Below are 57,671 nucleotides of genomic sequence, written 5' to 3'. Positions count from 1 at the left end.
CTGGTCTGATCCTGTCTGCACTGACCATGATTTTTATGGGTATCAGCCCGTTTGCAACAAGCTCGATTGCGGTCATGTTTGTGCTGCTGTTTATCAATGGGTGGTTTCAGGGTATGGGCTGGCCTCCCTGCGGCCGTGTTGTTGTACATTGGTTCTCGGTCAAAGAGCGCGGTACCATGATGTCGATCTGGAATGTGGCGCACAACGTTGGCGGGGGCCTTGTAGGCCCAATAGCGATCTGGGCTATCGAAATTTTCACCGACTGGCAGAGTATGTTTTACTTTCCGGGCATGATCGCGCTGGTGTTTGCGCTCATCGCCTTTATCCTGGTGCGCGACACACCGCAATCATGCGGTTTGCCGCCCATCGAGGCTTATAAAAATGATTATCCGCGCAATTATTCAGAATCGCAGGAGCAGGAGTTCACCGCCCGCGAGATCTTTTTCAAGTATGTCTTTAACAACCGCATGCTGTGGTATATCGCCTTTGCAAACGCCTTTGTTTACCTGGTCAGGTATGGCATCCTCGACTGGTCGCCAACCTTTCTTAAAGAGGCAAAAGGTTTTGATCTGAAAGAGTCAGGTTTTGCTTATTTTCTCTATGAATACGCAGGCATTCCCGGAACCCTGCTGTGCGGCTGGATCAGTGACAAGGTGTTTAAGGGGCGCCGGGCGCCGGCTACCATTATTTACATGGTTCTTGTTCTTGTGGCGGTCCTGGTTTACTGGAAAAATCCGCCCGGAAACGTGTGGATAGACAATGCTTCGTTGATCGCCATCGGCTTTCTTATTTATGGTCCGGTTATGCTGATCGGCGTGCAGGCGCTGGACCTGGTTCCAAAAAAGGCGGCTGGCACCGCTGCCGGTCTGACGGGTTTGTTCGGTTACCTCGGGGGCGCCCTGTTTGCCAATATTGCGATTGGCTACGTGGTCGATGCCTTTGGCTGGGACGGCGGTTTTGAAGTAATTGTTGCCGCATGTATACTTGCAATAGTTTTTACAGCTTTCACCTGGAACAGGGAGAAGAAAAATCTAACAACCATTAACTCATGATAAAACTTAAAAAGATACTGCCCCTGGCAATCGCCATCAGCCTATCGCTGCAGGCTGGGGCGCAGGTAACCGCAAAATGGGACAGTACTTACCGTCCGGGTAAGTATGCCGAAAAGCTGGCCGCTTTCAAAGCTGAGCCCCAGGCAAAACGGGATTTCATTTTTTTGGGTAACAGCATTACCGCCGGTACCAACTGGTCCAAACTGCTCGACCTTCCTCAGGCAAAGAACCGTGGTATCTCCGGCGACATCACCTTTGGCGTGCTTGAACGGCTCCAGGAAGTGATAGACCGCAAACCCGCAAAAGTTTTTGTGCTGATCGGCATCAACGACATTGCGCGCAATATTCCCGACAGCGTTATCCTGGCGAATTATAACAAGATCATTGACCGGATCAGAAAGGGCTCACGAAAAACGAAAATCTATTTTTACACACTGCTGCCCGTAAACAGCTCGTTTGCGAAATTCAAAAAATCATTACGGTAAGGATGAGCATATTCTGTGGCTTAACGATCAAATCCGGAAATTTTCGAAAAAAGGTGTTACAGTTATCGATCTGTACCCGCATTTCCTCGATGGCGAGCAGCACCTGAAAGCGGAACTAACGGCTGATGGCCTGCATTTGATCCCGGCAGGTTACCAGGTCTGGAAAGATGTGCTTCGAAAGGGCGGTTACCTTAAATAAACCAAAGAAAAAGCGGCAGGATATAATTTCTGCCGCTTTTTTTATTCTGCTGCGATGAGTCTGATCTCATTGTCGCCCAGCTCAATCAGCCGCTCTTTGTAGAGGCCGCCGATGGCTTTCTTAAAAACGTTTTTGCTGATACGCAGTTGCTGGTAAATTTCTTCAGGAGTACTTTTGTCACCAAGCTTCAGATAACCACCGTTGTTTTTCAGTGCTTCGAGCAAACTTGCGCGTGTATTCAGGATATGGCCAAATCCTGATGGCTGCAGGGTCAGATCGATCTCGTGTGTAGCACGGATTTTTTTTACCCAGCCTTTGTGGCGTTCGCCAGGGTTCAGGTCCGTAAATACCTCGTTATGGTAAAGCAGCCCGGGATAATGGTTGTCGATAATGGCGTTATAACCAAGGTCTGTACGTTCTGTGATCAGCAACTCGACTTCATCGCCTTCCTCAAAATTATACTTGCCCTTCTCGATATGGTTGGTCAGCCTTGAAGAAGCCAGCAGGCGTTCGTCTACTTCGTCGAGATAAACATACACCACATGCCATTCGCCAGCCTTCATAGGGCGTTTTTGCTCTTTTTTGGGAACGTAGATGTCTTTGGCGATTCCCAGGTCGAGGAACGCGCCCGACTCTTCTGCTGATACGACCTTTAGGTATGCAAAATCGCCCACACAGGCAAACGGCCGTTTGGTGGTAGCCAGCAGGCGGCCTTCTTTATCTGCATAGATAAATACTTCGATCAGGTCGTCCGCACGCAGACCTCTTGGTACTTCCTGAAAGCTTAACAAAGCATTTTCATCGCTGTCAAGGTCTTCAAGGATCCAGCCGGGTTCAGCTTTACGATCTGCTTTTAATGTGTTGTATCGGCCGATTTGTATCATAACGTGTGTTCGTGTCGTCAAAGGTACGCATATTTTGTTCCACCTGCACCCGGTCGTGATCCCTGGGCCCGTGCAGGGCGGCATCCCTGGGGGTAATTAACGGTTTTCGAGCTCCAAAAGCGCCATGTATGGGTCTCCTGTTAAACCAAGCAGGCTGCAAAATGCTGCTTCAGTAGACAAGCCGGCTTGCTTAAGCCTGATTACATCTGCTCTAAACCGGGGCGGCTGCTCCTGGAGCAGTCTTGCTTCAATAAGCAGATGGCGGTAGCTCATTTGCTGGCTTACAGGAATCGCCTGACCAAAAATCTCAATGGGCATGCCGGCATCTTCAAAGCGCACCACAATGGCTTCATTCCCGTATTTAGCTGTTTTCCGGATTGCATAGCCCGGTTTGCTGCTAAAGCGTTCCTGCAGGTCCTGTTCATATTTCATCGCGTCAGTGAAACTGCAGGCCAGGTCAATATCGCTGCCGGGCAGATCAACGGCAATGGGGATACTACCCGTCAGTTTCGGGCCATAGTGGACCAGCAGATCCATATACCGGCCGCGTGTTAAGATCTCGTATGCCTTCCGCTGGCTGTCCGTGCCTGTTTTCAGGTATTCAATATCTGCGAAATCTGTCATTCAGTTGCTGAGTTATTACCTACGCTCATTATATACACCGATCTCGGCTATTGCCGGCGAACTGGTAAATGTTTCAAAGCGAATGCGGACCTTCTGGCCCCAAACCCGGTTAAACCGGTGAATCTTTACACGCCCGGTATAGTTTCCATTTTGCAGGGGCTTCCATGAGTTGTTCGAAAAATAGTCGATCTCGTAAGCGGTCACGTTTGCCTTTGCCTCGGTAATGGACACCGTATTGAATCCCGTTTCCCTGCCAAGATCAATTTCTATCCAGGGCTGTTTCACGCTGCGGTGTGATCGCCAGGCCGTGCTGAAGCTGTCATCATTTGCAAAATCCATGATCCACATGTCATCACTCCAGCTGCCGTTAGCGGCTTTTCGTTTGGCCAGGTTCGGGGAAATGAGCGGCCCGTCGTACACTGGCAATTTAGGTGGGTTTGTATTTCCTTTATAGAGCGTACCGATCTTCGCCAGTTCTGTGACGGCATTGTCATCGATACGGCCATCGCGGTTGGGCGCGACATTCAGGATAAAATTACAATAGGCCTGGTTAAAGGGAATGAGCATCTCCTTTACCAGCTGGTCTGCACTTTTAACCGGCTTCGAAGGGAAATCCGGCTTCCAGAACCAGGCCGTATTAATAGGCAGGCAGGAAAGCGCGGGCAAACGGTTCGACTCTTTTGAGATATGCTGCCCGGCACCCTGTTCATACGATTTGATATCAGTGTAAAAAAGTGCTTCGGCAGGATACTTGGCTGCATTCAGGTCCATGACCAGGCAGTTGGGCTGAATCGATTTGATCAGACTGTAGATTTCTTCAAAGGGAACATCGTCATAAGATATTCGCGACCAGGGGGCATCCCAACCGTCAATAATAAGGGCAGAAATTTCACCATAATTGGTGAGCAGCTCAGTGAGCTGCGCCTTGATCATACGAATGTGCTCTGGGGTGATGTGACCCGGGCGAAGCTTATGGTGGGTATCCAGGATGGAATAATAGAGCATAACCTTGAGGCCCGCTTTACGGAATGAGTTTGCGTACATGCTGACAACGTCTTTTTTCAGCGGGCTGTTCATTACGTTATATGGAGTGGTCTTTGTGTCCCAGATGGCAAAACCACTGTGATGTTTGGTGGTCAGACAACCGTAGGTCATGTTCGCCGAACGCGCGGCTTTGGCCCATTGATCTGTATCAAGCTTCCGCGGATTAAACAGCTTGGGCGAAGCATCAGGATCAGCCCAGTCATCATCCATATACGTTGGGATATTATAATGGATAAACATGCCGAAGCCCAGGTCTACGAATTGCTGCTGCAGGCTGGTAAGCGGCACTGAAGTTTGTTGCTGTTTTTGCGCTGATACTGTTAGTGAAGATGCGAGAAAAATGAGGAGAAGGAAACGTGTACAGGTCTGCATTGGTTTAAATTTTGGGTGAAAAATAGCTAATTTTTTCAGACCAGGCGAGGTGAATTGCCGGGGCACTGCGTGGCGATGTGTCGGTCTTTTACAATTTATTGAACACTTAGGCAGCTATCTTGCCCGTCTGTTCGGTGTACTTTTACCGAAGGAACGCGTTCCGGGATGCCCGTGACAGTGAGCGGATTGCAGCAATAAAAACTTCGATCTGCCGTTTTTTTGGTGTTATATTTGTTTTGAAACCAGGAATCATCGCTTGCGGCTGCTACCCCCGAAAGTGTTCCGAAATCATCCGTTTACCTAAATGAAAAACATATGGAACGAAAGCTTATCGTCGAGATCAACATCGAGGATACTCCCATTCTGAATTACGCTTCTTTCAGGCTCAACCAGGAATTTAACGCCCATCACACTTTCGAACTTGTACTTTACAACGACAAAATGGGCGAGCCGGGTATGATCTCGCTCAATGAGAGCCGGCAGTTTGTCGGCAAAACCATCAATGTATCGTTTGGATATTTCCAGGACCAGATGCAGGACTTTAAAGGTCTGGTAACCGGTGTACGTTTGTCGCAGACCCATGGTTTTCATGGCAGCGTGATCATAAGCGGATACAGTTCGAGCATCCTGATTGATCGCGGTGAGGATCTCGGTTCCTACCTGAATAAAAGTCTCGACGATATCGTCAGGATCGCCACCCGAGAAACGCCCGCCAGCGACCTGCAGATCGTTTCAAACGCCAGCAGGAAATCGCCGCTTGATTACGTGATACAGTACCGGGAGAGCGACTTTGACTTTCTGAACCGGTTGTCTGCTGAATACCACGAATGGTTCTTTTATGATGGGCAGCGCCTCTGCTTCGGCCGTCCTGACGATCAGAAAGAGGTGCCGCTTTTTTACGGGCGCGACCTGCATACACTTGATTACGGAATCGAGGTTGCGCCCATTAAACACAAGAAATTTGCTTACAGCCCGGGTCAGGACCAGCTGCTTGAAAGCGAAAGCCCGGGGCAGGCCGACGGGCAGCCCGACCTGGTCCATGCCATCCAGGCCTCAAATGCGATGTATGGCAAAACATTCATCCAGCCAACAAGTATACGTGTCGGAAGTAATGAAGAAATCAGGGAACATGTAGCCAACGAGGAAAAAGCAAACATCAGCAGACTGCTGCAGGTAAACGCTGCAGGCATGAATCCGATGGTCGGTATCGGCAAGGTTGTCGATGTGAGCATGAGTGTGCGTAAAGATGTTTCCTTTCAAACCGAAGACCTGGGCAAGTTCCTGGTCACCTCAATTCATCATCATATTGATGGCACCGGCAAGTACAACAATTCATTCCAGGCTGTGGTCGCATCTGCAGAGCGATTGCTTGTAAAAGATAAAAAACGCCCGCAACCCGATATGCAGCTGGCCAATGTAGTAGATAACAATGACCCGCAGGGGCAGGGCCGGGTAAAAGTTCAGTTTAAATGGGCCACACAGAATAACGAGCCTACCGAATGGCTGCGGGTCATGGCACCTGATGCAGGCAGTTCTGATAAGGTAGGCACAAACCGCGGCATGGTATCTGTTCCTGAAGCCGGCGACCAGGTTGTGGTAGCCTTTGAAGAAGGTAATATTGCGCGGCCGATCGTTATGGGTTCAGTTTTTCATGGCAAAAGCGGCGGAGGCGGCGGTGCCGGGAACAACAACAAAAGCCTTACCTCGAAAAGCGGGAATACGGTCAGGCTCGATGACGGCGCAGGGGTAACCGTTCAGGATAAAGCAGGAAATGTGATCACACTTGACGGATCTGGTAATGCCCTTTTTGAGACCAGCCAGTCTATCGTGATCAAATGCGGCGAAAGCAGTATCTCGATGGATATGTCAGGTAACATCATCATTAAAGGTAAAAACGTGATGACCCTTGGTGAAAACATCGGCAATTCAGCTACCAGCGCACTGGGCATCGGTGTCGGGCCCGAAGGCGGTGCACCAACTTCAGGAATCGCGATTGAAGCCACAACGCTCGATATCGCGACAACCACCCTTGCGGTAAGCGGAAGCTCAGAATGTAGTTTTGCATCAGAGACCATCAATATCGGGGCAACAAGCAATGCAAACGTAACCAGCGGAACCATTAAACTGAACTAAACGCCCTCTTTGTGAATCCCGTACATCTGGAAATGGTTAAAATAGACCGCCGCTGGAAGCAGGTGGTCAGAGAAAATCCGGCCTCGCCGCTGTTTATCTGCCTGGGCGAGAAACACGAGGTGCATCTGTTCGAAACGTACTTTAAATATCAGCTGCGCGAAGATGCCCGGACTGACGATATGTACCTGATCCACTATCAGGATTTTAATGATGCGCAGACTTATGGCGCGAGTCTGCAGGCCGAATGGACAGAGGCTTTTAACGAGTGGCAGAAGGCTGCGCCTGATGTAGCCGACTGGCAAACCGCGACGGACACGACATCGGCAGGAAGCGATGCACATCTACCCGTACAGTCGCTGAGCATGCTTTGCCAGCTTTATCCGGGCGTAGCTGAACATGCTATTTACGTTCAGGTTGCACCTACAGTTGTCAGTGATTTCAACGCCTTTCGTCTTTGGATCAGCGATTGGTGTCAGGCAGTAAAGAAGACCGGGCGAACGAATATCAGGTTGGTGCTCACAGACCATCACCAGCATCAAACGTATAAGAAGCTGTCTAATGCTGCCCGGTTCAGGGTAGAGACCAACCTGAGCTCGATGATGCAAAATGCCGCGGAGTTTACCAATCCCAAAAAAGGCGATCCGGAAGCAGATTACCAGCAACAGATTTTGGTTGCGAGTAACGAGCTTGCTAAAGGTAACCACGATCTGGCTGTCGTAGCGTTAGAAAAAGCTATCCGCATTGCACGCAGGCAAAAGCTAAATCCGGCTGAGGTAACCGCGCGGCTCATGCTGGCACAATGCCTGGCGCCAAACGGAAAAACATCGGCCGCACATGCCGAATATAAAGAGGCTATTTCCGCCGCAGGCGAAGAAAACCTTGTTGCAGCGCAGATACATATGAATTATGCCAGCTTTTTGCTTTCGCAGTCGGAGCAGAATAAGGCTAAGGAATATTTTGCAAAGACGGTTGACATTGCTGAAGAGATCGGCAACGATTTCATCGCCATGGAATGTACCCGGCTGATCGGGCAGCTTTCTGAAGGCATCTTAAGCGGAGATGCCGAAGCGATCAGGCATTATGAACGTTGCCTTGAAATTGCCCGTAACATGGAAGCCGAAAAACGGCGGCAAAGCTCTATGCCTTACGTTGCGGGCATTCTCATCAAAAAGTACGGCCAGCAAAGCGACGCCGGCAGGGCTTTGAACGAGGAAATGCAGACTTTTTTCGGTCCGGAATGGATCGAACTGACTAAGAAACCTAAAACGATGAAGTAATATGAACTGCCGGTTAACGGCCAAAAAAATCACCTATGAGCATACCGACCGTTCCCCTTCAGCTGATCAAGGCTAACAAACCTGCCATGAACAATACGGCGGTTCAGCACGTGAGCAAACACTTTGACATTGTGCTGGGCATTGACTTTCACTGGACAGTTTTTCCGTTTATTCCATCGTTCAGTATCATTCCCTTTCCCTTGCCGCACCCCTTTGTCGGTATTGTTTTCGACCCGGTCGATTACCTGCGCTTCAATATCCCCGTACCTTCCTTTTTGCAGGGCATGCTGGGTACGGAAAGCATCCCCATGGGTGGGTCGATCTTTGTACACGGGCGGCATAAGGCGACCACCACCACATCTGTAATGGGGGTGCTGCTTCCTTTCAGGCACATTACCTCTATTCCGGTTTATTTTATCGTCAACATTCCCGGCTCGCCGCATGAGGGGGAAGTGTACTGGGGTTCAAAAACAGTGCTTGGCCAGGGTGCAGAAATGAGCGGTTCAGAACCACAACAGGTGCTGACCTGCTGGTGCCCGCCTATGGGCTTAAAGCCTTTGCCCACCGTTCCGGGCAAGATCAAAAAGAATCCGCTGGCTTATTTTGCTTTTTACAGCGATCTGCTGAGCATGTATGTGCAGATCAATACCGGCAACCCGGTGCTGGTCGGCGGCGAGTTTATCCCCCACAAATACACACCCGGCGAGTTGCTGATGCGTTTTGCAGCCATCGGGATCATGCGGGGCCTGACCAAAATAGGAGGCAAGGCGCTTAAGGGACTGAACCAGATGCTGCAGAACATGTTCGGCAAAAACAATCCGTTGTCAAAGCTGCTGTGCCACTTTGGGCTCGAACCGGTCAACTTTGTAACCGGGGCCATGTTTTTTGAATGGACCGATTTTGAACTGGAGGGTGGCAGGAAACTGGAATGGAGGAGTACCTGGCGAAGCGATAAGCCGTTTAGCGGTATGCTGGGCAATGGGGTATACAACAATTATGACCTGTACATCTACCCGGATGAAAAGGCAGGTATAGCGGGCTTTAACCATCCGGCTGAAAATATGGTGATGCCTGTGCAGGTGGTCGCGCCCGGATCGGGCAGGCACTATGACCGGGAGCAGCGGCTCTGGCAGGAGCGGCCTGATGAGGAGAGCTGGATCATCACCCTGGGTGCTGACCGGTATGAGTACCGGAGATTCCGGGAAGAAGAGTTTGGATTCATCTACCGGATCAGCCGGATCAGTTATAAGGAAGGCGTCACGCTTACCTTCCGTTATGACACGGGTGGCAAGCGGGCCATGATGCAGGAGATTGAAGATGATTCAGGAAGAAAACTGGTGGTGCAGCCAACGGCAGACGGGCGTTACATACAAACGGTGCACTTCTGTTATGGCGATACCGATGACCTGCTGGTTCGTTACCAGTATGATGAAAAGGGAAACCTGACACATGTTTACGACCGGGCAGGGAAGAGCCTCCGTTTCGGTTACGATCAGGAGAACCGGGTTATCAAACGGCGCAACCGCAATGGCATGGAGTACAGCTGGAGGTATGATGAGCACGGCCGGGTGGTCCATACCGAAGGTGAAGGCGGCTTTATGCGGGGCGAGATCAGATATCACCCGAAGGAGGGCTACAATGAGGTGATCTACCGCAAAGACAAGATTGAGCAGTACTGGTATGATGAAAGTCAGCTGGTGTATAAAAAGGTAGATGCACTGGGCGGGGAGACCTGGTATGAATATAACCGCTACAACGAACAAACGATGGTTTCGAGCCCTGAGGGACGGGTAAGCGGCCGGGATTATGACCAGATGGGCAATATAACGACCTGGCACCTGCCCGATGGTGAGCAGGAACATGCAGCGTATGATGAGGCAGGCCGGATGATCAGTTTTACCGATGCTGCAGGCAATAAGGAAAGCTGGACGTATGATGAACTGGGGAGGCTGGCAGAACATGTTTTCAGAGACGGTTCTTCCGAACAATATAATTACAGCGGTTTGGAACGCCTGCCATCAAAAGCGGTCACAAATGAAGGACTGAGCAAAGAATGGACATACAACAGGCAGCGGCAGTTAATCAGTTTTACTGTAAACGGCAAATCAGCGCGTACCTGGGAATATGATATATACGGCAGGCTATTATCCTTTTCTGTAGCCGGCTTATCCCGGATCCGCTGGACACGCGATGCGTATGGACGTGTGCAAACGGTTTCCGAAGCAGGGCAGCCCGACATCAACTTCAGTTATGATGCCTATGACCTGCCTGTTTCCGCCTCGAACGGCCGGGAAGAATGGCAAATGCGTTATACGCAGCTTGGTACGCTCCTGACACAGACCCGTATCTATGCGGGTGGCGAAAAGTCTGAAAGCCTGCGTTTTGTGTATGATGATTGGAATAAACTGCAGGGCATTATCAATGAAAACGGCGAGACCTACACCTTTACCAGGAATGCAAACGACCAGGTAATTGCTGAAACGGGTTTTGACGGCAGCACAGACACATATCTCCGGAATGCTGACGGGCAGGTTATCCAGACGAGCTACGCAAACGGTGGAACTGCCTTTCACTATTACGATGGGAGCGGCCGGTTAACCTACAAAAGGTATGATGATGGCAGTTATGAGTCTTATGATTATGACAAGGCGGGCCGGTTGATTGCAGCCGAAAATGAGCACAACAGGGTTTTATATACACGAGATAACCTGGGGCGCATTCTGGAAGAACAGCAGGACCAACATAAAATCAGCTACAGCTATGATTCAACAGGAAACCTGACAGGCCTGCACAGTTCGGTTGGGGCCCATATAACGTATACTTATGATACCTTTGGTTATCTGCAAAGCCTTACCGGTTCGGTGTATGGCCAGACACCCTGGACCGCAGAAATCTTCCGTAATGAATTTGGCCAGGAAATATCCAGAATCCTGCCGGGCGGTCTTCACTCCATTTTTGAATACGATCAGCGCGGACGCCCTGTCATTGAACGGCTGGAAAAGAGGGAAGATCCGTCGTTAAATGGTTCGGGTGGAGCTTCCCTTTTGCGTTACAGACAATACAGCTGGGGGCCGGGCGAAAAGCTCTCAGCACTGCTGAACAACATCACCGGAAACCGGATTGATTTTGTACACACCACATCGGGCAGTTTGCATGCGGCAACATACAGCGACACGCGGGAAGTGATGTATAAAACCCCCGACCCTACGGGCAATGTTTACAGAACCGAAGACCGGAATGACCGGATCTACGACACGGGTGGCAAACTTTTGAAAGATGATCAGTGGCATTACCGGTACGATGAACGCGGAAACCTGATTCAAAAAAGTAAACGAAACATCATTGCCCTCCGGTCAGAGACAATGGCTCAGGATCAGGACGCGGTTGCGAAAGACATTTTTAGCGGTCCGCCGCAATGGCAAACTTCCCTTCCGGGGATACCGGCAACATCCGGTCCGGTGCGGATCCAGGCCCTTGCAGAAAGTGAACCGGCAGAGCCCGGCTGGCAGGCGGGCGACTGGCTGTACAGCTGGCAGGCGAATGGCATGCTACGGTCTGTCAAGGATCCGGCCGGAGAGGTGAGCAGGTTTGAATATGATGCCCTGGGGCGGCGGACAGCTAAAATTGCAGGCAACAGCATCACGCGGTTTTTGTGGGATGGGCAGCTTTTGTTGCACGAGTGGACCTATCCGCTAAAGGCAAGGCCTGCCTCATCAATCAACGAAAGTGGGGCGCTCAATGAAGCCGGGACAGAGCCTGTGGATGGTCTGGTTACCTGGATTTACGATCAGACCAGCTTTACCCCGGTAGCAAAACTACAGGCTGGCCGCAGTTACAGCGTGGTCGGCGATTATCTGGGTACACCAACCGAGGCTTATGATGAAAACGGACAGCTGGTCTGGAGCAGCGAGCTTGATATATACGGCCGTGTAAGGTCTGCAACCGGGGACCGGCATTTCATACCTTTCCGTTTTCAGGGACAGTATGAGGATAAAGAAACTACGCTGTATTATAACCGGTTCAGGTATTATGACCCACAGGCCGGAACATATATCAGCCGGGATCCTATCGGCCTGCTCGGCGGACTACGGCTTTACCAGTATGTAAAAGACAGCACCGCATTTACTGATGTGCTTGGTTTGAGCATGGGCAAACCCATTACGTCGTGGAATGAATTTCAGCGGCAGACGAGCGGCTGGTTCGAGAGCAGAAAACGTGCGGCAGAGGGCTGGCGGGTGTACCAGGACACCGCTTTTGATCCGCGGGAGATCGCAATGGGCCGGCTTGCCGATACAAAGGCAGCGCAGTCGCTCGGTATGCAGATTCTCGATTCGAACTACTGGTCGCTGCAGGTAAACGATTCATGGGTAATGGGTGGGATTGATGCCGAGCGAAGTTTTTATCTTGCCTCAGATCCGAGCGATGCGAACCGGATCAGCAGCGATCCGAAATATCCGCGTACAATCTTTGACCGGGAGTTAAACATGCTGGAGCGCGCAGGTTATACACAGGATGGTAATTATATGAGACCAAATGGCTATAAATAAAATACAAGCTTTTCTCACCGAGCTGGAGCGTGAACCCGAAACAGCGATCCGGAAGTTCGAAGACAATGAGGAACTGAGAGATATGCTCAGGGCTGCAGATCTTCGCGAAATAACCGGTGATACCACAGTACACGATAAGTTGCTGAATATCAGTTATGATCTGGCCGTTCAGGCCTTGAATCAACAGGCCGGAAGCGAAGGAATGCTGTTGAACGCGCTCAGGGTCCTTGTCATTGAAGACTTCTTTATCGACTACCGGGATAGTTATATCCGCCTTGCATTGATTTCGCATGTGGCGGCAAAACGCAAGACTTCTGATGAAAGGCTGCTTAGCGCTGTTAAGCCGTTGGCGTCTGAACGCGCCTTAGCACATTTGGAGAGATTTTTTAGCCAGTCGAAGGCAGAACGTTCCTTAAAAGCCTTTGGATTGCAGGAGGTCAGGGAGCATGGGGAACTTAGCGTGCGGGTAATTCCGCCTCCGGTTATCAGGTGAAGTTTTGAGTTCTAAGTGGTAAGTTGTAAGGGGTAAGTCATTGTTGTCCGGGGAAAGTTTTGCGAAAGCCTATAGTTCTTTGGTTTCCAATAAATGTGAGGCTATGGTATCGAACCGCTCACCGCCGCGGGGGCTCCTTCTTTTTGGCGAAAAAGAAGCAACCTGAGGCGCAGCCGAAAGCGTTCGTACCACTGAAAATAATATACAAGACACGAACAAACGCTCCGGCTGTGTATCTCTTCTTGCATAAAAGCATCAAAAGTCCTACGGCGGCGGGAAAAGGACCGGCTGTTCTCAGCTTCAGACTTAAAAACGGCGTTATGAGCGGTTATGCGCCATGGTCTTGGTTCATGATTCGTTGCTCCTTATTCCCAAAGAGTTCCCCTCCTTGGTTCCTCCCGACCTCCCTAAAACAGTGCAAGACTTTTAATACTTTTCTGCGGCGAGAAGATACAAGGCCGGTTCGCATCTATCAATGGCAGTAGTCAGGTAAAACCGTTATTAAAAGCACCGCCTGTATGTAAAACCCGCAGGCATAGAATACAGAGGGGCTTGATTCAAAAGACTCAGTCAAATAATGCTTTGAGGCTGTTCAGAAGGATCTCATTTCATTCCGCCAATTTTTACCGGACAACAATGAGTTCTAAATGGTAAGTTTTAGGTGCAAAATGTGTAGCAGTTACACAATCATCCTGCACAGGGCAATGTCGGTATAATACAGGCGTTATGATTAAATCTGATTGGTTTTGCGCTCTTGCATTGTTATTCAGTTGATTACTATATAACATCGAATTTTCAGGGGGTCATAATTTAAGGCCGGAGCGTTGCTGCGGCTGCACGCGCAGCTGCGCATAACCTGATCTGACATGACCCCAAAATCGATTGCCGAAATCATCGGCTCTGCCAGAGGGAAAGTCGTTTTTGACGACCTGAGTGCGCTGGACAACAGCGCAGATCCGCTCGACAATACCAGTTTCCTGAAAGAAGACCTGCTGCAGATTGAGTACCGCTATCATATTCTTGTCGATGCAGGCTGGTACAGCAGAACGGCAACACCCGGACAGTTTATCGTCTATGTCATCAAGAATACAGACTGGATGCGGCCGCTGCTCAGGTTAACGGCCAATACCTGGGCCGAACTGTTAAATGCACTCGAGGAAGCCATCAGCCTGGCCAACAGCCGGAGTGCGAAGTAAGGGTAGATGGGCGGCAAGCGAACCATCGGGTTAACCCTTGTTTGCGAGCCGCTTATTTAACCGGCTGTACCCGTTGATTTAAAAAAGCACGTCGGCAATTTCAGGATCTTTATCGAATACACTTTTTGCATAGGGACAAAGCGGAAGGATTTTTATCTGCGTCTTGCGTGCAAAAGCTACGGCTTCGTTTAAAAGTAATCTGCCTACACCCTTACCGCCAAAATCGGGGTTTACTTCGGTATGGTCTATAATGATTTTCTGGCTGCCAGCCCATACATAGGTCATCCGGCCGGCCTCAATTGTTCCTTCAGTAGCTTTAAAATAACCCCGGCGCTCGTCGTTGATTTGTTCGATGGTGATCATAGTTTCTTGTTTAATCTTTATGACCGTAAAGGTAGCAGCGCTGAACCTACGATCTATTGACATATGTCAACAAATCGACAGGATGTATTGCAGGCTGCTCCTTATCTAAAGATTCTTAGCGCCAGGCGCCTGCAACTTTCATTTTTTTTAGCAGGCCGTAAAAATCTGTGATCACCCAGCGATCGGTTGCCCGCCCATCTTCTATCCTGTAAATGGCAATCCCTTTGAGTTCGATTGCTTTCCCGGTTGCAGCCATGTCCATATACTTGCCGAGGTGTGTGCCCAGCAATCAGCGAACAACCACACGGTCACCTTCGGCAATCAGGTCGTCGACCTCATAACGGGCATCAGGCAGAGCGCTACGAATGTCTGCGTAAAACCGCCGGAAAGGTTCAGGTCCGGCGGTATCTTCCGACCAGTCGTGCGACCTGAACGCAGGCGAAACCAATTCGTCTACAAGCTCCATATTCCAGTCGACCAGCACATCCTGATACATTTTCCTGATCAGCGCCTTGTTTTGTTCTTCGGTTGTCATGCTCATATTTTTTGCTCTTTTGTGGAAGCAAAACTAGCAAGCAGGGAAGGGGAGAAATTGTAAAAAGCTGATGGGTTTGGGGGGTCAACACATTTTCTATTCGTAGAAGGATTCCATTTTCCTGGATCATCGCATTAACTAGCCGATTAAGGATTCGAATAATGTTGCTACTATATCTTTCCGATTCTTATAATCATATTGCAATTGCCTGCAGGCTATCGAATCGAATTGTCGCAGGCTCACCACGATTTTGTCGTATGTGACCGTTTTTCGATTGCGAGTCCAAGACTCTCACAGGAAGATGCCCGTTTTGTCGCCATAGCAAGAGTGTATTCGTTTCCTCATACCAGTCTGATGACTGCCTCTATTTCGGCTATTAGTCATAGCACCACTAACTCAATTTTAATGATGCCCGAAAACCATCAACGGTATAGTAAATAGCAGCTACTGCTGCCACCCTTGACTGTTCCCCTGCTTTTAGTTTGGTTGTTTAAGCGGTAATATGTATGGCTGTATGCTTAAAAATCGGGTTTTCAAAACTAGTATTGGACGTTCGAACACAGTCGTGATTTTATGACAGTTCTTTATTTTCTTGTCATATTTAGAATATTCTTTTGCTTAGTTTAAATGTATTTTTGTTAAATACAATCAAATTTTTTTATCTAGGGCTTCAAACAGCGAGTCGCGATACCTTCTCAATTTATTTTTGATAAACTTGAGCCATATTTGATGACCGTATTCATAGAAAAATCGATAGGCAAAAGCTACTTCACCTGATCTGCCAGCAATGGAATTGAAGATTGACTGGTAGTTATTACTTGCCGATCTCAAAGAGAGATCAAAAAAACCAAGGCCTAACTCCCGTAGCGTTGATGTTGATACATCAGTCAAAAATTTTAGTGTACTTCAGAAACTTATATGGCTGCATTCGCAAGTTTGTGTCTCATTGGATTTTGTCTTCGATAAATGAAGAGCACTGGGTAGCTTTCGCTACTTTTGCCCCCTGGAAAAAATAGAAAACAAAGCAACCGTTAGATGAAAGAAAACAAAATCAAGTTATCTCAACTAGAAAGCTTCCTGATGAAAGCGGCAGATATTCTGCGGGGCAAAATGGATGCATCGGAATACAAGGAATTCATTTTTGGGATGCTATTCCTGAAAAGGATGTCAGACGTATTTGATCAGAAACGGGAGTATTTAAAGAAAAACGATTATAAGCATTTGGATGCGGAAACCCTGGCCGAAGTTCTGGAAGATAAATTGACTTATGGAGATACATTTTTTGTACCGGCCAGAGCCAGGTGGAACGAAAAGTTTATTGATGAAAATGGTGTCCAACAGCCGGAGATAAAACACTTGCAGAACAATATTGGTCAAATGCTTAATAAGGCATTGGATGCTATTGAGGAAGCCAACCCTGAAACGCTTTCTGGAATTTTTAAAGGTCGCATCAACTTCAACAAGGAAGTAGATGGTAAGCAGATTGTAAAGAATGTGGACCTGAAAAAAATGATTGATCATTTCAATGAGTTTCCGAGGCTGGTCAATGAAAATTTTGAGTTCCCGGATTTGTTGGGTGCGGCTTATGAATACCTGCTCAAACATTTTGCAGATGAAAGTGGTAAAAAAGGTGGTCAGTTCTATACCCCAAACCAGGTAGTGCGTTTGTTGGTGCAATTAATAAAGCCAGAAGCCGGGATGTCTATTTATGACCCTACAGCCGGTTCCGGTGGCATGCTTATTCAATCCCATCAATACATCGAAGAGCAGGGACAAAATGCCAGTGATCTGGAACTCTTCGGGCAAGAGAATGACCCCACCGTGGTTGCCATTTGTAAAATGAATATCATTTTGCATAACATCACCAAGTATAATATTGAGTATGGCGACACACTGGAAGAACCGCTGAATGAAAAAGACGGGCAGCTCATCCAGTTCGATAGGGTGATTGCCAATCCGCCTTTTTCACAGAATTACAACAAAGCGACCATGCAATATACCGGCCGGTTTAGCTATGGTTTTGCTCCCGAAACAGGCAAGAAAGGCGATTTAATGTTTGTTCAGCATATGCTGGCAAGCTGCAAGCGAACAGGCAAAGTGGTAGTGGTAATGCCGCACGGTGTTTTGTTCCGTGGCGGTAAGGAAAAAGAAATCCGGGAGAACATGCTCAAAGCAGATGTACTGGAAGGTATCATCAGCTTGCCGCCACAGTTATTTTACGGCACGGGTATTCCAGCCTGCATTATGGTGTTTAATAAAAGCAAGCCTGATAACCTGAAGAACAAAGTATTCATTGTAAATGCCGATAAGGACTATGCTGAAGGCAAAAAACAAAACACGCTGCGCCCGGAAGACGTAGAGAAGATTGATTTTGTTTTTACGCATAAAATTGAAGAAGTCAGTTACTCAAAGCTGGTAGACGTAGCAACTATTGCTGCAAATGATTATACGCTTAATATCCGCCGGTATGTAGATAATACGCCATTGCCCGAACCCGAAGATGTGAAAGCCCATTTAATTGGTGGCGTACCTATTGCCGAAATTGAAACAGTGCAAAACACATTGGCTCCCAAATTTGATTTTGACGGTTACCAGTTGTTCAATGATAAAAACGAATACTACAAGGATTTTGCAATTACAGATAAAGCCAACATCGAACCTAGGGTTGAAGAAGATAGCAACGTAAACGAAACCCTTATACAATTAGGTATCCACCTGGCAGATTGGTGGCAATTGGCTAAAGAAGATTTTTCTATGCTTGCACCCAATGGCAATGGCTCAAGAGCCAGCTTGCCAACAGTACGAGCTGAGTTATTAAACACGATTAAAGAAAAATTTGTGCCGGTAGGGGTGTTAGATAAATTTCAAGTGGCAGGCGTGTTTGTAAACTGGTGGGATAATATCAAGTACGACCTTAAAACAATCATGCAAAACGGTTGGGATGCGGGCTTAATACCTGATGACTATTTAATTGAAGCATTTTTCAAAGCCGAAAAGGCGGCGATTGAGCAAATAGAAATAGAACAAGCTGATTTTGAAAGCCAACTGGAAGAAGCGGTCGAAGAAGCCCTGAATTTAGTAGAGTTTGAACCAGATGAAGAGGAAGGCGAAGTAAAACAAACCCCTAAATTGGCCAAAGACGAATTGGCCAAAATGATTGAGTTTTACCTGGAGGAAAAAAAGCAACCTAAAAAAGCCAAACCATACCAGGAGCAGGAAACCAAAATAAAAGACCTGGAACAAGCTATTAAAGACTGCAAAACCTTGTGGAAAGAAAAGCAGGCAGAACTGGAATTGAAAATTGAGCTGAAACGCTATGGCAGTGAGGATGTAAAAGCCGAAAGCAATAATCTACTGGATGCTGCCCGAAAGGAAATAGCCAACCTGGATACTGAAATAGAAACGTTGGTAAAGGCTTTTAAGGCTGATTTAAAAGATACCGCCGGTTACGATGCAATCAAAAAATCGGTAACGGCACTGGAAAAGGAATTGAAAAAGGGGAACAAGGATGTAGCAAAGCTGAACCTGGTACTGAATGCCCAAAAGCAGTTCAAGGAAATAAACAAGCCCTACAATGCCCGGATAAAAGACTGCAGCATACTGCAAAGCAAATTGGATAGTATCGACGCATTGCTGGAACAAATAGGTGGCATAATTACCACCGAAGAAAGCCAGAAACTGATTCTTAAAAAGCATTTCGACATTATCAACGATCAGCTACAACGCTACCTTAGTGCCGAGAAAAGAGCCTTGGTAGCCGCTTACGAAAATCTCTTTGATAAATACTATACATCTGCCCAGGCCATAGAGGAAAAGCGGGAAACGACAATGGCGGAACTCAATGATTTTCTAACCCAGTTAAACTATTTAAACTAATGGAAGAAAATCAAGTGCATATACCTGATGGATGGGTTTCTGATGATTTGGGTAACCTGATTAAAGAAAGACGAAAGTCGCCTTTAAAAGTTTCTGATGCGGCAAATTTTGGTGAATACCCATTTTTCACTAGTGGAGAAGCCGTTTTACAACATACGAACAAACTGCTTGACGGGGAAAACATCTTTTTAGCAACTGGCGGTGTTGCTAATATCAAATATTATGAAGGTGACGCGGCTTATTCAACCGATACCTATACTATAACAACCAAGGATGATATTGATACTGAGTATCTCTACTTTGATTTACTCAATATCCTTTATTATATCAACGCCAATTATTTTCAGGGAAGTGGATTAAAACATCTTCAAAAAAAGGACTTAAAGAAGCATCAAATTCTTTATCCAAAATCCAAAACCGAACAAACCCAAATCGCCAGCATCCTTTCCAAAGTAGATGAAGCTATTACTCAAACTGAGCAACTCATCGCCAAATACACCCGCATTAAAACGGGCTTAATGCAGGACTTGCTCACCAAAGGTATAGACGAACACGGCAATATTCGCAGCGAGGAAACCCATGAGTTTAAAGACAGTCCAATGGGTAGGATTCCGAAGGAGTGGGAATATCAGACGTTAGAAAATATGCTTGATAATGTCCCCAATAACATGCGAAGTGGACCGTTCGGTAGCTCCCTTACGAAATCAGAATGGGTTGAAACAGGAATCCCCTATCTGGGAATTGACAATGTATTTAGAGAACAGTTTATAGATTCTTATAAGCGCTTCGTAACTCATAAGAAATTTACACAGTTAGAGAGATATGCGGTGCGTCCAAAAGATGTAATGATTACAATCATGGGAACGGTTGGGAGGAGCTGTGTAGTACCAGATACGATAGGAAATGCGTTGTCTTCTAAGCATGTTTGGACTATGACTTTTAATCAAAAGAAATATATACCAGAATTGGTGTCTTATCAATTAAACTATTCTCCCTGGATTTTGAGAGCTTTTAATGAAGAGTCACAAGGGGGAATAATGTCTTCGATAAACTCTAAAATCCTCAAAAGATTAGTATTTCCTACACCAACGATTACAGAACAGATTCACATTTTAGAAAAAATGCAACAGAGTAATAGTCATTTAGCTGCACTTGAGTACTCAAATGATAAACTCCAATCCCTTAAAACCGGCTTAATGCAGGATTTACTAAGTGGTAAGGTGCGGATAAACCATCTCATTAAAGAAACTATGAAGCATGAAGCACAATCCTAAATACATCCTCAAACATCTATCCATCCGTGTGCCCTGGCACGATAGCGGTTGGAATGGTAGCGTTTGCAGCAATCCCAAAGCCAATGGTGCCTGCCTTATATTGAAAAACTGTGCCCTTAACCGGGATGATGAACAGGAGGAAAGTGTAAAAGGGTTATTGATGAAAGATTTAGAAGAAAATCAGTTTCCTGTATGCGTGGGTGAAAGAGCCACGTTTATGGCCAACTTTAATTTCTACAAAACATTACATCATCCTTATGCGGAAAGCTCGCCAAATACACACGGACATTTAAAACCCACCCGGGTACAGTTTCCTGCTTTCTCGGCAGCTGCTGTTCCTTATCATTGGATGCTGAAAGAAAATGCAAAAGAAAAGACAGCAGCCTTTGATTTAAATGTGGATGATAACCGGGAGCCTGTACTGGACTGGGCATCCAATGGCAATGATACCTGGGTACAGGAAATCACCAACCAAAAAGCCCTGCTCAATTGTTTTTTCGAACACCTGGAGGCGGAAACCTCTTTGGTATTCTTCTATGCCAAACAAACCCCATTTATAGAAGAGAGCGGCAGAGTGTTGGCCGGTGTGGGCAAGATCAATAAAATTATTCCATCAGAGCCCTATGAAGGCAGCAACAAGCGTTTTGGTGCAGCCTATTGGGAGCACATGATATTGCACTCCATTCGCAAGGAGGGTAAGAACGGGTTCCTGTTGCCCTATCACGAGGCTTTAGCCTACCAGCAGGAGCATCCGGATTTTAACGTGGCAGATTTAGCCGTTATAGTACCGCAGGATAAACGGTTTGAATTTTCGTATGCTGCCGAACATGTGAGTAACGATAGCGCCATAAGGGTGCTGCTGGCCTGTTTGCAGGCCCTTGAAAAATCAGAGGCTTTGGGCATTGGAGAAAACAATGCGCACAAAATACAATGGATACACAATGAAATAGCACAGTTGGAGAAACTAAGAGGCGCTTACCCGGGCATGGGTGCAGCACTCTGTGCCTTCGGCATAGACAAAGGGCATTTTGTGGCAGCCGAAATTATTAATCAACTAGAAGATGAAAATAATAATCCCTGGAACCTGTTTGAACAGGCATTGGACAACCCGAAGGGAATATTGTCTGAAGCTGTTGCGGCATTAATCCCTTTCAACAGTGCTAAACTATACCAACGCTTAAAGGCAAAATCCACACCGGTCCGTATCCAGTTTTTGCATTTACTCAGCCGCTTCGATTTAAGTATAGAGCAAGCCACTTCATTATTTGTACAGGAAGAAAGAGAAACGTTTGGTATAGAAAGAAAGGACGAGGAATATCTGGCCAACCCTTATCTTATTTATGAAGATTTAAGATTTACCACCAGCCCCGTAGCTTTAAGCACCATTGATTTGGGTCTATACCTGAAAAATGCACCGGATGATTTACTGCCAACCGGCACTTTATACCAGGACCCCTTTGAGAACAACCGCATCCGGGCATTAACCATCCAGCAATTAGAACGGGCATCCTTAACAGGACATACTTTATTGCCCCGTAAAGAAATCATCAACCAGGTAAGAAATTTATCCATAACGCCAGCATGTCCCATCAATAGCGATTATTTCGAATTGGCAGAAGAAGCTTTTACCGATGCTGTTGTATTAGCAGAAATGAAAGGCGGGGAAAGAGCCTACCAGTTACAACGCTTTGCGCAAACCCGTGAAACCATCTATCAAAAAATTACACAACGCACCAATGCCAAACGATTAGCATTAAAGGCAGACTGGGCAGCCCTTTTAAATGACGCACTCAAAGAACATACCAAAGGCGCACCCGATGAGCAGGAACTGAAAGCAAGAAAAGAAAAAGCAGCAGCCTTAAAAGAAATTGCCGAAAGCAGATTTTCTGTATTAATTGGCCCTGCCGGTACCGGCAAAACAACCTTGCTCACCATTTTGGCCGGTCAGGAAGAAGTAGCAGATAATGGCGTGCTCCTGCTTGCGCCAACGGGTAAAGCAAGGGTTAGGATGGAAGAAGTAGCCAAAGACATCAATGTAACCGCCAAAACCCTGGCACAATTCCTTTCGGGTTTCGGCAGGTACAATGGAGATATACAGCAATATATTTTTTCTTCGCAATACTGCGAGGGACAATACGAAACGGTTATCCTGGACGAAGCTTCCATGCTTACCGAAGAAATGCTGGCAACCACCTTAGACTGCCTAAAAGGGGTAAAGCGGTTTATTTTGGTGGGCGACCACCGGCAACTGCCACCTATTGGGGCCGGTCGCCCTTTCCTAGATATCATTCATTTTTTAAAACCCGAAGGAATAGATACTGCTTTTCCAAGAATGGGCAAAGGTTATGCAGAGCTCACTATTAAAAGAAGGCAGGGCGGCGCCAAACGGGAAGATTTACAATTGGCCGAATGGTTTAGTGGCGAAACCTTAGAACCCGGAGCAGACAGCATTATCAACCATATTATCAGCAAGCCGGATTCCGAATATTTACGGATTGAATACTGGGAAAACGAAGCGGCTTTTGAAAAGAAATTTGAAGAAGTATTGGTGAAAGAGTTAGGGATGGAATCCTTGGAAGATGTTGCGACTTTCAATAAAACTTTAGGTTCATCCGATGGTCGTTATTTCAATTTTAAAGAAGCGGCCAATAAGGCGGAGAGCTGGCAGATACTATCGCCAGTGCGGGAGAAAGTATATGGCGTAAGGGCACTAAACAGGAAAATTCATAAGCATTTCAGGAAAGACAAAGTTGAATACGCACAAAGCCGGTACGGCAAAATCCCTTCGCCGATCGGCCTGGAAGAAATAGTTTATGGTGATAAAGTCATTAATCTGTACAATAGCCGGAGAAATCCCAAAGATGTATGGCCCGACGAAGGCGCATTAAACTATGCGGCAAATGGAGAGATAGGAATGGTAATCGGGCAATTTAAGACTCCTAAAATGACCTTTAAGGGTAAGCCCAAAAACACCGATATTGAGTTTACTTCACAAAAAGGCTATAAATACACATTTAAAGGGTGGGAGTTTTCTGAAGAAGCCAACAATCCTTTGGAGCTAGCCTATGCACTAACGGTACACAAAGCCCAGGGCAGTGAATTCGGCAAGGTATTTATCGTTATTCCCAACCCATGCTTCTTGTTGTCAAGGGAAATGCTGTACACCGCACTTACCCGGCAAAAGGATAAAGTAATTATGCTGATTCAAGGCAATGCTTTTGATATAAAGGGATTGGCATCGCCTACCAAGTCGGATGCACTCAAACGCATTACCAACCTGTTTGCAAAGCCCGAATTGGTGGAGGTTGATGGGGCTTATTTAGAAAAGAACCTCATACACCAGGCCAGCGATGGAAAGATGCTGCGCTCAAAAAGTGAATTGCTGATTTACCAGCGGTTAATAGATAAAAAGCTAAATCCATTGTATGAGAAAAAGCTAACGATTAAAGAAGTGGAAAAGCTACCCGATTTTACCATTGAAAATGATGATACGGGTGAAGTCTATTATTGGGAGCATTGCGGAATGCTATACGACAAAGAGTACAAACAACGGTGGGAAGAAAAATACCAATGGTACAGAGAAAACGACATTCTTCCGTTTGAAGAAGGCGGCGGCGAAAATGGCACACTCATTATTACAGAAGATAAAGCCTTCGAGATAGAGGATGGAACCATAAGAGGAGCGGTATCTGTAAAGGAGATTGATGAAATAATAAAAATAGTATTTGATAAATATGCTGCTTTATGAAAATAAAAGACATACGCCAGTTTAGGACCTTTTTCAAAAAAAATATCAGAGAAACGGAAGATACTAACAGGGATGAGCACTTTGTTGGAACCAATCATTTCGATGAAGTCAATCAGAAAACAGTTTTTGGCTTCTTTGATCTTTATCATGGGCAAAAATCCAAGGGTGTAGTAGATGGTATAAAAGGATTTCTGAAAGGATTTTTAGACATGGCCCAGGATGCGCAGGCGGTGTATGAGTTTTTACAAAATGCAGTTGATGCCAATAGCAGTCATTTTATAATGGTTTGGGGAGAGGATGAAACCGAACTCAACGAAGAGGGTAAGCCCGTTGAATACCTGTTGGTCATTAATAACGGATGGCAATTTGATTTTCCTGCCATACAATCTATTTTAAATGTAGGCGTTTCCACAAAAACAGAAGACGAACATACCATAGGCAAATTTGGCATCGGGTTCAAATTGGCCCACAGGCTGGTGGGTAAAGAAAACGGTCTTGATGAATTACTGGACAAAAACTACGGCCCTGTATTATTCAGTTGGAAAAACGGGGAGTTAAGAAATCTGATCAAGAGCAATGTAGAAAGTGTAGTTCCTGTAGCACAGGAGTATAGTATTGAACGTAAAAAAGAAGAACTAAAGGTTGATATAATAACACATGAACCCTGGCTATTTAAAATACTGATCACGAATTTTCCCACACAGCCCGACGAGCTTATCCGTGATGCATATTACGCAGAAAAAAATGATGCCTTTACCCAGAGCGATGTACGAAAATTAGGCACATGGTTGTCGAAGTTTAAAAATATTATCCCGGTAGATGACTATGATACCGGTTCCTTATTCTTCCTTAAACTCGGCACCGATAAAAGCCATGTACTGGGCGATAAAAATCTTGAAGAAGGCATTCGATTTTCGCTATCCATATTGAACAAAGTTGCTGATTCTAAGGTAAATGGCTTGCAACATGTGCATTTGAATGGCACAGATATTAAAAACGCACCGCTGGAATTCAAATCGTTTATTATACCGAAAGATTCCGAAAAGTACCGGTACATACGATTTGGAAAGAAAGAAGCATTAACCCCGACTGAACAAGCTATTGCAGATAAAGATTCAGATATACAGTTCCTGTTTGGATTTACTGATTATATAAATGCCATAAAGCTAATTGACAATGTTCCCAACTTCTACTTATACTTCCCATTAAGCGAGGAAAAGCACAAACTGAAATTCATACTTCACTCCAATGCATTTTACAAAAAATCAGCAAGAACCTCGCTGCATTCAGATGCATTGAATGTACGGTTATTGGAAGTATTTGCTCAGAAGCTGGTAACCTATTTAACGAGTTGTTTCGCAAATACGAATGAAGCAAGCTATTCCGATTTCCTCGCAATTTATCCCCTGCTCTTGTTGTCAGAAGAAAGTAATGATGCCGACAAGAGATGGATCAACGAGCCATTGATCAGCAATATTCGGGATTTTGTTAACACGAATATCCCAGTTGTAGCAAATACTCCTTCTGGTTTCGAAATAGAGAGCGACCCGCTTAAAGTTAAAATAAAGAGTACAAAACTCGAGTTGAATCCGGCTCACTACAATTTGCCCTACGAATGGTTTTATTGGAGCGATGACGAGATGTTAGGCAATGCGGCTATCAGCATTGGATTAGGCCGGTTTTCAATTCTTGAGCTTCTTTATGAACCTAATGTGGCACAAAAAATTAATAAGGAGCTGGAGCTTGACGCTAATTTGCTGCCCATTATACTTGATGAGATTAATACACATATTCATGCAGTAACGGGCAGTGGTAAAGATGCGGAAACATTTAAAGATAACTTTTACGAGCTGAAGCTATTTTTATTTGATAATGGTGCCTTAAAATGCATTAACGAGTTGAATGACAGGTCGTCCGAAAAAAGATACCTGCTGCTTTTTGAAGAAATAGAAACTATAAAAGATTTATTGGAGAAAGCAGGCTTTATTTGTTCCAAAAATGGGTTGTCAACAGTACCCGGTATCCAATCCTTTATCAGGGCAAGGGGCTCTGTGGACTACAATGACTATAAAGTTTTAAATGACTACCTGAGCAGCGGCTTCGAAAAAGCAAAATTCAACCCCAGAGAAAAACACCGGATATTTAAAACCCTGGAAAATGCCAAAAGCAAAGAAAGCCCTTCGGAACAGCTGATAAGAATGCAGGCACTCAGGTTGTTTTGTAATCAGCAAGGCGATATTGTTGCCCTGGGCGCATTGCTAAAGAGCACACAAAAGAGCTGGCTTGAACCTTTTAAAATCAGTCAAGCAGAAAACAATGAGACTCTACATAAATACCTCGTTGAAACAGAAAACGATGCATATACCAAAGTGGTGATCCCTCTGTGGGATAATATAATGGCTGATAAAAAAGGTTTTATCCATAAAGACCTTAAATCATTCTATGCAGATATTCACTCACTGCAAAAGGCAACCAATCAAAATCAAACCGTATTCAATAAAGTATTTATCCCATTAGAAAGCGGCTTTTCAGCTCATTCGGATACTATCTTTTTTCAATCAGGTTGGAGCTCCCTAAAGCCCGAAGAATACAATATCTTGGCTGTATTGTTCACAAATATATTTGGAAAAGCATTACCCTTATTCGACTCGGTGCCCTATTTAAAAGATGCACCCTTTAATTTAAGCAACACAACTTTTGATACTCTTGCACTTGGAGCACCTAAACGTATATCACAGACGGATATGGCGGTGGTAGGTAAAGCCTTCCATATAGCCAGTCTACCATTCTTTGAAAAATTTGTAATTGAAAAAGAAGCCACGAACTATATTGTAAGAAGCAAGCACGATACTGAGGAAATGGTTTGGTGCAGCCAGGGAGATATTGTTTTACAAGACCACCTCAGCCGATTCCATAAAACACTGATTATTGCACCTGTGATACCTGAACTAAAAGATTTGGTAGCACTAAAAGAAAATGAACTCTTAGATTTTTTAATGGAACACTGGGAGCCGTCAAATGAAGCGTACACCAACGCATTCACCAGAGTAATTGTGACCAAAGAAGATAGCTTCAAAAAAAAGTTCATAGACAAGCTGGGAACTGTGGTATACAATTTTGAAGATAATAGCGGCCTTACCATCCTTAACAATGTAGTGAAAGTAGCATTATCTTTTTCGGATATCCATGCATCCAAGGATTTGTTTCAAACCACATTTAAATTTGTAGTAAATGCTGAGCTGTCGTTCACACTAAACGATATGATAAGTACCGGCAGCGACACTATTTATTTTGGCGATGAAAACCAATACCAACTAAAGCTATCAGATATTTTCACTTCGGATAACGTAGGATATTCCCGATACATAGAAATACTGATTGAAAAATTAACAATCGGTTTTTCTTATGACAAGGCCAAATTAAGCCAGCTATTTGGCTTGAAAACTACGGAGGATAAAGAAGATATCCTTGCCAGGATAAACAGTTCCATACAGAATACAGGATACCAGCCCAACGCTTCGCAACTGGCTTTCTTACTACTTTATAAAAAGTATTGCAACAAAGATTTCGACTTGTCCGGATACAGCATAAAGCACCAAGAGACGGCCCGGAAGCTGAACGGTGTCTTTGCGCTGTCCATGCATCATTTTAGTCTGTTCCATGCAGATTCATACTTGGATGAACGCTATGATGCCCTTGCCCGTCTGCTAAAGCTAACAGATACAACGCCTTCCTTTAAAGCCGGGGAATGTAGCGGCTACCTCCATCCGGTTATTGAAAATAATGTTTTACTATGTCCTGATTTAAAGGAAAATTTGCACGAGGACGAGCAGATTCAATTGCTTAATTTTTTGATCAGATATCATAAAAACAGTAGTGCCTTACTATACCGAAAAACTTGGTCAGCCATATTTGGCTTTCGGCCAGAACTATACAATAGCTCCGGAAAATACATGCTCAAAGAAGTAGAAAATTTTCCGGAACACATTTACACATGGAGCTGGAAGGAAGCAGACACGATTAAAAAAAAGCATAAAGCCGCCCTGCTTTCTGCTTTGGGCTTTAACCTACCCTGGGCTCCCATAAATACCTTGAGGGAAGTACTCATAAACCCAGGGACTATTAAAACCTTCTCGCTTCCCGAATTGAATGATTTACCGGTAGAATTAGTTGCCAATAGCCTTGTTTTCTTACACCAAAATTTACCCGATTTTAAATTTAATCAACAATCTAAGCATTATGACCTCTTAAAAGAAATGGTTAAGATATGCATTCAACATTCGCAGGTAAAAATACCATTACCTGTTTCAACCGGCGATAAAGAAGAATACCATTTTGTAGACACGTCGGTTGGCACAGTTTATTATTATGATGTAAATAAGTATCACGAATTGGATAAATTGGGCTTGGATGTTGATGAACTAATTAGGAGTACAGGATGTAGTATATACAATGGCTCGCATTGGACAGAGTCACAGGAACTGAAGCAACTGCTGCAGGAGATTAAAATAGAGGAAATTTACGACAACGACCAGATTTTACATACAAGAGAAGAATGGGCTGACACATTTTACAACGAATGGAAAAGTACCCATCCGGATATTCTGCTTTATTACTATAATAATTTACCGGTAAAGCTACTGCTGCAAGGCGTTTACATTAAAACGATCAGTAAGGATAAGTATTACTTCAATGAAAATGCCATCCATTGCCCTATAAAATTCAGCTTCTCAGAAATAATAAGCACCCTCAAAACCACCAAATGGATATCGCTAAATGCCCTCAATGACCTGGAATCATTATTTAATATGCACCAGATGAAGGTAGCTGAGTTGCTGAACAACCCGATCATGGATACCGAGCTAAGGAAGCTTGTGGAAGATAAAAGAAAAGAACTGGAGCAACTGGCTTATAGAAAAGAACTCATTGAAAATTTGTCTAAAAGTGAATACAGCCTAAAGTGGTTTATGAGCTTCATTGAATTGCAGATTAACCAGGATAATGAAAGCGATCACAGCATACCTGAACAGGAACTTTCTTTTTTTCATGTGGAATGGGATAAAGATTCCAGGAAGTTGCTGAATTTTAAAGACCCCAATAGAACAGTTACGCCAACCATAGAATACTGTACTGATTTCTCTGCAACCTTTATTTTTAATAACAGCAAACCCGTGGAGTTAAGAATCCAGGATGTTTCTAAAAAGGGGCAGGTGTTGAACGTAATGCCCGCAAGGCCTGAATTACTTCAGAACATTAACCTGAATGATATTAAAAGAGTTGACCTTAGATTTTCCCGGTCGGTTGATTTGCTGAGGAGATTACTGAATGCATTTAAAAGATTGACCAATGAAAAAAGCTGGCAGGAAACATATAACCTGAAAGACAACTTATCACCTAACATTCATTTTATTTTTGGCCCTCCGGGTACAGGCAAGACCACTACCATTGCTGAACGAATAACAGCCATCATGAATACCGATTCGGCGGCTAAAGTACTGGTGTTGACCCCCACCAATAAAGCAGCCGATGTACTTACCCAGCGTATCATGAAATGCACGGGTGAGAATGATTATTGGCTGGTGCGTTATGGAGCTTCCTTTGCCAACGACATTGTTGAAAGAGACCTGCTTCAAAATAAAGATTCATTTATTTACGAAGCTTATACAAGATGTGTATGCATCACTACGATTCACAGGTTGCCCTACGAGCGGGCAATACTGAAAAAGGAGCACAACGAAGATATACTTTCAGAGCTTGGGGATATGCATTGGGATTATGTGATTTTTGATGAATCCTCTATGATTCCGCTTTCGTACATGACGTATGCAATGTACAAATGCGAAAGCCGCTTTGAAAACAAAGCAACGGCATTTTGGGTAGCTGGCGACCCATTTCAGATACCACCTGTTGTTGAAATAGATGATGAAGACCTGCCGGTAGATTTCAATAAGGAAGCCAATATCTATACCATGATAGGCTTGAATACCTTTGAGGAGGCAGCGCAAAAAGCTATTCCGGTTTACGGTGAAAATAATAAAATTGAGAATTTAACCACCCAATACAGAAGCATAGAACAAATCGGGAAATTATTCAGTGCCTTTTCATATAATGGCGACCTGCATCATCACAGGGCAACAGTAGACGGTCCGGGAAAATTTCCCCGGAATTTCCCAACTGGGTTTGCTCATTTGGGCATCAAGCCAGTTACCTTGTTAAAGTTCCCGGTCAATATGGATGATTCGGTGTACACGCCGGGTAAATTGAGGAAAAGCGCCTACCATATCTATTCCGCTATTTTAATTTTGGAACTGGTAAAAAAATTCAATGAAAGTTTGCAAGATAATGAAATGTGGACGATTGGTATTGTTTGCCCCTATCGTTCACAGGCAACTTTAATCAATAAAATGATAGAGTCACTTAACCTGAAACCCAATCTTACAGTCATTACCGATACTGTACACGGGTTTCAGGGGGATGAATGCGATATGGTCTACTTCGTTGTTAACCCGCCCAATTATTCCATTTCCTCCTCTTCTTATGGTGCATTCATTCACAAGCACTACCTTATCAACGTAGCCATAAGCAGAGCTAAAGATTATTTGATTGTATTATATCCGGACGACGATACTAAGGGGATAGGAAACCTTGAAAAGCTCAACTTTCAGCACGATGGCAGTATCGAGAAGATATTAAATGCAAAAATGGGGGTTAATCTTGACGATATAACCATTCATTCAAGCGATATTGAAGAAAAAATACTCAGAAAAAAAGGGTTTATTCAAGAAAATAGCCGCACAAATAAACACCAACTGGTAAACGTATATAATCTGGCAGAAAAACCTTATATAGTTAAAGAAAGTACTAGTGCAATCGACATTCAATTTAAAAGCTAATTGGTATGATACTAAGCAACGACAATAAATATAGAGGCAACTTAGGGGCTACTCTAAAACTGGATGAATACAGTCACGTAGAAAAGCCCTTTTTAGAGCAGTTGGCTGGTTTGGGCTGGGAAGTGATTGAGCTACCTACCCAACAGCAGCCTGAGCACAGTTTCCGGACTTCTTTTGCTGAAGTGGTGCTCAAACCTAAGCTAAGAGAAGCTTCGCTTAAAATTAATCCCTTTCTTACTGCTGCACAAGTGGATGAGCTGGAACGTAAAATAACGACGTTTCAAAAAAACAGCCTGTTGGAAAACAACCAGCAGGTACTGCATTACCTGCTTGAAAACACCACTGTTTCCAAAAATGAGCAGACCGGAGAGCTAAGCCCCACCGTTCGCTTTATCGACTTTGAGCATTTAGAAAACAACAGCTTTGTAGCCATAGCTCAATTTAAGGTAGTTGTTACCGGCACCGACCACCACATCATTCCCGACATCGTGCTGTTTGTAAATGGCCTGCCGTTAGTAGTGGTAGAAGCCAAATCATCCAAAGTAAAAGAACCTATTCCCGAAGCCATAGACCAGCTGATGCGGTATGCAGAACAAAGAGGCGATACCGGCGAGGGCAATAAAGAACTATTTTACTACAACCAGGTACTGGTAACCACTTGCCGCACCGAAGCCAAATTCGGTACTATTACTACCCGGATAGAAAAACACTTTTACCGCTGGACAGACCCCTATCCTCGCACCCTTAACGATTTGACACATGGAAAATCCTCGCCCAACGACCAGCAGCGATTGGTGGCGGGTATGCTTGATCGTAGGAACCTGCTGGATATTATCCGAGTTTTCACTGTGTTTTCCACTAACGACAAAGGACAGAAAATAAAAGTTGTGGGCAGATACCAGCAGTTCAGGGCTGTAAAAATTGCAACCCAACGCTTAATTGACGGGGAAAATCCTTTGGAAAGAGGCGGTATCATCTGGCATACCCAGGGTTCTGGAAAATCTTTGACAATGATGTTTATGGTACGGGAGATGAAACTGAGACCGGAACTCATGTCCTGGAAAATCATCTTCGTTACCGACAGAACACAATTAGAAGAACAATTGGGAGAAACAGGGCAAAGCATTGGCTTTACGATTAAACCCGCCAATTTTATCAACCCGAAAAATCTGCCCAATGGGCAAAGCTTAAAAGAGTTATTAAGCAATGACAATTCTGATTTGGTATTGGCGATGATACACAAGTTCCAGGAAAATGGTGATTTGAGTGGCCTGGAAATATTTCCAGAATTGAACAAGAATAGCAACATCTTAGTTATGACAGATGAAGCTCACAGGTCGCAATATTCGCTGTTGGCTGCCAACTTAGACCGGGCAATGCCCAATGCCACTTCCATTGGTTTTACAGGAACACCCACAGAGAAGACTGAAAAGAAATATAAAGATTACATCGATAAGTACACCATGCGCCAGGCAATAGATGATGGCGTTACTTTGGAGATAGTGTATGAAGGCTTTACCCACAATGCCGAAGTAGAAGACCATAAAGGAATGGATGATAAATTTGCAGATGTATTCAGCGATTATCAGCTAACTGAAAGACTGCAAATATTGGGATTTGGTTCCCGTGATGCGTACCTCGACAGCATGATCACCATTATGGATAAAGCCAAAAGCATGGTGGACCATTATGTGGAACATATTTTTTCGGGTGGCTTCAAAGCTCAGGTAGTTGCTAATTCACGAATCGCTGCTGTCCGCTATAAAACCGCCATTAATGGCGCACTCAAAAACAAGATAGCCGAACTGGAGAAAGATAACCCTATGCTGGTAAAACTGGATGTGCTCAGCAAATTGGAAACGGCAGTAATTATTTCAGGAAACCACAATGACGAATTGGCAATAAGAGCCTATACAAATAGCGAATACCACAAAAAAAGCATCAAACGTTTTAAACTGCCATTTGGTAAAACCGATGAAGAAGACAAAGCACTAAATGGCGATGTTGGTATTGTTATCGTCAACAACATGCTGCTCACAGGTTTTGATGCACCTATCGAGCAGGTAATTTATTTAGACAGGGTAATTGTAGCGCATAACCTTTTACAGACCATCGCCAGGGTAAACCGTGTAGGCCCCGAAGGAAAGGATAAAGGCTTTGTAGTGGACTATGTAGGTGTAGGACATCACCTAAAAAGGGCCCTGGATGTATATGCAGAAAAAGAACTGCAAGAAACTATTGGTTGCCTTTCTGATGATGACACAGAATTGAACAATTTAATAAAAGCCCATAAAGATATCTGGAATTTCCTGAAAGTGTATGGTTTAGAAGACCTTTCCGATTCTGATGCATTTTTTGATGTATTCTATGATGAAGACATCCGCTTTGAATACATAAAACTATACAATACGCTCACAAGCTGTTTCAATACCGTTTTGCCCCGCAAAGAAGCCCTAGAGTTTTTCACCGATTGGAAAGCCTTTACAGAAATCAATGCATTAGCCAACAAGCATTTCAGAGATGGCAGATTTAGCATGAAAGGTATTCCGCCAAAACTAAGGGCCATTGCAGACGAATACTTAATCTCAAAAGGAATTGAACAGCAGGTTGCTCCTATTTCTATCATAGCAGACGACTTTTTTAATAAAGTAGTGGCCACTAAAAACCGGGAGAAAACCAAGGCTGCTGAAGTAGAACATGCTGTACGCCACTTTATTGACTTGAACATAGACGAAGACCCGGAATTGTTTGCCTCTTTTGCAAAAGCACTGGAAGAAATCCTGCAAAACTTCAAAGGCAACTGGAAACGAATCTATGAAGAACTGGAAAAATTGCGGGAGAAAATAAAGAACCGGGAAAAGGAAGAGACCTACGGATTAGATCGCAAAAAGCAAATGCCCTTTTTCCGTATTTTCAAGGCTGAATTGTTTGGTAACAAGGACTTGACAGAAGATGAAATATCCCGGAATGTGAATTTAACACAGCACATTTTCAACTTGGTGGCGACAGAAATAAAGTTGACAGGCTTTTGGGATAGCACACCGGCACAACTAAAGCTAAAAGCAGAATTGCAAAAGATGCTGTTGTCGCCGGAGTTCAAAGATTTGCCGAACATTATTATCAAGCGCAATGAAATTATTTCAAGAATTATGGAATTGTCTAAGACCAATCATTTCAAAATAGTAAACGACTAATGATCATTGAGTATCAGGTAAAATATTCCAATCGCAAAACCCTCAATATTTCTGTTGAAAGGGACAGGAGTATTATTGTTCGTGCTCCGCATCACTTAACAGCCGAAAAGGTTGATGAAATCGTTCAATCTAAACGGCAATGGATAAAGGACAAACTAAGCCATGTTCAAAAATATCCTGTTGTTACAGAGCGCAAGGAGTTCGTGTCAGGAGAAACATTAATGTATCTTGGCAAAAACTATCAATTAATGGTAGTTGATGAAGCAATAGAGGGTGTTGAATTTGACCAACGTTTCAAAATATCAAAAAGCAACCAGCCTAAAGCCAATGACTTGTTTAAAAAATGGTATTTGAAACAGGCGCTTCTAAAAATTGAACCCTTGGCTACCAAATATGCTAGAAATTTAGGGGTGCAATACAATCAGTTCAAAACCTCAGAGATGAAATACAGATGGGGATCTTGTACACCTGCAAATAACATCATTTTCAATTGGCGAATTATCAAAGCGCCTGTATACGTTTTGGAATATTTAGTTGCCCATGAATTAGTTCATTTAATGGAAAACAACCACACCCCACGTTTCTGGAATATTCTTTCGATACAAGTACCAGCCTATGAAAAGGCAAAAAACTGGTTGAAGAAAAACGGACAGCTTTTAGAGGTGGATTTTAGTTGAATTTATCTCTACTATAAATTAGACGTTCATAGAGATTTGCAGATCTAAACGTCCTTTGTTCGAATATGGGGGTCTACAACTCTGGTGTTTATTGGACCTGTTTTGCAGAGGCTTCGCTTTGAAGAAAGAGCGAAATACGCGAGGAGGTACGAAGTCTTTTGCCCGTTATCTTCACCACTAAAATCACAAATTATGTCTAAAGCATTCACTACTTACCGTCACATAAGTGAATGAGTATGAGAGCGTCTGCATGTAAACATGGCTGCACTAAAACTGGATGGAAAAATTTCTTCCCGGTGTGTCAAAGAACTATTTAGCAGGGAGAAATTTCGATGCAAATGTTAGCAGATCGTTAAATTATTCAAACATCTTTTTGCGATAGTAAGTCCTTGTTACTTAAACCCTGAATATTGCCACAAGAAGGAACTTCAGCATGCACAAAAAATGCAATAAGGTAGTGAAATTTGATAGTACCCATAATTGCTAAACCGTAAGTCTGGAAATCCTCACCTTCCGGAAAATGGAGACTACTCCTAGGATGGTAAACCTTTAAAAAAATGGACTAGTAAAATAACCCCGTAACTCTGCACAGTTGAACAAAGTGATTATAAACCGTTTGGTCATTCGGAAGCATGTACGGCTGACAAACAAATATCGCCCTAACAAGAAAACAAATATTAGAGGGGTTATAATCGGAACTGTTCATTTTGGCCTAATGTTTCGAACAATTTTGTAAATCGCTGAATATTTGCCGTATACCATCACACTTCAGCGCTTAGTCCTTATCTACTGCTTTCAAGGGGTAGATAGTTACATGCCCATCACTGGGGGCCGACCGTCCGATAACGTTTCGTTTCTATATAGCCAAAGTTGAACTGACGCTTTCATTGTGCAAACCGGTGCAAACAAATTTTCGGTTGTTGCCGTGTATGGTGCAAACAATTTTAGATACGCCATTATATCAGGTTATAACGAAAAAGCCTTAAATGAAAAAAGCAGACGCGGTTTTTATATAACCTGATACGTCTGCTTTTCTTAAATGTGGACCCGAAGGGAGTCGAACCCTTGTCCGGTTGTGAGATAAAACAAGCCTTCTACATGCTTATTTTCCGTTTGGTTGTCGGGAAGGGGCAGACCGGAAAAGCGCCTTAACCTTCTTCCTTAGGTGTTTGTTCTTACCCCTGCATCACACCCTGCAGCGGCCAGCGAGATTTGTTCGATGCTCCTGGTGCTAACCCAATTTCGCAAAGGCTAGCGGAACAAAAGCTTGCGTAATTCTAAATTAGGCAGCTAAGGCGTAGTTATTTTCGCCAATTATTGTTTGAACGTTCAGATTTAAGTGCTCTCCGTACAACGCACTGCATGCTAACTTATCCTTCGCCACCCCGTCAAATCCAGGAACGGGCCCAATGAAGAATACAAATATACCAAAAATCAAAGTAGCAAAAAAGTCAAATTCTGGTTTCTGGTATGCCCGGATCAACATAACAGCGGCCCATGCCTGCGCAGAGGGGCCTGCTGTCTATCACAAAGTCTTAGTTCGTCGGAATCGCCAGCCCGCGGATCTGGATACCAAAAGAACCCACCTTGGCAGCTGCACCGGTTGCCAAATCAATGGTATACAAGCCAGACATGCCGCCTGTGGACATTGCGGCAAGGGCAACGCCCGCCGGACTGATATCAAACCCCGCCGCATCATCGATGTCAACACCCAGGCTGCCAACTACTGCCTGTGTTCCTTCGTTTGGTGCAGTCTGTTTTAATAACCTGTTTCCGCTCGCATCCAGGTTGAACAGGGCAGTAGTCGTAGCACCTGCACGGTTCTCCGTATAGGCAGAACCCACCACGCTAACACCGGTAACGCCATTCACAGATCCGTCAACAAAGGCCACAGCGCCGGTTTCAGGATGTAGACGCAGGTTCTGTCCGGTAGAGGTAACCAAACGGATCCTGTCTACAGTCGGGTTGAAATCAAAACCTAAAATGTTGCCGGCAATAACCGGACTGAATGCAGCTGCACCAACTGCAGTTGCTGCGCCTGTACTTACATTAATTGTATATAACCTGCTGCTGCTGCCAATGGCGTACAACTGGCCGGTTGCCGGACGGAAATCGATACCAAGCAGCGACTCGCCGCTTGCCAAACCACTAACGCTCACCTGAGCAAGGACCTGGTTTGTGTTCTGACCGTTAAAACGCATGATTTTATTATCCGTGCTGAGGCCGTAAAATGTAACGTCGGGTCCCATCAGCATGTCGTCGCCGTCGCGGTTTTTCTTACAGGCAGAAAACAAAATGATTAAGGCCAGAATGGCTGTAGCCCGGAATAGGTTCGTATTTTTTAACATGGTTGAATATTCTAAAGGTTATCTGAAAAAGTTGAGAAGGGATTTTTTGGTGTTATGCAGCGAAGTCCGGCGGTCGTTCGGGGGCACGTAGCCAGGCCTCGCAAACAGTACCGTTGTGGAGCCGCCCATAAGCAGCACTGTCTGCTGCTGAAATGTTTGGGTGATCTGACTCGATAACGAGATATTCAGTGACCTCGATCTTCTTTTTAGCATCAGATTTCTCGGGGGCATCAGGTTTCTCAGTCTTCCCGCTCTCTTCTTTTTCCATAGCGGGTAAACCCGCGGCAACCGGCTGTATCGTTCCGGCAGCTTTGATAAGCATACAGCAGAGCAGCAGAAATGTAATGCAAAGATTTGCCGTTTTCAAGGGTTTCGCGGGTTTTTAGTAATCCCATATACGAACGGCCTTTCTAAACGGATTTACGAAAATCGAAAATATAACCAGTCTGTTGGATTTTTACCGGGATCCCCTGTAAACCATTAATATATCATCTGGAAAAATAAGAGATATTCACAAAAAAACCGCCCCATGATATCATGAGGCGGCTTATTATGTTTTAAAATAGCTCTTAAGCAGTCTTGCCCGGATACACCTTCAAAGCTGCTTCGAGACAGTCCATCGCTTTGTTCAGGTCGCCGGTGTTCAAAACGTAGGCCATGCGCACTTCGTTGCTGCCTGAACCTGCTGTTGAGTAAAACCCGGTAGCCGGTGCCATCATGACAGTTTGATTTTGGTGTTCGAATTCTTCCAGCATCCATTGGCAAAAGGCGTCGGCGTTATCGATTGGCAGTTTGGCTACCACGTAGAACGCGCCGCCCGGGTTCGGACAAAATACGCCTTCCATCGCGTTCAGCCGGTTTACCAGGGTATCCCGACGGAGGGTGTATTCGGTATTTACAGCCTCGAAATAACTGTCAGGTGTGTCCACAGCGGCTGCACCGGCCAGTTGTTCAACCATCCCCGGACTCAGTCTTGCCTGTGCAAACTTTAAGCCGCTGGAAATAACCGATTTGTTCTTTGTAATCAGGCAGCCAAGCCGCGCACCGCAGGCACTGTAACGTTTGGAAACCGTATCCATCACCACCACATTTTCATCCAGTCCGTCGAGGTGCATAGGCGACACAAATTCGCGCCCATCGTAACAAAATTCCCGGTAGGCTTCGTCAGAAAAAAGGAACAGGTCGTATTTCAGGCAAAGTGATTTCAGGGCTTCAAGTTCTTCGCGGGAATAGAGGTACCCGGTCGGATTGTTCGGGTTACAGATGATGATCGCTTTTGTTTTTGGCGTAATCAGCTTTTCAAACTCAGCTATCGGCGGCAGCGCGAAGCCGTTCTCAATATAAGACAGAATCGGTTTGACCACAACATTACTCATGCAGGCAAAACCATTATAATTGGCGTAAAACGGCTCGGGAATAATGATCTCGTCGCCTTCGTTTACGCAAGTCTGCATCGCGATTGTTATCGCTTCAGAACCGCCTACGGTGACAAGGATATCTTCCGGCGTAATGCCGTAGCCCAGCTTATTATAGTATTCGGTAAGTTTTTGGCGGTAGGCGAGGGTTCCTTCCGAAGGCGTGTATGCCCAGACATTAAAATCAATGTTTTTGATGGCGTTAAGCATGCCCTCGGGCGTTGCGATATCGGGCTGACCTATATTCAGGTGGTAAACCTGACGACCCAGCCTTTTAGCCTGGTCTGCAAAAGGAGTTAGTTTCCTGATGGGTGATGCGGGCATCTGAAGCCCTTTGTCTGAGATTTTTGGCATGCGCAAAAATAAAAAAACCCGGCTATATTGGCCGGGCTTTCTCAGATTCTTTATGATTAGCGGCTTGCGCTTACCGTTTCTCCTTTTATGTAAAGCACTTTTATCGGTGTTTTTGCATTCGAGCTGACAGTTACGGTCTTTGCAAACTGCTGCGGATCGCCGGCGGCGTTATACGTTACCGAAATGGTTCCTGTTTCCCCTTTTTTTACCGGTGTCGTTGCAAATGTCGGCTTGGTACAGCCGCAGGTGGCTTCGGCATTTTTGATGATCAGCGGTTCATCGCCGATATTGGTAAACTTGAAAACATGTGTAACAGGTTTATTGGCAGGAATTTTACCAAAATCAAATGTTTCTTCGACGAACTTAAATTCGGCCGGTTTACTTTGCGCATGCGCGGCAGCGCCGATTCCGATAACGAATGCAAGGGCTAGAATGATCTTTTTCATGGATCTGTGTGTGTTTGAGTGAATTGCTGCAGACTTATCAAGGACGGGCAACTTGTATAATGGCGCCGCCAATCTCTTTGATTCTGTGTCTGATAGCAAAATTAGTACTTTCAGCTACATTTCAAAAAGCATTCCAAATATATATTGTTACATGAGCGAGGAAGAGGCAATTTTATTATTTCTTATCTTTGCCCCCTAACCGTTAGCGTATGATGCCAACCAATAAAGTTGTGACCAACCCGATTGATGCTTCAGAACTAAGCTTTGACGACTTCAAAAAAATCATTATAGCAGACTATAAGATCGCCTTTGAAAGCCGGCAAGCCAGTCTTCTCGGCCGTAAGGAAGTACTCACGGGAAAGGCGAAATTCGGCATCTTTGGCGACGGCAAGGAAGTTCCGCAGATCGCTATGGCAAAGGCCTTTAAAAAGGGCGACTGGCGTGCGGGTTATTACCGCGACCAGACTTTTGCCTTTGCATCCGGAATTTCGACCATCAAAGAATTTTTTGCACAGCTTTATGCCAACCCGGATGTAGAAAAAGACCCTGCATCAGCCGGCAGGCAAATGAATTGTCATTTTGCCACCCGTTCCATCAATCCTGATGGCAGCTGGAATGACCTGACCGGAATAAAAAACTCCTCATCAGATATTTCAACGACCGGCGGCCATATGGCACGCCTTGTCGGACTGGCTTATGCGTCCAAACTCTACCGCCAGAATCCGGAGCTGAATTATCTGAAAAACTTTTCGGTAAACGGCAATGAGGTCGCTTTTGGCACAATTGGTAATGCGTCTACTTCAGAAGGCATCTTTTTTGAGGCTTTCAATGCTGCCGGTGTGTTGCAGATTCCGATGGCTATTTCTGTCTGGGATGATGCCTATGGCATCTCGGTGCCGGCAAAATACCAGACCACAAAAGAGAATATCTCAGAAATACTGAAGGGCTTTCAGCGTGACGAGCATCATGCCGGGTACGAAATTTTCCGCGTCCGCGGATGGGACTATCCCGCGCTTTGTGAAGCTTATGAGAAAGCGATCCAGATCTGCCGCGATGAGCATGTGCCTGTTCTGATCCATGTAACCGAAGTTACGCAGCCGCAGGGGCATTCAACATCCGGTTCGCACGAGCGTTATAAAACCAAAGAGCGCCTGGATTGGGAGCGTGAATACGACTGCCTGGTACAAATGCGTAAGTGGATGCTGGAATCGGCCATCACAACAGAACAGGAACTGCAGGCGCTTGAAACTGAAGCAAAAAAATATGTACGCGACTGCCAGCGGGAAGCCTGGAATGACTTTTTGAGTGGTGTGCGGGCAGAACACAAGGCTATGGTACTTATGATCCATAACCTGGCGAAAGGTCACGCCCAGCTTGTAAAGGTAGGGGCGCAGTTGGCTTCCATGCCCGATGCAACGCGCAAAGACATCGTATCTGCAGCCAGAAAAGCACTGCGGCTTACCGCCGGAAAAGATTCTGATGAACGCCAAACGCTGCTGGACTGGTACGAAGCTCAGGCGCCGCATAATCACGACCTCTATAACTCAAAACTCTTTACGGATGGCAATGAGCGCCCGGCGCTGATTCCCGAAGTGGCTGCAACTTATGACGCTACGCCAAAAGTGATCGATGGAAGGGAAATTCTGAATGCCTGTTTTGATGCGAATTTCGAACGCGACCCCAGGCTCGTCGCCTTTGGCGAGGATCTGGGCAATATCGGCGATGTAAACCAGGGGTTTGCCGGTCTGCAGGCCAAATTCGGCGAACTGCGTGTTACAGATACGGGCATTCGCGAGATGACGATCATGGGGCAAGGCATTGGCCTGGCCATGCGTGGTCTGCGCCCTATTGCAGAAATCCAGTACCTCGACTACCTGCTGTTTGCCCTGAATGTTCTTAGCGATGACCTGGCCAGCCTTTCGTACCGGACAAAAGGCGGTCAGAAGGCGCCCGTCATTATCCGCACGCGCGGGCACCGGCTGGAAGGAATCTGGCATTCCGGATCGCCGATTCAGATGATGCTGGGATCACTTCGCGGCTTGCACCTTTGCGTGCCACGCAACATGGTACAGGCAGCCGGTCTCTACAATACGCTGTTTCGTGCAGATGAACCTGCAATCGTTATTGAATGTCTGAACGGCTACCGCCTGAAGGAACAGCTGCCCGAAAATGTCGGCGAGTTTACCATCCCGCTGGGCAAGGCAGAAATACTGAAAGAAGGTACTGACCTGACCATCGTTTCTTACGGTTCCACTTTACGTATTGTTCAGGAAGCGGCAGAGGAACTTGCGGCTATGGACATTTTAGTCGAAATCGTCGATCCGCAGACATTGCTGCCTTTTGATATTGATCATCTTTGTGCCGCCTCACTCAGAAAAACCAACAAACTGCTTGTGGTAGACGAGGATGTTCCCGGTGGTGCTTCCGCCTATATTTTGCAGAAGGTGCTGGAAGAGCAGGGCGGATATTACCATCTTGACGGCCAGCCGCGTACGCTGACTGCAAAAGCGCACCGTCCGCCATACGGCTCAGACGGCGACTACTTCAGCAAACCTTCGGTTGATGATGTCGTTGAGATTGTGTATGAGATGATGCATGAGGCAAACCCCGGAAGGTTTCCGAAGATATACTGATTAGAGTTTCTTCGATATCTGAGATGTGAGATTTGAGTCTTGAGACCTGTATTAGTACATAGGTATTCGTATTTCGTATTTAGACGTGGCGCAAAACCCCTCAGCCGGTTATGCGTATTGCGGGTTAGGCGCCGTGGTCTTTCATCCTTTTTCCTTTTTCCTTGATCTCGTTGAGGGGTTAGGCGCCGTGGTCTTTCATCTTTTTTCCTTTTTCTTTGATCTCAATTTGACTCATGATTCATGGCTCTTGGTTCCCCTTGAAGTCATCCAAACAAAGCGTAGCGGCGGAAGGATCTAACTCGGGATCATAAGTTAGATTCTTCGCTCCGCTCTGAATGACCCGTAGGGGAATCGCCTGGAGTGGAGCCAATGGATTTCGGTAGATTTGAAATGCGAGATTTGAGAGTACTAGTACATAGGTATTCGTATTTCGTATTAAGACGTGGCGCAAAACCCCTCAGCAGGTTATGCGTATTGCGGGTTAGGCGCCTCGGTCTTTCATCCTTTTTCCTTTTTCTTTAATCCCATTGAGGTCCTGACTCATGATTCATGGCTCTTGGTTCCCCTTGAAGTCATCCAGACAGAGCGTAGCGGCGGAAGGATCTAACTCGGATCACAAGTTAGATTCTTCGCTACGCTCTGAATGACCCGTGGGGGAATCGCCAGGCATGAAGCCAATGGATTTAGGTAGATTTGAAATGCGAGATTTGAGTCCTGAGACGTGTACTAGTACATAGGTATTCGTATTTCGTATTAAGACGTGGCGCAAAAACCCCTCAGCCCATTATGCGTATTGCGGGTTAGGCGCCGTGGTCTTTCATCTTTTTTCTTTGATCTCATTGAGGGTCCTGACTCATGATTCATGGCTCTTGGTTCCCCTTGAAGTCATCCAGACAGAGCGTAGCGGCGGAAGGATCTAACTCGGGATCATAAGTTAGATTCTTCGCTACGCTCTGAATGACCCGTGGGGGAATCGCCAGGCATGAAGCCAATGGATTTAGGTAGATTTGAAATGCGAGATTTGAGTCCTGAGACGTGTACTAGTACATAGGTATTCGTATTTCGTATTAAGACGTGGCGCAAAAACCCCTCAGCCCATTATGCGTATTGCGGGTTAGGCGCCGTGGTCTTTCATCTTTTTTCCTTTTTCTTTGATCTCATTGAGGTCCTGACTCATGATTCATGGCTCTTGGTTCCCCTTGAAGTCATCCAGACAGAGCGGAGCGGCGGAAGGATCTAACTCGGGATCACAAGTTAGATTCTACGCTACGCTCTGAATGACCCGTGGGTGAATCGCCAGGGATGAATCTAATGGATTTCGGTAGATTTGAAATGCGAGATTTGAGTCCTGAGCCGTGTACTAGTACATAGGTATTCGTATTTCGTATTTAGACGTGGTGCAAAACCCCTCAGCCGGTTATGCGTATTGCGGGTTAGGCGCCGTGGTCTTTCATCTTGGTTCCTTTTTCTTTGATCTCCTGTCATGGCTCGTGGTTCCTGATTCCAACTATTACGCACGAAGTTTTTTACTCTTTCTTTTTCCCTGCGTAATTTTTCTCACCTGCAGGCACGTTAATTTTTAGATTGTTTTCGGCAGGAGGCACGGGGCACTGGTAACCTCCGCTGTAGGCACAGTATGGATTGTAAGCCTTATTGAAGTCGATAACGATGGTGTTACCGATGATATCTTTCATGGAAAGGTCTATATATCGTCCGCCGGTGTACGTTTCGCTGCCGTTGGTCTGATCGGTAAAAGGAAGAAACAGATAATCCTTGTAAATAGGGTTATTGAGCAGTGAAACGCTTTTGTACAAGACCAGTTTTTGTCTCTGACCATGTAAACTAAATTCAAGAACGCCGTAGCGGATAAAATCCTTGCTGCTGCCGTCAAACGTAGGCATTTTAAATGTTACCGGGTTTTCCAGCGGTAGGAAAACAGCCTTGACCCGGTAACTGCTGTCGGCCGGGAAAAAGCGTAGCAAGGCTAAGTCTTCCTTTTTCAAAGGAGAATGACTGTCTGTAAGAAAAGCTTGCTTATAGGCTGTCCGGTGATCTTCTGTCTGCTGCATAAAGTTTTGCGCCCGGGTAATGAAGCCGGACAGCAGCAGTAGAATCAAAGTAAGGCAACGTGCGATCATCTATTATTCAGAAAAATAAGATTTACTGATAGCTTTCTGCCTTAGCAAATGATCTGCAAGCACCAGTGCCGCCATCGCCTCAACAATAACGACGGCGCGCGGTACCACGCATGGATCATGGCGGCCTTTACCTTTTATTTCTGAGGCCTCACCTTTTGCGTTGATGGTCTGCTGGTTATGCATGATGGTTGCAACCGGCTTAAAGGCAACCGTGAAATTAATGTCCATTCCGTTTGAGATACCACCGAGAATACCGCCTGCGTGGTTTGTTACCGAACGGTAGCCGCCTCCGGGTTGCGGGATGTCATTGTGTTCAGAGCCCCGCATTTCTGTGGCAGCAAATCCTGATCCGTAAGCAAAGCCGTGTACAGCGTTAATGCTGAGCATCGCCTTGCCGAGATCTGCATGCAGTTTGTCAAAAACCGGTTCACCCAGGCCTACAGGGCAGTTGCGCACCACGCAGGAGACCTGTCCGCCAATCGTATCGCCATCCTTACGTACGGAATCGATCAGGTCGATCATTTCGTTAGCCGTAGCAGGATCCGCACAACGCACAATGTTGTCCTCGCGAATGGCAAACAGCTCATCGAGCTGCCGGTCGGCCAGGTTTGGTGCGTAGATTTTCCCCACTGATGACACATGCGCAAATATGCCAATGCCATGTTGTTTGAGAACCAGTTTAGCTACGGCTCCGGCAGCAACGCGGGCAGCGGTTTCACGGGCCGATGACCTGCCGCCGCCGCGGTGGTCGCGGATGCCGTATTTTGCATCGTAAACATAATCTGCATGCGAAGGCCTGTATACGTCTATGTTATGGCCATAATCCTTCGAACGCTGATCCTCATTCGGGATCAGCAAGGCGATCGGCGTTCCTGTGCTTTTGCCCTCAAATATTCCCGACAGAATCTGAACCGTGTCGCTCTCTTTACGCTGTGTTGTAATTTTTGATTGTCCAGGCTTGCGTTTGTCGAGCTCTGACTGAATAAATTCCAGGTCGAGGTCAATATTTGGCGGACAGCCATCGATAACTACGCCGATTGCTGTTCCGTGCGATTCGCCAAAGGTGCTTGTTCTAAAAAGTTGCCCGAAGGTGTTTCCTGCCATTTTATGTTTCCATGCTCCGGCTGTATGCTTTGCCGGAAAGTGTTCGATTAATTAAATTCCGCCTGTAATGCCTTTACACCAAAACCCGCCTGTTCAAGGTGCAGCCAGAAATCGGGGTAAGACTTCGCAACGACCTCGGCATCTTCAATCTCTACTTCATCAACCAGCAGTGCAAGCGGGGCAAAAGCCATCGCCATGCGGTGATCCTCATATGTTTTTACGAAAATGCGCTTGGGAAAATGAAGGTTGTCGCAGTTTAATGTATATACCTGGTTTTCTTCGGTAAGTGTTACACCCAATTGGGCAAGTTCATTCTGAAGTGCGGCAATGCGGTCAGTTTCTTTGATTTTAAGCGTTTCAAGACCGGTGAACGAAAGGTTCTGACCAAGCGCGGCAGCGCATACAATGATGGTTTGCGCCAGATCCGGACAATCTTTCAGGTTCAGCGTGGCTGAGGGCCAGCTTCTCTCATCGCGTGCCAGCGCAATTCCGCCCGCAACGGTTTGTGTCTGCACGCCAAAATCTTTCATTATGCTTCTGATCCGGCTATCGCCCTGCAAACTGCTTTCGCGCAGCGCCGGAAGTTCGATTGCTGCATTTTCCGCAAGCGCGGCAATACTGTACCAATAAGAAGCGGCGCTCCAGTCGGGCTCAACAGTCAGGGTCGTTTCCCCGAAGTTTTGCTGTTTGATGGAAATTGTGTTGCCGTTCCATTCATGTGTAATACCTGCTTCTGCCAGCATATCAAGCGTCATCTGCACATAGGGGCGTGAGGTCAGCTCACCTTTGATACGGAGCTCAAGACCCTGCGGCAGCACTGCTGCAACCATCAGTAAGGCAGAAATATACTGGCTGCTGATGTCGCCTGCGATTTCAACAGAACCAGCCGTTTGTTCGAATCCGCCGTCAATATCAAGAGGGGGGAAGCCTTCCTGTCCGGCGTAGCCGATCTTCGCACCGATTGCATGGAGCGCGTCGACCAGGATGCCGATAGGCCGTTGCTTCATCCGCTCTGTTCCCGTCAGATGAAAGCTGCCTGGAAGTACAGCCAGGTAGGCGGTTAAAAAACGCATGGCTGTTCCGGCGGGGCCGACATCTACCTGCGCTCGCTCATCTGTACCCTGCACTGCAAGTTCTGAAAGAATCCGGTTTAAAGTAACCGTGTCGGCGGCATTTGAGTGGTTGTCTACCCTGACGAGGCCCCTGCTAAGCGCACTGATAACCAGGGCACGGTTGCACTCACTTTTTGAACCGGTGAGTGCAATCCTTGCCTGTATGTTTTTGGCCCCGCTAAAAGAGACCAGCACATTTTTACTCATGTTTATGCTTTTACTTCGGCGTGAGATTCTGCTGCAATTCCCGCTTCTGCTTTTCCTGCATTCATGATCTCAGTTTGTTTGCGGATTGATTCGCTGTGCACCAGCTCAAGGAATTTTTCAACAAAACCAGTATCAAGTTTAAGCGCTTTTGCAAAGGCTGTACCTTTTTTAATAATCTCATCCCAACGGTTAACCTGAAGAATGGTCACCTGGTTATCGCGCTTAAATTCGCCGATCTTTTGAACAATAGACATACGTTCGCCGAGTTTCTGCAACATCAGGTCGTCGATTTTGTCAATCTGCTTGCGCAGTTCTGCCAACTGATCTACAAATACCTCGTTGTTTGATTCCGGTTCGCGAACAGTCAACCTGTCTACAAGTTCGGCCAGGGCAGCAGGAGTCACCTGTTGTTTTGCATCTGTCCAGGCAACTGAAGGATCAACGTGCGATTCGATCATAAGCCCTTGCATATCAAGGTCAAGTGCCTTTTGCGCAATGTAAGGGATCAGTTCGCGGTTACCGCAGATATGGCTTGGGTCATTGATGATCGGAAGTTCAGGGCAAAGCGTTTTAAGCTGAATAGCCATTTCCCACATCGGTTCGTTACGGAAAGAGCTTTTCTCGAATGAAGAGAAGCCGCGGTGAATAGCGCCAAGTTTTGTAATACCTGCTTTGTTGATGCGTTCAAGCGCGCCGATCCACAACTGCAGATCAGGGTTTACAGGGTTTTTCACAAGTACCGGGATGTCTACACCCTGCAGGGCATCGGCAATTTCCTGAACAGTGAATGGGTTTACGGTAGAACGTGCACCGATCCACAATACGTCGACACCGGCAGCCAGGGCCTCTTCAACGTGTTTTGCATTGGCCACCTCAACCGCGGTTGGCAAGCCTGTTTCCTGTTTCGCACGGTTCAGCCACTCAAGACCCACACTGCCGATACCTTCAAATTCACCCGGACGGGTACGTGGTTTCCAGATACCTGCACGCAATACAGACACCTTGCCGGTTGCGGCAAGCAGGTGAGCGGTGGTTAGCAGCTGCTCTTCAGTTTCGGCACTGCAAGGTCCTGAAATCAGGAGCGGTTCGTTGTTCGTGTTCAACCAGGTGTTCAGCGGTTGGATGTTCAATTGTAATTTCATATGATTTGTAGTAAGGCCCGGGGGCAAGGTTTTTAACTTTTAACTTTTAACTTTTAACTTTCAACTTTTCACTTAGTACTTACTATTTAGTACTTCCATCAAACTCCATCATTTCGCTCATACTCACCCATGATGTTAAAGTTCACAGTGAATTTAAGCGTACGGCGGATGGCATTTTCATACTTTTCAAGATCTGTCCATTCCATGTCTACATAGAAGTAGTATTCATTTCTTTTACCAAGTACCGGCATTGATTGGATTTTGGTCAGGTTCACTTCATTCTCGGCAAAGATGTTCAGCACACGTGCCAGTGCTCCGGCCGTGTTGCCTACCTGGAAACAGATTGAGGCTTTATTGATCTCTTTATTCTGGTCTGACTTGTCTTTCTGAAGGATGAGAAAACGGGTGTAGTTCTTTTTATTTGATTCGATGCGTCTTTCAAGCACATTTAATCCGTAAAGTTCTGCAGCGAGCATGTTGGCAATGGCAACCGTATCGGTCAGTTGCTCATCGCGGATGCGTTTTGCGCAGGCTGCCGTATCAACACTTTCTACTACTTTGAGGTGCGGAAACTCGTCGAAGAAATCGACACACTGACGGATGGCAATGGGGTGGGAGGTAACGGTCTTTACATCCTCAAACTTTACACCCGGCAAAGCAAGCAGGTGCAGCTGGATCGGCAGGTAAACTTCGCCAACTACAGCAAAATTGTATTCCCTGATCAGCGTGTAGTTTGGCAGCAAACTTCCTGCAATTGAGTTTTCGATCGCCATTACCACAAAGTCGGCCTCACCTTTCTCAAGATGCTCGCAGGTGCGCTTAAAGGAGTCGCACTCAATCGTTTGAATGTCTTTGCCGAAAAATTTGAAGGCCGCTTCTTCATGGAAGGAAGCTTTGATACCCTGGATCGCTACACGCGCTTGTTTTTTCATTTTGCTGGTAAAAAATCACAAAAAAAAGTCCCGGCTTTTGGCCGGGACTTTCGTATACATTTTATCTTTTTATGCAGATGTTTAGTACATATTAGTCCCGGCTCTTACTGAAGTAGTAAAAGTAACCAAACCAATATGTATATGTTGTTCTCATTTTTAATTCTGTGCTGGCAAATGTAGCAACAAAATTTAATTTGTCAAGATGAAAATAAAAAAATTATTTTTTGGTTTCCTGCTCCTGTAATTCTCTTTGCAGAACTTTTGCAATCTGTGACCGCCCGTCGTGGCTCCAGCCTGGTGGATTCAGCAGGTACCGGAGCTTATCGCTCCAGCCGGGCGCCGTCTTCATATCTTTTGCCAGCGCCACAAATTCATGAAAGATCACATTGACCGGACCAGTGTCATCAGGCTGTTTGGTCAGGCCATAATGAATTTCTTCGTCGGGCAGTTCTTCCTGGAACGTCCCGAACCAGCGGTCCCAAAGAATAAAAATCATTCCCATGTTCTTGTCCAGGTACCGGATGTTGCTGGCATGATGCACACGGTGGTGTGAGGGCGTTACGAAGATATATTCGATAACGGGGTGGAGTTTTCCGACTGTCTGCGTGTGCACCAGGTTGCCGTAGATCTGTGTGATCATATAGGCAAACAGGATGTCTATGGCCGTAAAGCCAAAAAACGCCAGTGGCAGATAAAAGAAAACCCTGTACACAGGCTCAAACACGGTAGACCGGAAGCCGATAGTCAGGTTAAACTGCTCTGAAGAGTGATGTGTGACGTGCATAGCCCAGAACAGCCGCACATAATGCCCCGTTGTATGCAGCACCCAGTAAAAGAAATCCTGCAGTACGATCAGCACGATCCAGTAAACTACCGGATTGCTGATTTGAAAAACGCGAAAGCCATAAACATGATCGAGCAAAAAAAAGGTTGCCGTCTTCATGCCGAGGTTAATCACAAACGCTACCCCCATCAGGTACAGGTTGGTCAGCGTGTCTTTCCGCGAATAGAGCTTGCGGTCGTGTACATAACTGAAGTACATTTCAACGAGCGTGGTCACGAAGATAAGTCCAAACAAATAAAGAAGGGTCTCTGAGCGGACGGTGTTGTTCATCGTTTTTTAGGGATGTTGGTTATAATAGTTAAAGGCGCCGATGATCTTGTCGATTTCGGTTGCATGGTTATACGTACATTTGCCAGGCTTTTCGAGCGTGGAAAACAGGATCTTTCCGTCTTCGTTTTTCTTGTCGCTTTGCATCAGTGCGATAAGCTCATCGTAAGCGGCTTCAGGTATTTGCCTGTGCGGATACAGGCGGGAAAAAGCAGCGGTTACCTCGTTCAGGTCTGCCTCAGAAAAACTGTCATGCTCAAGGGAAAGCCAGGCTTCGCAGACCATACCGGCGGCTATTGCCTCGCCGTGTGTGAGCGGGTTTTTGCCTTCAGCAAGAAAATAGGTCTCAATCGCATGACCAATGGTATGCCCGTAATTGAGTATTTTCCTGAGGCCTTTTTCTTTGGGATCTTCGGTTACAACCTCATTCTTTATTTCTACTGAACGGTAGATCTGCCGGGCTGTAACCGCCTCGGGCTGCTGGATTTTCAGTTCATCAAAATACGCTTTATCGGCGATCAGGCCATGCTTGAGCATTTCGGCGTAGCCGGACAGGAGCTCGCGCTCAGACAAGGTTTTCAGAAATGCAGTTTCGATAAAAACCGCCTGCGGCAGACTGAAAGTACCGACCATGTTTTTTACGTTGTCGATATCGATTCCGGTTTTGCCGCCTACCGAGGCGTCTACCTGCGAGAGCAGCGTAGTCGGGATATTGACGAAGTCAATTCCGCGCTTATACGTAGATGCAACGAACCCGCCCATATCTGTAATGATGCCGCCGCCAAGGTTGATAAGCAGGCTTTTGCGGTCTGCTTCAAAATCAAGCAGCGTTTTCCAGATTCCGATGCAAAAGTCGATATTCTTGTTTTCCTCACCCGGATCGGTTTCGATCAGATCGAAGCCGTTAAAGTCATCCAGCATTTCGCGAAAAAGCGGAAGACAGTGTTCTGAGGTGTTGATGTCTGTCAGTACAAAGATCTTACTGTACTTGTTTGCGTCCAGCAAGTCAAGCAGGGGTTTCAGGCCTGATTCAAAATGAATCTGGTGCCCTGAACTGTTAATTGGTTTCATATAGTCTGGGGACGATGTCCCTTATCGGTTTTTTTGTAATCAGACCACGCGAATCTGCCGGCCGTTAAATTCGATCACGTCACCGCGGCGCACTTTAAGGCGCTTGCGGTAATCTGTCTGGCCATTGTATTTCACAAGTCCGTCTTCAACAACGAGTTGAGCTTCGCCGCCGCTCCCTACCAGTGCACAGGCTTTAAGCAGCTGGATCATGGGGATAAATTCACCTTCTAATTTGAACTCGTTCATCGCCGGCAAATTTACAATTATTTGTAAAGTCAATGAATTTAGAAGCCCCGGATTTCATATTTTTGCACTCGTTTGATAATTGTACCCCTTTATATGGAGATTTCGCCGGAGAGACTGCCCGATTTTAACAATACCGAAATTGCTTTTCAATCAAAGAACAACACAGAGCTGAAAAAAGCGTACTGGTTATTTCGTATGATCGGAAGCAATTTTCTGACGAAAATTGGTCCGCCGATCACCAACTTTTTTCTTGATATCGGATTACCGATCCAGGGGATGATCAAATCGACCATTTTTGAACAGTTCTGTGGCGGTGAGACGATCGCCGAATGTGAGCATGCCATAGCCAAGTTACATGCAGGCAACGTAGGGACGATCCTCGACTACTCGGTAGAGGGTGAGGACGAGGAACAGGTGTTTGATGAGACCTGTCGCGAAATCATCCGTACCATCGAAACGGCTGCTGACGACAAACGCATTCCGATTACGGTGTTCAAAGTGACCGGAATAGGCAGGTTTGGCCTGCTGGAAAAACTTGATGCAAAAAAGGAACTGACCGCACGCGAAAAGGAAGAATTTGCCAAGGTACGGGCCCGCTGCGAAAAGATCTGCCATACGGCTTTCGAAAAAGGCGTTCCGGTGATGATTGATGCGGAAGAAACGTGGATTCAGGATACGATCGACGAACTGGCTATCGATATGATGCGAAAATTTAACCGTAGCCGGGCTATTGTATACAATACGTACCAGATGTATCGCCATGATAAGCTGGCCGACATGAAAGCCGATCACCTGATTGCCCGGGATGCCGGTTTTATACTCGGCGTAAAGATGGTTCGCGGGGCCTATATGGAAAAGGAACGGAAACGTGCTGAACAAATGGGTTATCCATCGCCCATACAGCCCGATAAAAACGCTTCTGACCGCGATTACGACGATTCACTTCGCTATTGTGTTGACAACCTGGAGCAGATCGCTTTTGTGGCAGGCACCCATAATGAGGACAGCTGCCGGCTGCTGACCTACCTGTTGCAGGAGAAAAATGTACCGCACAACCACCCGCACGTCTTCTTTTCACAGCTGCTTGGTATGAGCGATAACCTGAGTTTTAATCTGGCAAACTCTGCCTATAATGTAGCTAAGTATGTTCCGTATGGTCCGGTAAAATCGGTCATGCCGTACCTGTTCAGAAGAGCGCAGGAAAACACTTCTGTTGCCGGCCAAACTGGCCGTGAACTTACGCTGATTGAGCGGGAGCTGAAGAGGCGGAGGGGATAGTTTTTAAATTCTGGACCATGTAGCAATGTTGTCCATTAAAAATTTGCAGACCAAAACAAGATCCTTCTGAACATGCGCAAAGCAGTATTTACCTGAGTCTTCTAAAGCAAGCCCCTTGAATTGTATGTTTGTGGGTTTTACGTCCAGGCCGTGGTTTTAACGAGAGTTTTGCCTGATTACTGCCAATGAGAGCTGCGGGCCGGGGCAACGCTGTCCCCGGACAAACATGAACGTGAACGTGAATCAGACTAAAGATTAAGGCTTCTCTTTACCAGTGTGAAAAGGCTGTTTGCCGGTTAAAAGATCATAAAACAAGATAAAATCGCTCGCGAGGCTATACAGCGGATATTGAAAGGTAGCCGGTTTGTTTTTCTCAAAGAAGTAATGCCCCACCCAGGCGAAGCCATAACCCAAAACCGGAACGGCTACGAAAAATCGCCAGTCGTGAAAAAGGAAGCCGGCAAAAGCGCTCATTAACAGCAAGGCCGTACCGGTAAAATGCAGGATCCGGGATGTAGAATTTGCATGTTCGGTAAGATAAAATGGATAAAATTCCTGGAGCGACCGGTATTTCTTTTTTGTCATAGCTAATCTGTTGCCTTGCATCTGCAAATATAAGGCGTAATAGGGGTAAAATGCGCGGCGCATAAAAAAAGCGGAAAACGGACACTTACATCCATTTCCCGCCATCTAAATTAACGCTCTCGGATATATAACGGCACCGGGGGAAGCGTATTGTACCCGCAGTGTTTTTTTATTTTTTGCCTGCCCCCCCTGTTCAGGCATAAAAGCCGGCGTTTGGCCTTTTTATTTAACTTTGTGCGCCGCCTGGCATTCTGAATGCAGGACCGGAAACTAACTTTTTAATCAGCAACTGTGGGTAGAGCCATCAGGAGAGCCGGCCTCTCGACTTTTCTTGGAGAATATTTTTTAGATGCCCTGCGCCACACGCTTTCTATTGTTCTGCCGGTCTGGTTTCTGCTCGATACGGGAAAAGCGGTCTATCTGCCTTTCGGCCTTGGTATTTTGCTGATTGGTCTCACCGATCTGCCGGGCACCGTCCGCGACAAACTGCGAACCGCGATCTGGAGTCTCGGTACCCTGGCTGTAGCGGCCCTGACACTGGCATTTTCGCTGCCGCACTGGTGGGCCATGCAGGTGTTCTGGATTGCCGGAAGTTTTGTACTCTGTCTGTTTGGTGCGGGCGGAACACGATTGGGGCTGGTTGGGACAATGTGCCTGATCCTCGCTATTTTCATTTACGGATTATCGCCCAATGATCCGCTGACCTTTACCTTCTGGATTTTTCTAGGTGCCTTGTGGTACCATGCGCTGAGTGTGCTGCAGGTGCTGATTTTTCCGTTCAGGTCCCTGAAACAGGCGCTATTTGAGTGTCTTGATGCAAGCGCAGCCCTGCTTTCTGCTAAATCGCTTTGTTATGATACGCAGACCAGTCTAGCTGAGGCTTATAGTGAAACGGTTGAAGCGCAGCGCCGGCTGGCGATGAAACAGGAACAGGTACGGCACCTGTTGCTGTCAGATCCAAAAATAAAGCATGCACAAAGCGGGAAAGGCGAGTACTGGCTGCATATGGGGCTGGCAGTTATGGAGCTGTTTGAACAGATCAATGCCATCCATTTCGACTACGATCACCTGCGGAATGTGCTTGACGGGGAAACCTTACATCGCTTATCGAGGCTGATACACCGCCTGTCGCGGATTACCGCGAAGCTCGCTTTGGCTTCATTGTTCCGGACTGCCCAGTCAGAGAAAAATATAGCGCGCGAGCTTGATAAGGTCATGCTCCAGTTGCAGGTCATTGCCAATGCGCAGCACAGCAGTTTGCCCGGGTCAGCAGGCGCAGTGCCCGAAATTTTGAATAATGCTGAAGCGATCGTTCTCTTATTGGGACGGCTAAGCCGCCGGGATCAACAACTGCTTATGCCTGACATAAATCCTTATGCGTTTTTGCCGCAGACGGGGTTTAAATGGGCGGGACTTTCGTCGGCCGTTAAAACGTACCGTTCACAATGGCGTTATGCCTTGCGGATAGCGATCGTGTTTGGCCTTCTGTGGCTGCCGGTTTCGGTTTTTCATTTCGGAAATTACGGATACTGGATTTTTCTCACGGTTATCGTGGTATCGCGGCCAAACTTCGGCCAAAGCTGGCAGCGTAACCTGCAGCGGGTTTGGGGTACACTCGCCGGGCTTTCGATTGGCGTACTGACCTGGTATGTCCTCGCTGGGACGGTTTGGACATGGATCATGGCCAGCATTTTTTTGTTCGGATTTTTCTGGCTGCAACGCTCCCGGTATGGGTTCGCGGTGGCAAGCATATCGGCAGCGGTCGTGCTGCTCTTTGCGGGTGAACAGGGGATTTCTTTTGCACTGGTCGCCGAGCGACTTCTTGACACGTTAATCGGCTGCGGTGCAGCATTGGTTGCCGCTTATCTTTTTCCGGTTTGGGAACGCAGACGACTGCGGATTCTTATCGGGCTACTGGTGCAAAAACAGCTCGACTACCTGCAGGCAATTACCCGTTTCACAGGAGAAGCCGGCGACCTGACACGGTTGCGGCTGGCCAGAAAGGCAGCGTCGGCTTCGGTAGCCACTTACGCTGATGCCATTGCGCAGGCACTGGTAGAGCCTGGTCACCGCCGTCTCGATGTCCCGCTGCTGTTTTCCCTGCGTGAACTCGGCTACCGCATTAATGCAGTTCTCGTCGGACTTGCCCTCGAAGCCGAAAAAACTCCCCAAGTTTTTACAACGGAACAGGTTTTATCGGTACGCTCAAACCTTGAACAAATGGTTACAATTATAGATCGCGGTTCGGGAAAAGAGACTAAACCGGAAACTGACAACCTGGTAGCTGGTGCCACAGGCTGGGACTTGCTTCAGCAGCTTACAGACAGGCTCCTGGCCGTAGTCAGCGATGCAGATAAACGTTATGCCCGTCCGCGTACGTAGAGCAGCATCCGCCGGCAGGCGAAATGGTAGCTGTGTGAAGTGAGCTCCCTTAGGTTTCGGGATTGATCCGTAACAGGATGATATCCCGCTTGCAGTTGAACCGTATGGGGAGTGTGTCGCCCATGCCTTTACTCATAAAATACCTGCAGGTGGCCGACCGTTTTTCAAGTACATTCCAGCGGTAAAACAGCCGGCCAGGATACAGGCCACGGGCATTTTGCCACAATACTACTTGTCCGCCATGAAGGTGGCCGCCAAAAACGATCTGGAAGTTTTTAGCGCAGGTTTCGAAATCGGCAGGCCTATGCGTAAAAAGAATCGAAAGAGCCGCATTGGTCGGCGGGGGCGAAGTTGTGTTGCCGCATAACAGGATTTCCCTGCCACCGATAGTAATCGACGTACTGGTATTGTGCAGCCATGTTGCACCTTTGCTTTCAAATATTTTGCGTGTTCTGTTCAGGCCAAAAAGATAGTCATGGTTGCCCGCTATAGCGAAAACGTTTGCCAAAGGGGGAAGCCCGCCAAGCAGCGACGCTAAATGCCTGCGGCCTCCCGGCAAATCAATGTAATCGCCGCCAAACAGGATCAGGTGCGGGTCGAGTTCGCTGATTTTCTCTAAAAGTTTTCTGACCGTCTTTGCGCTGAACCAGCCAAAATGAAGGTCAGAAATAAATAAAATACGTAACGTTGGCATGCCGGCCAATTTCATGCCCGTATCCCGTACTTCGAAATCGTGGTTATAGCCGAGTTCTAGTTTCATGTATATACCAGATGAGAACAGCCATGCAGCCGAGTTGCCAGCGAAAAAAAGGTGAGCGTACATTGAGCAGGCCCGACAACATGAACAGCGCGATTGGTATCACGTTGGTAACCGCATTTAAAAATCCGACACGATGTGTCATGGCGATACTTCCGGCCAGGGGCGCCGGCCTTTTGTCAATAAGTAAGGGAAAAAGAAACAAAAATCCGGCTTCGATGCAATAAAACACGACCACGCTCAGTATGCTGACAACGGGATGAATGAGGTAAAGGGCGGCGGCGGCCGGAAGCGTACCAGCGCAGCAAAGCCCGTATTTTAGCCAGCCGTAAAAGCTGAAAGAGGAAACTTCATCGGGCTGCTGCGTCTGCTGACCCCGCAGTTCCTGCAGCCGGATGCTCATCCACCTGCCGCCCTGCTCAAAAAAACTGGCAGAACTGATACCTTCTGCGGCCTCCGGATACCGGTCAAAGTGCTTACGCGCCTCCTGCAATAAATGTTTATACCTCACCGGATGAAGATAAAGTGAAACCACGACAGCCAGGCAATGCCGTTACCAAACACGAGCATGCGGTGATAGAGGTTCTCCCGGGGCCTGCAGCGTTTGATGTGAAAAACAAATTCGTCGTAACAGATGGCCACAACCGTATAGATAAGAACAACGAGGATGGGGATGAGGTACCAGGTGGGTTTATCGCTCATCATAGCCAGCCACATGAGTACAAACATGGGCAGGCCGCCCAGGCCGAGTGCCGCGGCTTCGGCATCGCGTTCCTTTTTCGGAATTTTCATGTTAAGCGGATTGCGGTGATAGCGCCAGTCGAGCACACCTCCGGCTGTGGCCACAAGACCGGCCAATGCGAGGATCCAGAATTGCCACGAAAGCGCCGGCATCTGTGTATGCTGCAATTTCGGATGATCTTTGAATGCAACCAGCAGCACCGCAAACAGCAGCGGCGGCATAAATAAAAGGATGAGTGATAGATAATGGCGAAGGCCCTGCGATTTCATGGTTTTTTGTGTTTAGGATTTTGGTGCGTATGGACGTTATTTAGCGTTTGCAGCTTTTTTATATTCAGTAAGGCATTTCCGCAGTGGCTCGCCCTGCAGGTGGATACATTCGCAAAACCGTTTGCAAGCCTCCGGATCCCGACGCTCGTCGCACTGACCCTGGCAATCTTTCAGCGTGTTTCTTGGCATGATGTTGAAAGCGTTGAGAATAATTGCTACAATAATCACAACGGCAGCAAATGACCCGGCCGCAAAACCAACAGGGAAACGGTTGCTAACCGGCCTGGTTTGTTTTTCAGTATCCCGCCTGGCAGTCATCACGGGCAGAATATATTTCAGGCGATCGTAGTCCCAGGCCATCAGATAGATACAGGAAAGCACCATTAGCGGCGATGAGAGGAGTGAGCCTTCAAACCTGACCGAGAATGAGAGGATACAGATGTTCAGGATGACCGGAAAATAGATCAGCACGCCCAGCAGCGCGGTGCGCGGGATGAGCAAAAGCAGAGCAGCCAGCACCTGCACTATGCCAA

At 46.3% G+C, this 57,671-nt stretch carries 38 protein-coding genes, 1 other RNA gene and 1 pseudogene (2 of these 40 cut by a window edge); 17 read left to right on the top strand and 23 right to left on the bottom strand.

Annotated features, from left to right (window positions below; translation table 11 throughout):
* The 3 genes in view from glpT to EJV45_RS19670 are tightly spaced (each overlapping or abutting the next) and all read left to right on the top strand, a layout consistent with a single transcriptional unit that may run on beyond the window.
* On the top strand, nt 1-1,052 hold the 3' portion of the coding sequence (gene glpT, locus EJV45_RS16895) for a glycerol-3-phosphate transporter (protein ID WP_129717542.1). It extends 298 nt beyond the left edge of the window; only the last 1,052 of its 1,350 coding nucleotides appear in the window; the start codon falls outside the window, past its left edge; it ends in the stop codon at nt 1,050-1,052.
* Nucleotides 1,049-1,537 carry a GDSL-type esterase/lipase family protein gene (locus tag EJV45_RS16890; RefSeq protein WP_240755319.1) on the top strand — a complete coding sequence of 163 codons (489 nt, stop codon included), beginning with the start codon at nt 1,049-1,051 and terminating at the stop codon, nt 1,535-1,537. The genes glpT and EJV45_RS16890 overlap by 4 nt, the downstream gene beginning before the upstream one ends.
* Entirely contained in the window at nt 1,509-1,736 is a 228-nt protein-coding gene (locus EJV45_RS19670; RefSeq protein WP_240755318.1) for a GDSL-type esterase/lipase family protein, read from the top strand. Before EJV45_RS16890 ends, EJV45_RS19670 begins: the two co-directional genes overlap by 29 nt.
* Nucleotides 1,737-1,777: 41 nt before the next feature.
* On the opposite strand, the gene EJV45_RS16885 is transcribed toward EJV45_RS19670, so the two are convergent.
* The 3 genes from EJV45_RS16885 to EJV45_RS16875 form a co-directional block, all read right to left on the bottom strand.
* Nucleotides 1,778-2,620, bottom strand: coding sequence for a S1 RNA-binding domain-containing protein (locus EJV45_RS16885; protein ID WP_129717540.1), 843 nt, complete (start codon nt 2,618-2,620; stop codon nt 1,778-1,780).
* 96 nt (nt 2,621-2,716) lie between these two features.
* On the bottom strand, nt 2,717-3,244 hold the full coding sequence (locus EJV45_RS16880; RefSeq protein WP_129717538.1) for a DUF4269 domain-containing protein: 528 nt from the start codon (nt 3,242-3,244) through the stop codon (nt 2,717-2,719).
* Between the two features lie 15 nt (nt 3,245-3,259).
* Complete coding sequence (locus tag EJV45_RS16875) at nt 3,260-4,660, bottom strand: alpha-L-fucosidase (protein WP_129717536.1); 1,401 nt, start codon at nt 4,658-4,660, stop codon at nt 3,260-3,262.
* A 315-nt stretch (nt 4,661-4,975) separates the two neighbouring features.
* Between EJV45_RS16875 and EJV45_RS16870 the strand changes: the two genes are divergently transcribed.
* The 5 genes from EJV45_RS16870 to EJV45_RS16850 all read left to right on the top strand — a co-directional run bounded on the left by EJV45_RS16870 (nt 4,976) and on the right by EJV45_RS16850 (nt 14,306).
* A complete protein-coding gene (locus EJV45_RS16870; protein ID WP_129717534.1) occupies nt 4,976-6,793 on the top strand; it encodes a type VI secretion system Vgr family protein in 1,818 nt (605 codons plus the stop codon).
* Between the two features lie 11 nt (nt 6,794-6,804).
* Nucleotides 6,805-8,070, top strand: coding sequence for a tetratricopeptide repeat protein (locus tag EJV45_RS16865; protein WP_129717532.1), 1,266 nt, complete (start codon nt 6,805-6,807; stop codon nt 8,068-8,070).
* Nucleotides 8,071-8,105: 35 nt separating this feature from the next.
* The gene (locus tag EJV45_RS16860) at nt 8,106-12,617 is read left to right on the top strand and encodes an RHS repeat-associated core domain-containing protein (protein WP_129717530.1); all 4,512 of its coding nucleotides are present in this window, start codon (nt 8,106-8,108) and stop codon (nt 12,615-12,617) included.
* Nucleotides 12,604-13,110 carry a hypothetical protein gene (locus EJV45_RS16855; protein ID WP_129717528.1) on the top strand — a complete coding sequence of 169 codons (507 nt, stop codon included), beginning with the start codon at nt 12,604-12,606 and terminating at the stop codon, nt 13,108-13,110. Before EJV45_RS16860 ends, EJV45_RS16855 begins: the two co-directional genes overlap by 14 nt.
* 866 nt (nt 13,111-13,976) lie before the next feature.
* Entirely contained in the window at nt 13,977-14,306 is a 330-nt protein-coding gene (locus tag EJV45_RS16850; RefSeq protein WP_129717527.1) for a hypothetical protein, read from the top strand.
* A gap of 78 nt (nt 14,307-14,384) precedes the next feature.
* Here the strand turns inward: EJV45_RS16850 and EJV45_RS16845 are convergent, their stop codons facing one another.
* Together EJV45_RS16845 and EJV45_RS19665 are read right to left on the bottom strand one after the other, a co-directional pair.
* Nucleotides 14,385-14,669, bottom strand: coding sequence for a GNAT family N-acetyltransferase (locus tag EJV45_RS16845; protein ID WP_240755317.1), 285 nt, complete (start codon nt 14,667-14,669; stop codon nt 14,385-14,387).
* 115 nt (nt 14,670-14,784) lie between these two features.
* Nucleotides 14,785-15,165 (bottom strand): annotated as a pseudogene (locus EJV45_RS19665) (ester cyclase).
* 1,074 nt (nt 15,166-16,239) lie between these two features.
* On the opposite strand from EJV45_RS19665, the gene EJV45_RS16830 reads away from it, so the two are divergent.
* From EJV45_RS16830 to EJV45_RS16805, 6 genes are read left to right on the top strand one after another with little or no spacing between them, the layout of a single operon-like run.
* A complete protein-coding gene (locus EJV45_RS16830) occupies nt 16,240-19,080 on the top strand; it encodes a class I SAM-dependent DNA methyltransferase (RefSeq protein WP_129717521.1) in 2,841 nt (946 codons plus the stop codon).
* Entirely contained in the window at nt 19,080-20,354 is a 1,275-nt protein-coding gene (locus EJV45_RS16825; protein WP_129717519.1) for a restriction endonuclease subunit S, read from the top strand. The genes EJV45_RS16830 and EJV45_RS16825 overlap by 1 nt, the downstream gene beginning before the upstream one ends.
* Nucleotides 20,338-24,102, top strand: a complete 3,765-nt coding sequence (locus tag EJV45_RS16820; RefSeq protein WP_129717517.1) for an ATP-dependent RecD-like DNA helicase — start codon at nt 20,338-20,340, stop codon at nt 24,100-24,102. Before EJV45_RS16825 ends, EJV45_RS16820 begins: the two co-directional genes overlap by 17 nt.
* The gene (locus tag EJV45_RS16815) at nt 24,099-30,995 is read left to right on the top strand and encodes an AAA domain-containing protein (protein ID WP_129717515.1); all 6,897 of its coding nucleotides are present in this window, start codon (nt 24,099-24,101) and stop codon (nt 30,993-30,995) included. The genes EJV45_RS16820 and EJV45_RS16815 overlap by 4 nt, the downstream gene beginning before the upstream one ends.
* A 5-nt stretch (nt 30,996-31,000) precedes the next feature.
* The gene (locus tag EJV45_RS16810) at nt 31,001-34,189 is read left to right on the top strand and encodes a type I restriction endonuclease subunit R (protein ID WP_129717513.1); all 3,189 of its coding nucleotides are present in this window, start codon (nt 31,001-31,003) and stop codon (nt 34,187-34,189) included.
* Complete coding sequence (locus tag EJV45_RS16805) at nt 34,189-34,866, top strand: M48 family metallopeptidase (protein ID WP_129717511.1); 678 nt, start codon at nt 34,189-34,191, stop codon at nt 34,864-34,866. Before EJV45_RS16810 ends, EJV45_RS16805 begins: the two co-directional genes overlap by 1 nt.
* Before the next feature lie 1,039 nt (nt 34,867-35,905).
* Here the strand turns inward: EJV45_RS16805 and ssrA are convergent.
* The 5 genes from ssrA to EJV45_RS16780 form a co-directional block, all read right to left on the bottom strand.
* Nucleotides 35,906-36,274: a transfer-messenger RNA gene (gene ssrA / locus EJV45_RS16800) on the bottom strand.
* Nucleotides 36,275-36,401: 127 nt separating this feature from the next.
* Complete coding sequence (locus tag EJV45_RS16795; protein ID WP_129717509.1) at nt 36,402-37,214, bottom strand: DUF4394 domain-containing protein; 813 nt, start codon at nt 37,212-37,214, stop codon at nt 36,402-36,404.
* Nucleotides 37,215-37,266: 52 nt separating this feature from the next.
* The gene (locus EJV45_RS16790) at nt 37,267-37,581 is read right to left on the bottom strand and encodes a hypothetical protein (protein WP_129717507.1); all 315 of its coding nucleotides are present in this window, start codon (nt 37,579-37,581) and stop codon (nt 37,267-37,269) included.
* A 202-nt stretch (nt 37,582-37,783) separates the two neighbouring features.
* On the bottom strand, nt 37,784-38,983 hold the full coding sequence (locus tag EJV45_RS16785) for a pyridoxal phosphate-dependent aminotransferase (protein ID WP_129717505.1): 1,200 nt from the start codon (nt 38,981-38,983) through the stop codon (nt 37,784-37,786).
* Nucleotides 38,984-39,039: 56 nt separating this feature from the next.
* Nucleotides 39,040-39,429 (bottom strand): DUF1573 domain-containing protein, encoded by a 390-nt coding sequence (locus tag EJV45_RS16780; protein ID WP_129717504.1) that lies wholly within the window; start codon nt 39,427-39,429, stop codon nt 39,040-39,042.
* A 209-nt stretch (nt 39,430-39,638) separates the two neighbouring features.
* Here EJV45_RS16780 and EJV45_RS16775 point away from each other — a divergent pair, with 209 nt between their 5' ends.
* Entirely contained in the window at nt 39,639-42,062 is a 2,424-nt protein-coding gene (locus EJV45_RS16775; RefSeq protein ID WP_129717502.1) for a thiamine pyrophosphate-dependent enzyme, read from the top strand.
* Between the two features lie 1,526 nt (nt 42,063-43,588).
* Here EJV45_RS16775 and EJV45_RS16770 read toward each other — a convergent pair.
* From EJV45_RS16770 to EJV45_RS16735, 8 genes are all read right to left on the bottom strand, one after another.
* Nucleotides 43,589-44,131, bottom strand: coding sequence for a DUF1684 domain-containing protein (locus EJV45_RS16770; protein ID WP_240755316.1), 543 nt, complete (start codon nt 44,129-44,131; stop codon nt 43,589-43,591).
* A gap of 72 nt (nt 44,132-44,203) precedes the next feature.
* On the bottom strand, nt 44,204-45,304 hold the full coding sequence (aroC, locus tag EJV45_RS16765) for a chorismate synthase (protein ID WP_129717498.1): 1,101 nt from the start codon (nt 45,302-45,304) through the stop codon (nt 44,204-44,206).
* Between the two features lie 47 nt (nt 45,305-45,351).
* Nucleotides 45,352-46,623 carry a 3-phosphoshikimate 1-carboxyvinyltransferase gene (gene aroA, locus EJV45_RS16760; protein WP_129717496.1) on the bottom strand — a complete coding sequence of 424 codons (1,272 nt, stop codon included), beginning with the start codon at nt 46,621-46,623 and terminating at the stop codon, nt 45,352-45,354.
* A gap of 2 nt (nt 46,624-46,625) precedes the next feature.
* Nucleotides 46,626-47,765, bottom strand: a complete 1,140-nt coding sequence (locus tag EJV45_RS16755) for a chorismate mutase (protein WP_129717493.1) — start codon at nt 47,763-47,765, stop codon at nt 46,626-46,628.
* 98 nt (nt 47,766-47,863) lie between these two features.
* Entirely contained in the window at nt 47,864-48,697 is an 834-nt protein-coding gene (locus tag EJV45_RS16750) for a prephenate dehydratase (protein WP_129717491.1), read from the bottom strand.
* Between the two features lie 217 nt (nt 48,698-48,914).
* Nucleotides 48,915-49,811: a sterol desaturase family protein gene (locus tag EJV45_RS16745; protein ID WP_129717489.1), complete on the bottom strand. Its 897-nt coding sequence runs from the start codon at nt 49,809-49,811 to the stop codon at nt 48,915-48,917.
* A 6-nt stretch (nt 49,812-49,817) separates the two neighbouring features.
* Nucleotides 49,818-50,879, bottom strand: coding sequence for a 3-dehydroquinate synthase (gene aroB, locus EJV45_RS16740; protein WP_129717488.1), 1,062 nt, complete (start codon nt 50,877-50,879; stop codon nt 49,818-49,820).
* 39 nt (nt 50,880-50,918) lie between these two features.
* Nucleotides 50,919-51,125 (bottom strand): RNA-binding S4 domain-containing protein, encoded by a 207-nt coding sequence (locus EJV45_RS16735; protein WP_129717486.1) that lies wholly within the window; start codon nt 51,123-51,125, stop codon nt 50,919-50,921.
* Nucleotides 51,126-51,218: 93 nt separating this feature from the next.
* On the opposite strand from EJV45_RS16735, the gene EJV45_RS16730 reads away from it, so the two are divergent.
* Entirely contained in the window at nt 51,219-52,403 is a 1,185-nt protein-coding gene (locus EJV45_RS16730; RefSeq protein ID WP_129717484.1) for a proline dehydrogenase family protein, read from the top strand.
* 255 nt (nt 52,404-52,658) lie between these two features.
* On the opposite strand, the gene EJV45_RS16725 is transcribed toward EJV45_RS16730, so the two are convergent.
* On the bottom strand, nt 52,659-52,988 hold the full coding sequence (locus EJV45_RS16725; protein WP_129717482.1) for a DUF962 domain-containing protein: 330 nt from the start codon (nt 52,986-52,988) through the stop codon (nt 52,659-52,661).
* A 291-nt stretch (nt 52,989-53,279) separates the two neighbouring features.
* Between EJV45_RS16725 and EJV45_RS16720 the strand changes: the two genes are divergently transcribed.
* Complete coding sequence (locus EJV45_RS16720; RefSeq protein WP_129717481.1) at nt 53,280-55,370, top strand: FUSC family membrane protein; 2,091 nt, start codon at nt 53,280-53,282, stop codon at nt 55,368-55,370.
* A gap of 49 nt (nt 55,371-55,419) precedes the next feature.
* Here EJV45_RS16720 and EJV45_RS16715 read toward each other — a convergent pair whose 3' ends face one another.
* The 4 genes in view from EJV45_RS16715 to EJV45_RS16700 are tightly spaced (at most 36 nt apart) and all read right to left on the bottom strand, a layout consistent with a single transcriptional unit that may run on beyond the window.
* Complete coding sequence (locus tag EJV45_RS16715) at nt 55,420-56,130, bottom strand: metallophosphoesterase (protein ID WP_165305092.1); 711 nt, start codon at nt 56,128-56,130, stop codon at nt 55,420-55,422.
* Nucleotides 56,108-56,638, bottom strand: a complete 531-nt coding sequence (locus EJV45_RS16710) for a hypothetical protein (RefSeq protein WP_129717477.1) — start codon at nt 56,636-56,638, stop codon at nt 56,108-56,110. The genes EJV45_RS16715 and EJV45_RS16710 overlap by 23 nt, the downstream gene beginning before the upstream one ends.
* Nucleotides 56,635-57,138 (bottom strand): hypothetical protein, encoded by a 504-nt coding sequence (locus EJV45_RS16705; RefSeq protein WP_205942412.1) that lies wholly within the window; start codon nt 57,136-57,138, stop codon nt 56,635-56,637. Before EJV45_RS16705 ends, EJV45_RS16710 begins: the two co-directional genes overlap by 4 nt.
* Nucleotides 57,139-57,174: 36 nt before the next feature.
* Nucleotides 57,175-57,671, bottom strand: partial view of a DoxX family protein gene (locus tag EJV45_RS16700; protein ID WP_129717475.1) — the 3' portion only. 220 nt of this gene lie beyond the right edge of the window; only the last 497 of its 717 coding nucleotides appear in the window; the start codon falls outside the window, past its right edge; it ends in the stop codon at nt 57,175-57,177.

The sequence above is a fragment of the Pedobacter sp. SYP-B3415 genome (assembly GCF_004138205.1).
Taxonomy (GTDB): Bacteria; Bacteroidota; Bacteroidia; order Sphingobacteriales; family Sphingobacteriaceae; genus Pedobacter.
Note: the sequence above shows the minus strand (reverse complement) of the source record. Positions and strands in the feature narration are given on the sequence as shown.

What these genes read in the sequence shown, in the direction of transcription:
- EJV45_RS16890 (WP_240755319.1), top strand. Translation starts at nt 1,049, where the DNA reads ATGATAAAACTTAAAAAGATACTGCCCCTGGCAATCGCCATCAGCCTA.
- EJV45_RS16885 (WP_129717540.1), bottom strand. Translation starts at nt 2,620, where the DNA reads ATGATACAAATCGGCCGATACAACACATTAAAAGCAGATCGTAAAGCT.
- EJV45_RS16880 (WP_129717538.1), bottom strand. Translation starts at nt 3,244, where the DNA reads ATGACAGATTTCGCAGATATTGAATACCTGAAAACAGGCACGGACAGC.
- EJV45_RS16875 (WP_129717536.1), bottom strand. Translation starts at nt 4,660, where the DNA reads ATGCAGACCTGTACACGTTTCCTTCTCCTCATTTTTCTCGCATCTTCA.
- EJV45_RS16870 (WP_129717534.1), top strand. Translation starts at nt 4,976, where the DNA reads ATGGAACGAAAGCTTATCGTCGAGATCAACATCGAGGATACTCCCATT.
- EJV45_RS16860 (WP_129717530.1), top strand. Translation starts at nt 8,106, where the DNA reads ATGAGCATACCGACCGTTCCCCTTCAGCTGATCAAGGCTAACAAACCT.
- EJV45_RS16855 (WP_129717528.1), top strand. Translation starts at nt 12,604, where the DNA reads ATGGCTATAAATAAAATACAAGCTTTTCTCACCGAGCTGGAGCGTGAA.
- EJV45_RS16850 (WP_129717527.1), top strand. Translation starts at nt 13,977, where the DNA reads ATGACCCCAAAATCGATTGCCGAAATCATCGGCTCTGCCAGAGGGAAA.
- EJV45_RS16845 (WP_240755317.1), bottom strand. Translation starts at nt 14,669, where the DNA reads ATGATCACCATCGAACAAATCAACGACGAGCGCCGGGGTTATTTTAAA.
- EJV45_RS16830 (WP_129717521.1), top strand. Translation starts at nt 16,240, where the DNA reads ATGAAAGAAAACAAAATCAAGTTATCTCAACTAGAAAGCTTCCTGATG.
- EJV45_RS16825 (WP_129717519.1), top strand. Translation starts at nt 19,080, where the DNA reads ATGGAAGAAAATCAAGTGCATATACCTGATGGATGGGTTTCTGATGAT.
- EJV45_RS16820 (WP_129717517.1), top strand. Translation starts at nt 20,338, where the DNA reads ATGAAGCACAATCCTAAATACATCCTCAAACATCTATCCATCCGTGTG.
- EJV45_RS16815 (WP_129717515.1), top strand. Translation starts at nt 24,099, where the DNA reads ATGAAAATAAAAGACATACGCCAGTTTAGGACCTTTTTCAAAAAAAAT.
- EJV45_RS16810 (WP_129717513.1), top strand. Translation starts at nt 31,001, where the DNA reads ATGATACTAAGCAACGACAATAAATATAGAGGCAACTTAGGGGCTACT.
- EJV45_RS16805 (WP_129717511.1), top strand. Translation starts at nt 34,189, where the DNA reads ATGATCATTGAGTATCAGGTAAAATATTCCAATCGCAAAACCCTCAAT.
- EJV45_RS16795 (WP_129717509.1), bottom strand. Translation starts at nt 37,214, where the DNA reads ATGTTAAAAAATACGAACCTATTCCGGGCTACAGCCATTCTGGCCTTA.
- EJV45_RS16785 (WP_129717505.1), bottom strand. Translation starts at nt 38,983, where the DNA reads ATGCCAAAAATCTCAGACAAAGGGCTTCAGATGCCCGCATCACCCATC.
- EJV45_RS16780 (WP_129717504.1), bottom strand. Translation starts at nt 39,429, where the DNA reads ATGAAAAAGATCATTCTAGCCCTTGCATTCGTTATCGGAATCGGCGCT.
- EJV45_RS16775 (WP_129717502.1), top strand. Translation starts at nt 39,639, where the DNA reads ATGATGCCAACCAATAAAGTTGTGACCAACCCGATTGATGCTTCAGAA.
- EJV45_RS16770 (WP_240755316.1), bottom strand. Translation starts at nt 44,131, where the DNA reads ATGCAGCAGACAGAAGATCACCGGACAGCCTATAAGCAAGCTTTTCTT.
- aroC (WP_129717498.1), bottom strand. Translation starts at nt 45,304, where the DNA reads ATGGCAGGAAACACCTTCGGGCAACTTTTTAGAACAAGCACCTTTGGC.
- aroA (WP_129717496.1), bottom strand. Translation starts at nt 46,623, where the DNA reads ATGAGTAAAAATGTGCTGGTCTCTTTTAGCGGGGCCAAAAACATACAG.
- EJV45_RS16755 (WP_129717493.1), bottom strand. Translation starts at nt 47,765, where the DNA reads ATGAAATTACAATTGAACATCCAACCGCTGAACACCTGGTTGAACACG.
- EJV45_RS16750 (WP_129717491.1), bottom strand. Translation starts at nt 48,697, where the DNA reads ATGAAAAAACAAGCGCGTGTAGCGATCCAGGGTATCAAAGCTTCCTTC.
- EJV45_RS16745 (WP_129717489.1), bottom strand. Translation starts at nt 49,811, where the DNA reads ATGAACAACACCGTCCGCTCAGAGACCCTTCTTTATTTGTTTGGACTT.
- aroB (WP_129717488.1), bottom strand. Translation starts at nt 50,879, where the DNA reads ATGAAACCAATTAACAGTTCAGGGCACCAGATTCATTTTGAATCAGGC.
- EJV45_RS16735 (WP_129717486.1), bottom strand. Translation starts at nt 51,125, where the DNA reads ATGAACGAGTTCAAATTAGAAGGTGAATTTATCCCCATGATCCAGCTG.
- EJV45_RS16730 (WP_129717484.1), top strand. Translation starts at nt 51,219, where the DNA reads ATGGAGATTTCGCCGGAGAGACTGCCCGATTTTAACAATACCGAAATT.
- EJV45_RS16725 (WP_129717482.1), bottom strand. Translation starts at nt 52,988, where the DNA reads ATGACAAAAAAGAAATACCGGTCGCTCCAGGAATTTTATCCATTTTAT.
- EJV45_RS16715 (WP_165305092.1), bottom strand. Translation starts at nt 56,130, where the DNA reads ATGAAACTAGAACTCGGCTATAACCACGATTTCGAAGTACGGGATACG.
- EJV45_RS16705 (WP_205942412.1), bottom strand. Translation starts at nt 57,138, where the DNA reads ATGAAATCGCAGGGCCTTCGCCATTATCTATCACTCATCCTTTTATTT.